Origin of the sequence: Kocuria sp. JC486, from assembly GCF_011602805.1 — a bacterium.
Lineage (GTDB): Bacteria > Actinomycetota > Actinomycetes > Actinomycetales > Micrococcaceae > Kocuria > Kocuria soli.
In genome coordinates this window covers 1-56680 of record NZ_JAAOZS010000004.1, presented here as the reverse complement: position 1 = coordinate 56680, position 56680 = coordinate 1, and the positions used below count along the sequence as shown (strand labels likewise).

Sequence of the window (56680 nt, the reverse complement as noted above, 5' to 3'; positions counted from 1 at the left end):
GGGCCCCACGTGCCGGTCTTACCCGCCACCTCCACGCCGTCATAGGCGAATCCGCTGGCCAATCGATGCCGGAAGAGTTGCTGGCCGAGGGTCACACGCAACCAGTTGCACCACGTCGGATTCGCTATCTCATCAGTCCAGATGCGTTGCAGAATTCCTCGCAGGTCGGCGGCTGTGGCCAGACTGAAGAGCTTGACGTCGAATTCTCCGGCACTCATGTCGGGGCGCTGCTCTGCCCAGATGTCATGGTCGCGCCCCGGCCAACCGTCAGTGACCAACTCCTGTGGTTCAGCGATTCGTGTTGCCCGCAGTCCCCACCGGGCGATGGTTTCCCCCACGAGGTCCTCGCCCAGGTCTCTCCAGATGAACTGGGCAGCCGCATTGTCGGACACGGTCAACATCGAACGGACCAGGTCGCGATAACTCACCTCCACCGGGTCCTCAAAAAGGCTGAAGCCGGTAGGACCTGGGGCCATCTGCGGCCCGTGTACGACGATCCTGCGGAGGGGGTTCACCTCTTGGCGGGCGATGGCTTCGATCCATACGGCAGCCAGCACGAGTTTGTACGTCGATGCCGCCACCCACACCGTGTCCGCTCGGACTTCGAATGTTGTCCCCGACCCGGTGTGCAGCGCACTGACTGCAAACTCAACTGAGGCGTCGTCGGCGATTGCTTCCAAGGTGGCCCGCAGCCAATTCATTGGTCGCCTCCAAAAGCCGTTTCAAAGGCCTGGACCCACCCACCATCGGCATCAATCGAGGGGTGCGCGATGAGTTGAAACCTCAGACCCAGGAGACTTCGGTCGATCATGCGCGGTTCACAGCCTGGAAGTTCGCCGCCCAACGTGAGCGCACAACCGCCACGTGCCACGACGTCATGAGCCTCCACCGCGTTCTCCACCGGCACGCTACGGGCGATGACACCTGCTTGCCGTAATCGATCCTGGACTTCTTGTGCCTGCGCCGGGTTCCACGCTCTCGGTGCGACGGCAATTTCACTGACAACCGCACTGCGTAGTTCACCGGCAGTGCGGATCGGTTCTCCGCCGGATTGTGCCCACAACGTGGCGGTCGCCGGGAACGAGGACAAAGGCTTCACACCGGGCATCAGCACCGGAGAGACGACGACACCAACAGCCAGGGTCCCGGACCGAACATCACTCACGATTTGAGCGCTGGAATTCTGCCGGCCCGTGACGGGTTGTAGCGCCCGCAGGAGCATGGATGCCGCCAGCCCGGGAACCTCGTGTGCGAGACCCATCGCCGGAACTGCGTGTTGACCGACAGCGATGAACTCCGCCTCGGCTCGCAGGAGAGAGCGCGCCCTCATGAGCGCAGCCTGACCTTCAGGCGTCAGCGAAACGCCACCGGCGGAACGGTTGAAAACCCGGCACCCGACCTCAACCTCAAGTGTCCGAATGGCTTGAGAAAGCGCCGGTTGGGAGATCCCCAACACCTCAGCGGCCTGCCCGAAGTGCATGGTTTCACTCAGTGTCACGAAGTAGCTGGCCAGGCGGAGGCGGTTCAGAGCCACGATTGCCTCTCATAAGACATAGCTTATTGAAAACACCACATTATCAGTATGGACGCATCTTCCGTGGGTTCATACATTCGCTGCATGAACCCCGCCCCGAACTCGATTCACATGACCCGCCGCCATCTCCTGACCCTGACCGCACTGGGAGCAGGAGCATCTTCCATCACTGTGCTGAGTGGCTGCGGGTCTGGCGCCCAACGCGGGGCGAAAGACGCCGCCCAGAAGCTCGCCAACGGCCTGCAAGCCGCCGATGCCACAGATGTCCCGCTGACCCCTGCCCCCACAGACCCATCCGCGTTCTTCTCGCTAAGGATGGTCGGGGAAATGCGGCCCAGGGTCACGGTGGCAAACGTGGATGTTCAGGACACCAAGGCCACGGCCAATCTGAAGTTCGACTGGGACTCGCTCGACCCTGATCAGATCTGGAGCTACACCTCGTCAGCTGACCTGGCCCAAGACGATTCAGGCGCGTGGAACGTGCAGTGGAGTGACGCGATCGTCCACCCAGACCTCCAGGACGGCCAGGGACTCGCACTCGAACTCATCCCCGGCGAGCGCTCGGGGATTCTGGGCAATGACGATGTCCCGATCGTTTCGAATCAAGAGGTGCATGTACTGGGCATCAACAAGGCCGATCTGTCCCCGGAGGATGCCGAGACCTCAGCGCGAGAACTGGCTGAGGTCGTGGACATCCCGGTGCAGGAATACCAGGAAAAGGTTCACGCATACGGAGATGAGGCATTCGTAGAAGCCATCACCCTGCGCCGGTCAGACTTCTTGAAGCTGGACGGTCGCCGGGCCGGAGCAATTGACGGGTATGAGGTGCAGACCCGCACGATGCCGCTTGCAGTCACGAAAGGCTTCGCGGGGGCCCTCATTGGCTCAGTCCGAACTCCCACCGCCGAGGACCTGGAAACGGCGGGTGATGAACTCGACGGCGTTGATTGGATCGGCTCAGGTGGACTCCAAGAAGCCTTCGACGATCGACTACGTGCCGTGAACAGATTGCGGGTCACCGTGTCTCAACTGGATGGAGCACGCACTCCCCCAAGGCTGGAAGCATTATGGGAACAGTCCGCCGCACCGGACTCCCCACTCCGAACGACTTTGGATGTCCCGCTGCAGCGCGCCGCGGAGGAGATCATTGCCAACACCGACAGTCCAAGTGCACTCGTGGCGGTGAGAGTTTCCACGGGTGACGTGTTGGTGGCCGCCTGCGGACCCGACGACAACGCTTATCCGACGGCAACTCTCGGCCAATACGCACCGGGGTCGACTTTCAAGATTGCGACGTCGCTGGCTCTTCTGCGCAAGGGCTTGACGGAGGATTCCACCGTTCACTGCACCGAGAACATTTCCGTGGACGGCCGCAGTTTCAACAACGCGGGGACCTACCTGTCCGACCATTTAGGTGACATTTCCCTGAAGGAGGCCATCGCGCAAAGCTGTAACACAGCGCTGATCGATCGGCATGAGGAAGTCAGTCAGGACGACCTGGCCGATGCCGGTGCAGCCCTCGGCATCGGCGCTGAATGGGACTTGGGCATCCCCGCCTACTCGGGCAACATCCCCCGGGACGAAACAGGTACCGAACACGCGGCCTCCATGATCGGACAGGGCAAGGTGCAGACGTCTCCGCTGGCCATGGCTATTTTTGCTGCCAGTGTGGCGGCTGGCGAGACGGTCACACCCCAGCTGCTCCCTGAGGACAAACCGGCCAAGAGCGTGTCTACGGACTTCACGTCAGCGGAGGCTGCCCAACTGCGAAGCCTGATGCGCGCCGTCGTGACCGAGGGGCATTTGCAAGACCTGGACGCCCATCCTGGCGGTGAAGTCATCGGCAAGACCGGCACGGCCGAATTCGGAGAAGCGGACCCTGATCGAGGTGGGTTCCCTCGCACGCATTCCTGGGTGATCGCTGCGCAGGCCGATCTTGCCTTCTCGGTTTTCGTCGAGGACGGCGACTACGGCTCCGTCACGGGCGCTCCTCTGGCCAAGAAATTCCTCGACGCGGTTCAGTCCGTTGGCCAGACATCGTCCGGTGCCTAGCCCAACACCAGTTGCCGACGAAGCCCGACGGCCGACCAAGGCCACAGGTCACCTGGTGGCCCCTGCACCACCCACCAACTCCACCTAGACTCGACGCCGTGACCGACGCAGCTCAGAACCCGCACAACCCGCTCCCGGAGAAGATCTCCGAGACCTTCGATCCGACGCAGTGGCGCACAGTGGATGGTTTCGAAGACCTCGTGGACATGACCTACCACCGCGGCGTCGCGCGTACCGCGGACGGCACGGTCGAACGCGACCTCCCGTGGGTCCGGATCGCCTTCGACCGCCCCGAGGTGCGCAATGCCTTCCGCCCCGGCACAGTGGACGAGCTGTACCGCGTGCTGGACCACGCGCGTATGTCCTCCGACGTCGGAGCGGTCCTGCTCACCGGCAACGGCCCCTCCGCCAAGGACGGCGGCTGGGCCTTCTGCTCCGGCGGGGACCAGCGCATCCGCGGGCGCGACGGGTACCACTACGCCGAAGGCGAGACGGCGGAGTCCATCGATCCCGCACGCGCCGGGCGATTGCACATCCTGGAGGTCCAGCGCCTGATCCGTACCATGCCCAAGCCGGTCATCGCGCTGGTCAACGGGTGGGCGGCCGGCGGCGGGCACTCGCTGCACGTCGTGTGCGACCTGACCCTGGCCTCCCGTGAGCACGGAAAGTTCAAGCAGACGGACGCCACGGTCGGTTCCTTCGACGCCGGGTACGGCTCGGCTCTGCTGGCCCGCCAGGTGGGGCAGAAGTTTGCGCGGGAGATCTTCTTCCTGGCCCGCGAGTACTCGGCCGAGGACATGTTCCGCATGGGCGCGGTCAACGAGGTGGTCGACCACGCCGACCTGGAGAACGTGGGCATCGAGTGGGCTGCCATGATCTGCCGCCAGTCCCCGCAAGCCATCCGCATGCTGAAATACGCCTTCAACCTGCCCGACGACGGCATGGTCGGCCAGCAGGTCTTTGCCGGTGAGGCCACCCGCATGGGGTACATGACCGACGAGGCCGTCGAGGGGCGGGACGCGTTCCTGGGCAAGCGGGACCCGGACTGGTCGGCCTTCCCGTACTACTTCTAAGCCGTGTCGGTCCCCGAACGGTTCTCGCCCGGCACTTTCTCGCCCGAGCCCGCACAGGCCCCGGCCTCCACGGCGCTGCCCGCCGACACCCTGATCCTCGACGGACCGGATTCCGTGACCGCCCTGGGGGGCCCGGCAGGGCTTCTGACCGCGCTGCAGCGGGTTCTGGACCGGCCGGGTCCGGCCGTCGTCGTCGCCACCTCGGGCAGCACAGGACGCCCCAAACGCACCGTGCTCAGCACCGAGTCCCTGAGAGCTTCGGCCGACGCAACCGCTGAGCACACGGGCGGGCCAGGACAGTGGCTGCTGTGCCTCCCATCGCATTACGTGGCCGGCGTTCAGGTGCTGGTGCGGTCGGCCCTGGCGGACACCGAACCCGTGATCATGACCGGAGACCACTTCACCGTGGAACGGTTCGTGGCAGCCGGCTCGCAGCTCACCCATCCCACGCGGTACGTGTCCCTGGTCCCCACCCAGCTCCAACGCCTGATGTCCGCGGCCACCGAGAACGCAACCGACCAGGCCGTGGCACAGGCGTTGCGGTCCTTCACCGCCATCCTGCTGGGCGGTTCGGCGGCCTCTCCCGCGCTCTTGGAACAGGCACGGGAACTCGGGGCACGCGTGGTGACCACGTACGGCATGTCCGAGACGGCGGGGGGCTGCGTGTACGACGGCGCCCCGCTCCCCGGGGTACGGGTTCACCTGGAACAGGGCGACCAGAGCGAACCCGGCCGCATCTGGCTGGGCGGGGACGTGGTCACGGACGGGTACCTGGACGACCCGGACCAGACCGCGCGCCACGTCTTCACCGACGGGGACGGCACGCGCTGGTACCGGACGGATGACCTCGGTGAACTCGCCACGGATGGTTCTAGCAAGGTCCTGCGCGTGATCAGCCGAGCCGACGACGTCATCGTCACGGGTGGGGTCAAAGTCTCCGCCGGCGTGGTCCGGACGGTCCTGGTGAAAGACCCTCGGGTCCAGGACGCCGTCGTCGTCGCGCTGCCTGACGAGGTGTGGGGGCAGCGGATCGTGGCCCTGGTGGTGCCCCGCACCGCCGGGGACGGGCAGGCCCTGGAACGGGAACTGTCGACGGCGGTCCGCGACGCCGCGGGGGCGGCTGCGGTTCCCAAGGACTGGCGCACGCGCCACGAGATTCCGCTGTTGGCCACGGGCAAGCCCGATCTGGCCGCCGTCCGGTCCCTGTTCGCGTGAGATCCGCAGTTTCGCGGGGTCTCACCGGGTTCGTGAAAGAATGACGCGGTCCCCCGCGCCACCGCGCGCCAGGTCAGCGGATCCGTTGGCCGGCCGACGCACACCAGGTCCGCACCCTCACGTCAGGAAGGTCACCCGTGGCAACTGCCGCCCAGTGGATTGAAGGCGCACGCCTGCGCACATTGCCCATGGCGCTGGCCCCGATCATCGCGGGCACCGCCGCTGCGCAGTCCATGCACGGGGCCAATCTCAGGTTGGCACTGCTGGCGTTCCTGGTCGCGCTGTTCCTGCAAGTCGGGGTCAACTACGCCAACGACTACTCGGACGGCATCAAGGGCACCGACGACGACCGCGTGGGCCCCCTGCGCCTGGTGGGCTCCAAGGCGGCAACCCCGCGCCAGGTTCTGACCGCCGCGCTCGGGTGCTTTGCCGCCGCCGCAGTGGCCGGGGCCGCCCTGATCATCCTGTCCCAGCAGTGGTGGTTCATCGTCATCGGCATCTCGGCGGTGTTCGCCGCCTGGGGTTACACCGGGGGCAAGCGGCCCTACGGGTACCGCGGTTGGGGCGACGTGGCGGTGTTCATCTACTTCGGTCTGGTCGCCGTCCTGGGGACCACGCTGACCCAGGCCGGCGAGCTGAACCTGGACGCCTGGATCGCGGCGGTGGCAACGGGGCTGTTCGCCTGCGCGCTGCTCATGGCCAACAACATCCGCGACATCCCCGGCGACCTAGAGGTGGGCAAACGAACCCTGGCCGTTCGCTTGGGCGACCACCGCGCTCGCGTGGTCTTCGCCGCCGAGGTGGGCTTGGCCTTCGCTCTGCACCTGTTCCTGGTGCCGTTCAACGGGTGGATGCTCCTGGTCCTGCTCGCCGCGCCGATCGCCGTGGTCGCTGCCCGGACCGTGCTGTTCGCCAAGGACCGGAAGGCCCTGATTCCCGTGCTCAAGCAGTGCGGAATCCTGAACCTGGTGTGGTCCCTGTTGTTCCTGTTGGCGGTCCTGCTGCGTCAGTGGGTCTGAGGCCCGGAAGCTGTGGTTGAGCCGGGCTCAGTCCGAGCTTCGGCCCGTCCTGTTGCCCCGGAAATCAGTCTGCTAGGGGTGATGCCCGGAGGTATTGATTCCGCGCGCGGCGGTTAGTAGTTCCATCGCCTTCTAACCGCGTCCAGGACCTGGCTCGTTTCCCGACCGGACGTGACGACTGCTACTTCTCCAGCTCGATCCGTGTCTCCGTGCACTGGTATCCGGCACGGTTGAAGGCCAAAGCCATAGGCGTGTTCACGGCATCGGTGGTGCCCGTGATGCACAGGGCCCCCTCACGGACGTGGAAGTGGGTGATGTAGGCGAGGAGGTCGTTCACATATCCATGCCCCCGGTGTTCAGGCAGGATCGCGAGATATCCGACGTTGCGGTTGGTCGGGGTCGCGGATGGGATAGCGACGCCGACAACGTTGCCTGCCAGGTCGTAGGCGACGCGCCACCAGTCGCGGTCGCCAGGACAGGAACGGTAGTAGTCAACCTCACCCCGGGCCAAGGTCAGGGGATCCGTAACCGCCAGCTCGCGGCGAGTCATGACGTCCAGTGATCCCTGCGCGGCTCGGGCGAACATCTCGACGAAGGTGCTGTCGTCTGCAGGCTCGAAGCGCAAGCGGTGCGGCTCGGGAGGCATCGAGGAGCCTGCGTCCCACTGAAACTGGCGGCGTTCGTTGGAGCGGGCGAGTCCTCCGGCTGCAGCTGCCGCGGTTTTCACCGCGACATCGCGTCGAATGAGCTCATCATCGCGCCAGGTCGTCGGGATGCGCATCGTGTGCTGCAGTGGCACGTCGACTCCGGCGTCAGCGAGCAAGGCGTGGCCACGAGTCAGGAGATCGTTGAGGATCGTCGTCGCCTCGGGGTGGTCGCAGCGTGCGTCCCACACGTCGAGAGCTATCGGGGTTTGACCGTCTCGGCTCCACCACATCGCGCGTCCAACGATCATGTCGTCGTCGAGCGCGAGGACCGACCACTCTGGGCGTAGGCGCTTCGCGCCAATTTCAGCCTCGATCTCGACGGGCGTCATGCCCACACCCGGAACGGTGGGCATGACCGCGGCATCGAGGAGCGAGGGTGCGGTGGGTTGCATGAATCTCATGGCCACATAGTTCAAGTAGTTTCAACCAATCACAGGAGTCAGGAGTTTGATTCGGTCCGTGACTGGGAGGATTCAGAACCACCACGCGTGTCCGTGACCGGATCGTCGGTCGAGTCCACGTAGGCGTCCTCGATCTCCGCGTCCTCGTCGCGCAGTGATTCACGGCGGATCTTGGGAGACCGGGAGATCCGGCGGTGGAAGTCCTGAGAGGCCGCGATGTGCAGCTTGGGGAAGAAGATGTAGCACACCGCAAAAGCGATGATGATCGCCGCGGCACCGGCGAACAGGATGCCGAGGCGCAGGTACAGTCCCGCCACGAAAACGACGACGAGCAGACCCAGACGCAGGACGGAGTACTTCAGGAAGTTCACCCGAGCAGTCTAGAGCCGGTACCTGAAGGCGAGCCGGAGGCCCTGTGCCGAACCGGTCAGGCGTCACCCACCGTCCGCAACGGCCAACGGTCCTGCCACGCCTGCGGATCCTGCGCCAGGAGAGAGACCTCTTCCGGGAAATGCCCGGTCAGCACGTCCTCGATGCTGACCTCGTCCAGCACCCGCCGCAACGCCGCCCGAACAGCGACCCAGACCACCGGGAGATGCGCAGCGGGACCGGAGTAGGTCGTGTCCGAAGGGCGCATGCCGCGGACACCCGTGAGCGGTCCGTCCATGGTGCGAATGACTCCGCCGATCATGATCTGGTCGGCCGCGACGGCCAGACGGTAGCCGCCCGCGGCACCGCGCTTGCTGCTCACCAGTCCCCCACGGCGCAGCTGGCCCATGATCACTTCCAAGAACTTGGCGGGCAGTTCCTGCCGCCGTGCAAGTTCCGCCGCCGGGACCGCGTCCGTACCCGCTTGATGAGCTTCCGCGAGCATCAGCAGCGCTCGAATCGCGTATTCCGATCGCGCTGAAATCTCCATGTGACGATTGTTTCACGATCTTTGACTCCCCCCTGGTGCCGCTGAAAAGCTCCACTTCACCGAATCCCGATCGAAGTGATGGGAATTGTCGGGAACCCACTCCATTCGTGACGTAGGAGGTGCCCTGTGCGCACATTGATCTTGATCGCCTTGGTCGGTCTTGCCGCGCAACTCGTGGACGGCGGCTTGGGCATGGCCTACGGCGTGACCACGTCAACGCTCCTGCTGGCCGTCGGAGCCAACCCTGCGGCGGCGTCGGCCACGGTGCACCTCGCCGAGGTGGGAACCACTCTGGCCTCCGGTTTGTCGCACTGGAAGTTCGGCAACGTGGACTGGCGCGTGGTGGCCAAGATCGGCATCCCCGGGGCCGTGGGTGGCTTCCTGGGTGCAACGGCCCTGTCGAGCGTCGACGCGTCCGTGGCCCGGCCCGTCATGAGCACCGTCCTGCTGGTGCTGGGGATCTACATCGTCTACCGCTTCACGTTCCGTGGGCTGCGGAAGGAGCGGCTGGGACACAAGATCCCCGCCAAGTTCTTGTCCCCGCTGGGGTTGTTCGCCGGCTTCATCGACGCCACCGGCGGTGGGGGCTGGGGCCCAGTGGGCACCCCCGCCCTGCTCGCCGACGGCAGGCTGGAACCACGCAAGGTGGTGGGCTCGGTCAACACCGCCGAGTTCATGGTGACGGTGGCTGCCTCCCTGGGCTTCCTGCTCCATCTGGGTGGGCAAGGCATTGAGTTCGCCTGGGTCGCAGCGCTGCTGCTGGGTGGCGTGATCGCGGCCCCCATTGCTGCCGCTGTCGTTCGTCACGTTCCCGCCCGCGTACTAGGGCCTGCCGTGGGTGGTCTGATCGTGTTGACCAACCTGCGCACGGTGCTCTCTGTCGAGGCGCTGCAGGTACCCGAGCCCCTGGGTCGGGCCCTGCTGCTCCTGGTGGTTGCCGGGTGGATCGCAGCCGTGGTCCACACCACCCGCCTGCACCGCGCCGAGCGTAATGCAGTGAGCACCCCCAGGACGGCGGAGGAGCCGGAACACCTTCCCGTTGCGTGACCCATATGCTGGATACATGATCCGAGCAATTGCAATCATCGGCGCCGCGGCGCTGGCGGTCGGCGTGATCATCTATTCGTTCTTCGACTGCTTGCGGTCGGACCCCCGTGACATCCGGGGCATCGGTCGGGGTCCCTGGATCGCAGTCATCCTTCTGCTCCCCGTCATCGGCGGCATCCTGTGGCTGGCCTTCGGCCGTCCCCGCTACACCTCAGCCGGATCCGAACCGGCCCGTGGGCGCGGGCCCGACGACGACCCCGCGTTCCTCCGGGAGATCGACGAGAAGCGTCGGGCGCAACGCGCAGAAGCTGAACTGGCCGAGTGGGAACGTCAACAACGTGGTGTCCGGGATCCGAACGGCGCACCGTCCTCCGAGAACCCCGAGACGGGCCCCGACACCGACGGTGGCCCTGACGGGCCCGATGACCATGACCCGCGATCCGACCGGGACGACAATCACGAATAGGGTGTCCCCTCGTGAACCCACCCCATAGCCTGGAAATGCGGAGACGCCTGGAAGGGACTACAGAGAAGCAGGTTCGCCATGACACGCACGTACGTCATCACCGGGTCGGGCTCAGGGATCGGAGCGGCTACAGCGGCCCTCGCGCGCGACGCCGGTGCCACCGTCGTCGGGGTCGATCTGAAGAACGCCGAGGTCACGGCTGACCTCTCCACCGCCGACGGGCGTCGTACGGCAGCCACGGCCGCCGTCGAAGCGCCCGGGGGCGCGGTGGACGCGGTGATCGCCTGCGCCGGGATTTCAGCACCCACACCGGTCACCGCGGGCCGCCGTCGTCTCGTCGATGTCGTCCCTGCAGCCCAACGCTCCGCATCTGGTCGACGCTTTGTTGTCCGGCACCGAAGCCGAGGCGATGGAGATCGCGGAACAGCTGTCCATGGATGCTCAGACCGGCAACCTGATCTACGCGTCGAGCAAGAGGGCGATCTCCCGGTGGGTCAGGATGCGTTCGGTCTCCCCCGAATGGGCAGGGGCGGGGATTCCGCTCAACGCCGTCGCCCCGGGGATCGTGACCACCCCCATGACCTCCGATCTGCTGAGCACACCGGAATCCGTGGCTTTCCTGGACGCCGTGGTGCCCATGCCGTTGAACTACCACCAGCCGCCGGAGTCGATCGCCAACCTGCTGATCTGGCTCACCTCACCGCAGAACACGCACTGCGCGGGTCAGACGATTTACTGCGACGGCGGCAGTGACGTCGTGCTGCGCGGCGAGGACGCGTGGGGTTGGGCGGATGCCCGCGTGGGCGAGTACTTCCAGCGGATCGCGTCCGTCAGCCCCGCAGCCGAGGAGGACACGGCACCGTAGGACTCAGCACGCCGTGGTGAGCACGCTGTGCGGCTCACAGCCCCGCGTAGGAGTGCAGGCCATCGAACAGCGTGTTCACCACGAAGTAGTTGAACAGGATGCAGAGGAAGCCGACGATCGACAGCCAGGCCGAGCGGTTTCCGGTCCAGCCGCGGGTGGCGCGCGCGTGCAGGTAGGCCGCGTAGACCACCCAAATCACGAACGTCCACACTTCCTTGGGGTCCCAGCCCCAGTAACGGCCCCAGGCGTCGCGGGCCCAGATGGCCCCGGCTGCCAGGGTGAAGGTCCAGAACACGAACCCCACGCTGTTGAGCCGGTAGGAGAAGTTCTCCAGCGCCTGGGCTGAGGGCACGAGCTTGAGGAACGCCCAGCCGTTGCCCTCCCCCGCGAGGATGCGCCGTTCCCGGCGGTCCTGGAGCAGCTGGAGAACGGCCAGGGCGAAGGTGATGGCGAAGATCCCTGATGCGGCCACGGCGATCGACACGTGGATGATCAGCCAGTAGGACTGCAGGGCCGGCTGCAACGGGGACACCGGCATGGGGTAGGCGATCGTCGCGGCCGTCAGGAGCAGGGTGACTAGCCCGGAGATCAGCACCCCGACGAAGCGGAGGTCCTTGAGGGCCAGCATGATCAGGTACACCGCGGTGATGAGCAGAGCGCCGCTGGTGGTGTATTCGTACATGTTGGACCACGGCACCCGGTGGGCCGCAATGGCCCGCATGATGACCGCAGCCAGGTGCACCCCGAAGGCCAGAACCATGAGGACCACGGCCACGCGGGCTGCGGGGCGACGCTCGTCGGCGTCGGAGTACGCCATGGAGGAACTGGCCACTTGGCCTCTGAGCGCGTCGGCCGTGTTGGAACGCCACCCGGCGCGTGAACCGGAGCCCGCGTCATTCCGGTCGTCGCGGGGCTGCGTTCCCCTGGCGGCCGCGCCGTCCTTGTCCCACTCGTCGGCCTCCGTTCCACCCGCGGAACCACCGGCGGTGGCACCCACAAGGGCTTCGGAACGACGGGCGGGGGCGCTGTCCCGCTGTTCGGCCTCCTTGAGCGTCTTCGAGTGGGCCGCCATGTCCCAGGCAAAGGCGATGAAGACGAACATGTAGGCGATCGCGGCCAGGAGCATGAACAGCTCGGACCACGTACCCAAGGCGGTGTTGACGGAGCTCATGGCGGTCATTCTCTCACTTTCACGCGGTCACCGGGCCCGGTGCCGACGATCATTCGGCGGCAGCGGGCTGACGTGCGGCGGCAGTGGTGACGGCCTCTGAGTCGCGCACACCGATCTGCTCCCACTCCCCCGTGAACAGATCCGCCAAGGCGTTGTCCTCGGCGACCAGCCGCGGGTCCTCGCCGCGGGCCAGCAGACCGTACTGCAGGAGCACGCGGGGGCCGTCGGCGGTCTCGACCGTGTTGACCCGGACCCAGGCACGGCGTCGCACGATGAACAGGGACATGATCAGACCCAGGAAGGCCAGGCAGAAGGAGATGAAAACGCCACGGGTTCCGGGGTCGTAGTTCAGATCGAGTCCCACGTAGCGCACGGTGTCCAGGTATTCGACGGTTCCCAGGCCGTTGGGCAGTTCCGCCTTGGGGTTGGACTCGGACAACGTGATCGGCCCGCCCTCGGTCATGGGAGAGGCCACCTCGTCCAGGTTGTTGACGTCCAGGACGTAGACGTTCTGCGGGGTCCCGTCGTCCAGGCCGAGGTCGCCGCTGTAGACGGAAAGCACCAGGGCAGGGTTCCCCAGATCGGGGTCCGCGGAGGTCAACTGGCCGGTCTCCTCGTCCGTCCACGCCGTCGGGAGGAAGGTTCCGGAGAAGCCGAGCTGCTCGGGTTCGGCGTCCGGGACCTTGAGCGTGAACGCGGAGATGTTGGAGGTGTCCTCGGGGACCGTGACCACGGGGCCCTCGTAGGCCACGTTGCCCTCCCCGTCGGTCACGCGCACCACCGGCGAGTAACCGTTGCCGATCAGGTAGGCATTCACGCCGTCGATCTCCACGGGCCTGTTGACGCTGAGCACTTCCTGCCGCGCCCGTTCACCGGGCGAGTCCGTGATGGAGACGTCGGCCTCGTAGTGCAACGGCACCCCGAAGTTCTCGGGGTCCGTGGTGTCCCTGTTGTACTCGACGTTGAAGTCATCCACCCGAATGGTGAACGGCTCCAGCCAGTCCGCGTTGTAGTTCGATCCCGGGGTAAAGGAGTCGTAGCTGATCAGGGAGTTGGCGAAGGTGTCCCCCACGGTCAGGATCTTCTGACCCTTGAACCCGAACATGGACCCATAGGCCGCGAACACCAAGATCCCCACCAAGGCCAGGTGGAAGAGGATGTTGCCGACCTCCTTCCACATGCCCCGTTCGGCCCCGACCGACGGCGCCGTGGTCCCCAGGTCCCGCACGTGGACCCGGTACCGACGCTTCTTCAGGATCTGGGCGGCACGTTCGATGACTTCTTCGGGATCGGGTGCCGGGGCCCCGTCACGGCCGCCGAGTTCCAGGGAGCGAGAGACGGGAAGTCGCTGCAGCCGAGCCGGAGTCCGCGGCGGCTCCGCGCGCCAGGCCTGCCAGTGCTTACGGGCCCGGGGGATCACACACCCCACCAGGGAGATGAACAGGAGCAGGTAGATCGCGGAGAACCAGACGGAGGAGAAGACGTCGAAGAACTGGAGCTTGTCCAGGATCGGGCCGGTGGTCGGATTGGCTTCGATGTACGCATTGACCGCGCTGGGGTCCTGGACGCGCTGCGGGAAGACCGAGCCCGGCACCGCTGCGACGGCGAGCAACAGGAGCAGGAAGAGCGCCGTGTTCATGCGGGTCAGCTGGGACCACGCCCAGCGCAGCATGCCCCACACACCCAGTGCGGGGACGGCCACCTCCGACGATGCCTTCTGCTTGTCTTTTCGTCTCACGTCACTCCTGCGCGCCATCAACGCGTTGCTCCGTTCGTGGGCCGGTCTCCCAGGGGCTTGTTACTCGGGGTTTGTTGCTGCGGGTCCGCATCAGATCACCGGCACGAAGTCTTGCACCAACTCGGACTGGAACCAGGACACGAACTGCGTCCACACCCCGGTCATGAGCAGGAGCCCGATCACGATCAGCATGAAACCACCGATCCGCTGCAGCAGCAGTCGGTGCTTGCGCAGATAGGACAGGACCCCCATGCCACGCCGGAAGGCCAGGGCCATCAGCAGGAAGGGGACACCCAGCCCCACGCAGTAGGCCAGGGTCAACACGGTGGCCTTGCCGACGGAGGCGCCGCCGCTGTAGGCCAGCATCTGCACCGCGGCAAAGGTCGGTCCGATGCACGGGGCCCAGCCCAGACCGAACGTGACCCCGAGCAGCGGGGCACCCCACAGGCCGGGCGGCGGTTTCCGGTGGATCTTGCGTTCCCGCTGCAGCATTCCCACGCCGCCCATGAACACCACGCCCATGAGCACGACCAGGGCGCCCAGAAGGACCATGATCCAGTTCTGTCCCCGCAGCCACGGCAACGCACCCAGTTGGGCGAGCACCACGGACATGAGCACGAACACCGCCGTGAACCCGGCGATGAACAGTGCGACGCCGGTAAACATCCGCCCGCGCTTCTGCTCCTGCAGGTCCACGCCCGTCAGCCCCGTGACGTACCCCAGGTACCCGGGAACCAAGGGCAGGACGCACGGCGAGGCGAAGGAGACCAGCCCGGCCAGCAGTGCCACGGGGAAGGCGACCCACAGGGACCCGTCCAGGACCAAGGAGGCGAAGTGGTTGCCTTCGATCACGCCTTCACCACGTCGTCCAGCAAGGCCTTCAGGATGGACGGCTCTGCGATGCCCAGGATGCGGGAGGCCACCCGCCCTTCCGAGTCCAGGACCACCGTGGTGGGAACGGCCTGGGGCGGGACGAACTCCGAGAGGGCGAGCAGGACGCCGCCGTCGCGGTCCTCGAAGGAGGCGTACGGGATCTCGAATGTGCGCTCGAATGCCTCGGCCGTGGCCTTCTCGTCACGGACGTTGACTCCGTAGAACGCCACCTGGTCCTTGCGCTCCCCGGCCATCTCCACCAGATCGGGAGCCTCTTTGCGGCAGGGGGCGCACCCGGCGTACCAGAAGTTCAGCAGGGCCGGTTTGCCGCGCAGGGACTCGGAGCTGACTTCCGTGCCGTCGAAGAGCTTGCCGCTGAACTCCACGGGCTCACCGCGCTCCGACTCGGCGTACTCCGTCACGGATCCGTCCCCGGCGATGTACCCGGTGTCTCCCCCGGCGTTGGCCTGCTCGGCCAGCGACTCCTCCTGCGGCCCGCAGGCTGCCAGGACCAGGGCGCTCAGTCCGGCTCCGGAGGCCGCCAGAACCGCTCTACGCGACAGGGCGCGGGGCGCGCGGGAGTCATCCGTGGGAGGGGTTGTCGGACGGGTCACTGAGAAATCACCTGGTGAATCGACGGACGACGCGGCGTCGGCCGCACGTGGACGGGAGGTTACTTGCGTGAATCGCGGCAGGGGCATCATAACCCGGGAAGCTGGTTGACCCCTGGGTACAGGTGCGCGGCGGGCTCGCTGTAGACCACCCGCGGACGCAGCCCCGCGTTGACGTCGTCGAACACGAGGGAGGTCAAGGAGGCCAGATTGCACTCGCGGGCCCGGGGGTCGTGCGGCAGGAACTTGCCCTCCGCCGAACGGCGCGCCATCCAGATGGGCAGCTGATGCGACACCAGTACCGCCTCGGCACCGTCGCCGCCGATTTCCACGGCACGGCGACCGGCGTCGACGACGACGTCGGCCATGCGCGCCACCTGTTGCCGGTACGGCTCGCCCCAGGACGGGCGGAACGGGTTGATCATGTGGGGCCAGTGCGACATCTTGGAGAGCTGACCGCGATCCACGTGCAGCCCCTCGAAGTGGTTGCGCGGTTCGATCAGGCGTTCGTCGGGATGGACCTCGAGGTCCAGCGCAGAGGCCACCGGGGCGGCCGTTTCCAGCGTCCGGGTCAGCGGTGATGAGGCCAGGTACACCAGGCGGGCGCCGTGCTCACGGCGTTGTGCCAGCGCGGCGGCTGCTTCCTCCGCCATCTTGTGCCCCAGTTCCGAGAGGTGGAACTCCGGCAGACGTCCGTAGACGATGCGGTCCGGGTTGTGCACCTGCCCGTGGCGCAGGAGATGCACGGTCACGGAGGCGGCCGATGCGGGAGTCGGGTTCGCTGAAGGCATGTGGGCCATTGTCCCAGACACGGCCCGGCTGCCCGAATCCGGCCCGGACGGGGCCAGCTGCCCCTGGACGTATCGTGGGTCACATGACTGATACCTACGCCAAGTACCAGCGCCTGAGCGGATCCCGCTGGGGGAAGCGGCTCTTCAGCCTGGCCTATGCCCAGTTCGCCCCGTATTTCTGGACGGTCCGACCCAACGTGCGTGAAGTCCGACCGAACTACGCGGAGCTCAGCATCCGAAAGCGCCGGGCGGTGCACAACCACATCGGGACCTTCCACGTGATCGCGGTGGCCAACGGGTTGGAGGCGGCGATGGGACTGCTGGCCGAGGCAACCGTGCCCGATCACAAACGCTGGATCCCCCGCGGCATGGAACTCACCTACCCGGCTAAAGCGACCACGGACCTGCTGTGCGTGGCCGAATCCGATCCCGCCGCCTGGGAGGTCGGCGGAGACGTGCCCGTAAGGGTGCGGGCGTTGCGCACGGACGGCACGGTGGTGGTCGAAGGCACGATCATGCTGTACGTTTCGGACAAGCCGAAGAAGTGAGCGAGCGGGCGGGTCGGCCCTGTGTGGATCGGCCCCGTGTGGATCAGCGCTGAGTGGATCAGTGCAGGGCTTCGTCAGCCCCGGTCGGATGACCCGGGTGCGATGTCGGTCTCCCCGCCCGTGCGCTCGCGCAGCAACCGGGTCAGGCGGCGCGGGTCGATCTGCCAGAAGTCCCGCTGCACGCCGTCGACCAGCAGTACCGGGACCTCCACGGACCACCGGTCACGTTCAGGACCCTCCGGTACCTCCGCGAGCGGCAGTTCCGCCCAGTCGATGCCGAACGGTTCGGCCACGCGCTCCACGACCCGCAAGCCCTCCGCGCACAGGTGACACCCCGGCGTCGTGACGACCTGAACGGGGACGGAACCGATGGGCGACGGGCTGGCCGGCTGAGGAGCGGAGGTCATGGCGAGAATCCTAGTGAAGCGGATCGGTCGGCCTGAACAGCAAAGCCGCGGGCGGTGCCTCCCATGTAGGAGGCACCGCCCGCGGCTTTGACCGGGATCAACCGGGGGTGCGCGGGTCCGGATCGGCCCGCGCCCAAGATCACTTCTTGTTGCGGCGCTGGTGGCGGGTCTTGCGAAGCAGCTTGCGGTGCTTCTTCTTGGACATACGCTTGCGGCGCTTCTTGATGACGGAGCCCATAGACGTTCCTCACTTGTGTCTCGACGGCCCGGTCCTCATGCACTGTCACGTGCGGACTCGCGGCCCTGAAGGAACCGGAGATTGTGGAAGACCGAGTGGAACCGGAGCGCACCACGTGCGCATCCGAAAATTGGTTCCCCGGAAGTCTACCCGTTCCGGTTCCCGTGGCGTTATTCGAGTGCCATGGCTCGCTTCGCAGCACCCGTCACACCCGCTCGAAGCGACGTCACCCGGTGCGGCGTTCGTGCCCCTCGGGACCGAAGCTCTCGGGCACGTCGTCATCGCCCGATGCGTCGCCGTCCACGGCCTCCGGGTCATCGGCGCTGTCCACGGAATGCCCGGAATTCCGGGCCACCTGCATGGCCACCGCTTCCTTGACCGGGGTGTGCTCCGCGGTCGCGGGCACGGCGTCGTCGTTGCCGTGGGACCACACGCGGCCCGAGGCCACCGGGCCGGTCATGGGGCCGGTCGCCTCCGCGGGCTCTTCGCGCGGACCACGCTCCGGGTCCACCCCGGCCTCCACGTACTGGTACTCGATGTGTTCCTCGACCAACCGAGCGGCCAGCGTGTTGTCCCCAGCCAACACGGCGGAGAAGATGGCCTGGTGCTCGGCCCGGATCCGGTCCACGGTCTTGGACCACAGCGGCACGTGGCCCACCAAGGCCATCGTGTACTCGTAGATCGAGTCGCGCAGCGCCGACATCAACGCGGCCACCAGAGTGTTGTCCGAAGACTTCACCAATGCGATGTGGAAGCTCACGTACAGGTGGTGGAACTCCTTGAGAGAGATGTCATCGCGGCCCATCTCCCGCAGCAGGGTCCGCAGTTCGCCCATCGCGGGCGAGCGGTTGTCCGCATTGGTCAGCGCCCAGGTCTCCAGCAGCACCCGCGTCTGGACGATGTCACGCAGCGGGTAGTCCGCCGTGGCCATGTGCAACTGCAGTGCGGGGCCGGCCGAGGCCGCGGGCTCCCGGACGAGCATGGGCAGGATGGTCTTGCGGCTGCCTTCGTACAGCCGCAAGACACCCTGCGCCTCGAGGATCTTGAGTGCCTCACGCATGGTGCCGCGATGGACCCCCAGAACGGATGCGAGATCCCTGTCGGACGGGAGTTGCTGACCCAGTACCAGGTTCCCGTCGAACAGTTCGTTCTCCAACCATTGGAGGACTCGTCTATGCGTGGCCATGCTCTTTACCCTACGTGTATCCGCGAACTCAGATGACGCCTTGAGCGAGCATCGCGTCCGCCACCTTGATGAATCCGGAAATATTCGCTCCCGCAACGTAGTTGCCCGGCAGTCCGTACTCCTCCGCGTTCTCCGCGCAGGTGTCGTGGATTCCACGCATGATCTCGCGCAGGCGGTCGTAGGTGTAGTCGAAGGACCACGAGTCACGCGAGGCGTTCTGCTGCATCTCGAGCGCCGAGGTGGCCACACCACCCGCGTTGGCGGCCTTGCCCGGGGCGAAGAGCACATCTGCACTCTGGAAGAGACGGGTGGCCTCCGCGGTGGTGGGCATGTTGGCGCCCTCGGCCACGGCCACCACGCCGTTGCTCAGCAACGCCTTGGCGTCCTTGCCGTGCAGTTCGTTCTGGGTGGCGCACGGGAGCGCGACGTCGGCCTTGATGTCCCACACGGAGCCCTTGCCGACGGGGATGAACTTGACGGAGTCCCCGCGACGCTGGGCGTATTCGCTGATGCGGGCGCGTTCGACGTCCTTGACCTGCTTGAGCAGATCCAAGTCGATGCCGTTGGGGTCGTGGATGTAGCCGCTGGAGTCGGAGGCCGTGACGACCTTCGCCCCGAACCGCTGGGCCAGTTCGGTGGCGTAGATCGCCACGTTGCCGGAACCGGAGACGGAGACGGTCTTGCCGTCCAGGTCGTCATTGCGCGAGGCGAGCATGTCCTGGACGAACATCACCGCGCCGTAGCCGGTGGCTTCCGTACGGACGAGCGACCCCCCCCAGGACAGGCCCTTGCCCGTGAGCACACCGGATTCGTAGCGGTTGGTGATGCGCTTGTACTGGCCGAACAAGAAGCCGATCTCCCGGCCACCCACGCCGATGTCACCCGCGGGAACGTCGGTGTACTCACCGATGTGTCGGTAGAGCTCGGTCATGAAGGACTGGCAGAAGCGCATGACCTCCTCGTCCGAACGCCCCGCCGGGTTGAAGTCCGAACCACCCTTGCCGCCGCCGATCGGCATGCCGGTCAAGGAGTTCTTGAAGATCTGTTCGAAGCCCAGGAACTTGATGATGCCCAGGTACACGGACGGGTGGAACCGCAAGCCGCCCTTGTACGGGCCCAAAGCGGAGTTGAACTCGACCCGGAAACCACGGTTGATCTGCACCTTCCCCTGGTCGTCGACCCACGGGACACGGAAGATGATCTGCCGTTCCGGCTCACAGATCCGCTCGATCACGGAGGCTTCCAGCAGCTCGGGGCGGCGGGCGATCACGGGACCGAGGGACTCCAGGACCTCGTCGACGGCCTGGATGAACTCCTTTTCACCGGGGTTGCGCATGACCACGGCATCGCGCACGGGCTGCAGTTTTTCGTCCACCTCAAGCACCTCTCATCGGGTTGTGTCCTGCACGGGGCGTCAAGCAGCCACCGCAGGTTCGGGTCCAACACACGAGTGTGTCAGACTCCGAGGCCTCACGGGCACCGTGAGCAGATGGTTACCGACGACGACGTCTGAAGACGTTCGACAGGAAACCCCCGCGGGAGGCCTCTGCTTTCGTCTGCACCGGTGCGCCGGCGGAGGCGAGTTCCACCTCGGCCGCGACCGGATCGACGACCTCTCCCGTTCGCACCCCGGCTTCGGACCCGACGACGACGCGCGGCGCGTCCGGCGTCGTCGTACCGGTCGTGGCCGTCGGAGCCTTGCCGCTCAGGGTCGAGAGCCACTGAAGGGCCGGTTCGAGGCCTTCAGGACACAGGGTGTAGAACCTCTTCTGCCCCTCGGCACGTTGTTCGACCACCGCGGCCTCCCGGAGGATGCGCAGGTGCTTGGACACCGTGGGTTGGGAGACGCCGACCTGGTCCACCAGATCACCGACCGGTCGCTCACCGTCCCGCAGGGCTTCCAGGATGGCGCGACGGGTGGGGTCGGCAAGAACCGAGAAGACGTCCTGAATCATTCGACCGACAATAGCCACTGGATCGACGCGGGACGCGTTACTCAGGGGCTCAGTCGTACCAGGGGTCCAGACCCCACTGGGGAAAGACCTCCCTGCGAGTGGCCATGATCACGCGGTCCGTGTCGTCGTCGGGGTCGAATCCGACCTCCCACGAGCGCCACCAGAGATCGACCTTGTCCCCCATGTACTCCCGCGGATTGCCCCCGTAGGTGTCCTTGACGTAGTCCCGCCAAGAGGCCGGGATCGGGGTGGTCACGGGCAGAGGCTTTCCGCTGGCGACGGCCACAAGGTGGGACCAGGACCGGGGAACGACGTCGTAGCAGTCGTAACCGCCCCCGCCCGTGGCGATCCAGCGTCCTTCACAGAACCGGTCGGCCATCTGCGCCACGTGCATCATGATTTCGCGCTGCCCGTCGATACTCACCCGAAGGTGGGTCAAGGGATCGGAGAGGTGGGAATCGCACCCGTGCTGGGACACGATCACCTCCGGGCGGAACTGCTCCACCAGGGACGGAACCACCGCGTGGTAGGCACGCAGCCACTGGGCGTCCTCGGCGGTGGGTGGCATGGCGATGTTCACGGCCGTTCCCATGGCTTCGCCGCTGCCGATCTCGTTGGCGAACCCGGTGCCGGGGAACAGGGTGATGCCCGATTCGTGGATCGAGATGGTCATGACGTCGGGGTTGTCGTAGAAGATCGACTGGGTGCCGTCCCCGTGGTGACCGTCGACGTCCAGGTACAACACCCTCTTGACCCCGTTGTCGAGCAGGTGCTGGATGGCCACCGCACAGTCGTTGTAGACGCAGAAGCCGCTGGCCTTGTCCGCGAACGCGTGGTGCATGCCCCCGCCGAAGTTCACGGCACGGACAGCCGTACCGTCCAGGATCGCCTGGGCGGCTTGGAACGATCCCCCGGCCAACCTGGCGGAGGCCTCGTGAATTCCCGCATACCCCGGGGTGTCCTCCGTGCCCAGACCGCTCTCCGGATGCGAGACGGTGGGATCCGCGCTGATCGCACGCACGGCCTGGACGTAGTCATGGGTGTGAGCCAGTTCAAGGTGGGCGTCTGCGGCCACCTCCGGAACCTCGACGGTCACGGACTCCCGCTTGTCCAACCCGTACTCCTGCACCAACCGCCAGGTGGCATCCAGACGCGACGGATGCATGGGGTGGTAGGAGCCGAAGTCGTAGTTCAGCAGCTGTGGGCTCCAGAAGAGCCGGGTGGGGCGCGGGGCTACTGTTGGCTGGGTCACAGAACTTATTGAACCACCGACACCTGACAAACCGTGACGGGCCGCTGAATCGTGACGGACGCCTCGGCATCGAGAACTTTTGGTCCCGAAACGGGAAACGAATGGAGAGAATCGAGTAATGAGTTCGATGGCGTCATACTGACACCCGAACTCACACACCCATTCATGGGCGGCTGAGTACCGGCCACACATGTCACACTCCAGGAGATCACGTGCCGCAGACACTCGGGGCCCGCGTCCCAGCGGCCGAACGGACGCGAATGCGCGCCACCCTGGGTGGTACCCGTGACCTGATCGACCGCGTCGCCCAGACCTCACCCGCGCGGCTCGCGGTCCTGGTCTTCGCCGCCGTGGTCGTCGTCTTCACGCTCCTGTTGTGGTCCCCCATCTCCTCCCAGGACGGCAGGTCGACCACCCTGATCGACGCCCTGTTCACGGCAACCTCCGCCGTGACCGTCACGGGTCTCACCGTGGTGCCCACCGCCGACCACTGGTCGATGGCGGGCCAAGTGATCATTCTTTTCGCCATCCAGATCGGCGGCCTGGGCACTCTGACCATGACCTCCATCCTGGCCATGGCCATCGGCCGACAACGGGGCCTGCGGTCCAAGCTCATCACCCAGGAGGCCCTCAACGTCGGCCGCCTGGGTGAGGTCGGCTCGCTGCTGCGCACCGTGGCGATCACGTCAGTGGTCATCGAAGGCACCCTGGCCATCATCCTGACCGTGGGCTTCCTGCTGGCGGGCGAACCCCCGCACACCGCCTTGTGGCACGGGGTGTTCTACTCCATCTCCGCATTCAACAACGGCGGGTTCACACCGCACTCGGACGGGTTGGTCCCGTACTTCGACACCGCGGCCCACACCTGGTTGATCCTGTTCCCCATCACCCTGGGGGTGCTGCTGGGCTCCCTGGGCTTCCCCGTGATCCTGGTTCTGCGTCAGGTCGGATGGTTCAAGTTCTCCCGCTGGAACCTCAACACCAAGCTCACCGTGGTCACCACCTTCGCCCTCCTGCTGCTCGGATGGGTGCTGTGGTCCGCTTTCGAATGGAACAACGCGGCCTCAGTGGGTGCCGAGAACCCGCTGAGCAAGACGTTCCACGGGTTCTTCGCCTCGACCATGATGCGATCCGGCGGATTCAACCTGGTGGACATGAACGAACTCGAGCCGATCACACTGCTCATGACGGACGCGCTCATGTTCGCCGGCGGTGCCCCCGCCTCGACCGGCGGCGGCATCAAGGTGACCACACTCGCCGTCGTCGTCCTGGCCATCCTGGCCGAAGCGCGCGGCGACCGGCATGTCATTGCGTTCCACCGTTCCGTGCCGGAGGACGTGCTGCGGATCGCGATCTCCGTCATCGCCATGGGTGCGACGATCGTCCTGGTCGCCACCGGCGCCGTGGTCGCGATTTCCGGTGCTTCCCTGGACCGTGCGCTGTTCGAGGTGATCTCCGCTTACGCGACCTGCGGCCTGTCCGTGGGGCTGTCCGGGGAACTGAGCGAGGTCGGCAAGTCGGTCATCGTGGTCGTCATGCTGGTCGGACGTATCGGAACCACCACCGTGGCCACCGCCCTGGCACTAAGGTCCAGGCGGAGGCTGTATCAGTACCCGGAAGAGAGGCCCATCATTGGCTGAGCGTCACAACAAGTCCCACGACGTCCCCGTCCTGGTCATCGGGATGGGTCGCTTCGGGACGGCCACTGCCCTGCAGTTGGTCACGCAGGGGCGAGAGGTCATGGGCGTCGAACGCGATGCCACCCTGGTCCAACAACTCGCCGGGCACATGACGCACATCGTCCAGGCCGAGGCCACGGACATCGAGGCGCTGCGCCAACTCGGTGCCGCGGAGTTCCGCCACGCCGTGGTGGGCGTCGGCACCTCGGTGGAGTCCTCCGTGCTCATCACGGCCAATCTCGTGGACCTGGGGATCGAACGGATCTGGGCCAAGGCGATCAGCAAGTCCCACGGCAAGATCCTCTCGCGTATCGGCGCCCATCACGTGATCTTCCCGGAGGCCGACGCCGGCCGCCGCACCGCTCACCTGGTATCCGGGCGACTGTTGGACTACATGGAGTTCGACGACGATTTCGCCATCGTCAAGATGCACCCGCCGCGGGAGACCCAGGGCTTCACGCTCGCGGAATCGGACATCCGCGCCAAGTACGGCGTGACCGTCGTGGGTGTGAAAACCCCGGGTGAGGACTTCAGCTACGCCACACCAGAGACCACCGTGACCTCCAGGGACACGTTGATCGTGGCCGGGCACGTGCAACTCATCGAACGCTTCGCCGCCCGCCCGTAGCGTTCCGCCCTCCATCTCGCCCTCACCCTTGCGCCGAGTTCGGGGTTGTTCCGCCTATTTGAGCGAATAGGCGGAACAACCCCGAACTCGGCGCAGTAGATTGGGGGCAGGGGTTCTGGATCGGGGGGTGGTGAACATGGCGCGGAGATGGCGGCGGTGGGCGGTTGTCACGACGGCGGTGGTCGGGGTGCTTGCGCTTGCGGTGGTGGCTCTGAATTGGGGTCGGATTCGCGAGGCGGTGAACGACCGTGCCGCGAGCAGCGCGGTGAGCGAGGCCGCACGCAGCCCGGAAGCTGCGGAGAGCGCCATGGATCCGGCGCCGGTTCCTGAGATCGGCGAGCTCACCGTCACCGGGGAGCAATCCCTGGGCGAGCGCAGCACGCGCTACCGGGTGGAGACCGACCTGATCCCGGCAGAGGAAACCGACGGTGGACAACCTTCCGTGGTGGTGACCCTCCCCGAGGACTACGACGAATCCCGCGACTACCCCGTCTTGTACTTGCTGGCCGGCACCGCAGAAGGCGAGACCCCTGCAAAGTGGGTGGACAAGGCAGCCGTGGAGGACGCCACGGCCGACCTGGACGCCATCGTGGTGGCCGTGGACGACGGCTCGTACGGCTGGTACTCGGACTGGACCGTCCCGGGCGATTCCGCGCGCGCCTGGCGATCTTTCCACCTGGAGCAGGTGGTCCCCTGGGTCGATTCGACCTTCCCCACGATCGACGACCCGCAGTCCCGCGCGATCGCCGGGGCGTCGGCGGGCGGATTCGGCGCCATGACCTATGCCGAGCAACGTCCGGATCTCTTCGGATCTGCCGCCTCGTTCTCCGGCCTGCTGTCCTTCGACGCCCAAGCAGACCGGGAGTTGGTCTTGGGTGAGGTCTACGGGTTGACCGGTTCGGCGCACGATCTTTTCGGCAACGGCGAGCGCACCACCCAGGCGGACTGGGCGGCCAACGACCCGTCCAAACACACGGAAGCCTTGAGAGGGACGCCGGTGCGGGTCTACACGGGATCGGCCGACGACTTCGAGTCCCGGTTGGCCAGCACCTCGGAGACCTTCGCCCGCGCGGCCGAGGACTCGGGGGCGGAGGTCACCGTGACGACCTACGGCGACCTCAACGACGCCGGGGCCGAGACTCCCGCGGGAACCTGCGGCGAGGGGCACGAGTGGACCTGCTGGTCCATGGCGCTCAAAGACTGGGCATCCGACCTGCAGGCGCAGTTCGACCCAGAATGAGCGTTCCGGGGCGCCGAGACCTCCGTCAAAGCCCTGAATCCTGGTGAAGATGGGCTCTCACGGAGGTCTCGGCGCGAAGACACAAGCGGGTCAGCCGCAGAACTCCTCTTCCATCTGGTCGCCGCGGTTTGCGGAGGCGGCCGCGGCGTCGGCCACCAGTTGCTCCACTCCCCCGTCCAGGAACGTGTTGATCGCCCGCTCCGTGGTTCCGTTGGGGCTGGTCACGGCCTTGCGCAAGGCCTCGGCGTCGGCGTCGTCCGGAGAGAGCAGCACACCGGCACCGCTCACGGTCTCCTTGGCCAGCACGCGCGCGACCTCCGGATCCAGTCCCAGCTTCTCCCCTGCCTTCTGCATCATTTCCGCAAGCAGGAAGACGTAGGCGGGTCCGGACCCGGAAACGCCCGTGACGGCGCGCACCTGGTTCTCCGGCACCTCGACCACTGTCCCCACCTGCGCGAGCACCTCCCGAACGATCGCCAGTTGCTCAGGGGTGGTGTGGTGACCACCGGTCACGGACACGACACCGCGCCCCACCGACGACGGCGTGTTCGGCATGCTGCGCACGGTCGGCTGCCCGTCCGCAAGGTGCTCGGCCATGGCGTCCAGGGTGATCCCCGCGGCCACGGAGACCACGACGGTCTGCGGATCCAGCGCTTCCCGGATCTCGTCGCACAGCTCGAGGATCGCGTACGGCTTGACTCCCAACAGGACCAGATCGGCACCGTCGACGGCCCGAGCGTTGGCGTCGGCGTCAGCTTCCGATGACAGGACCTGAACGCCCGTTTCCTCGGCCAGGCGGCGGGCCGAGTCCGCCGACCGTGTGGTGGCCCGTACCCGGTCGGCAGGCACACCCGAGGCCAGGACTCCGCGCAGGATGGACCCGTTCATGGACCCGGTCCCCAGGAAGGCGATCACGGGGGCGGTGTTCTGGGGCATGGGGATTCCTCTCATGAACGACGTCGTACAGATCTCACGCTCGGTTCAGCGTGTGCCTTCCTTGGTATCAGGCACCGAGCCCGGGGCGGAAATGCCCGCGGGCGAACGCGAGAGACTCGGCAAGCATGGACGCGCGTTCATCCTCGTCCTTGGCCGAACGCGTGTTGACCTCCACCCCGATCACCCCGTCCCACCCGTGATCGGCCAGAAAGTTCAGGGACTCGGCCACGGGTTGCTGCCCGTGGCCGGGGAGCAAGTGTTCGTCGGAGGTTCCGCCGTCGTTGCCGTCGGTCAAGTGGATGTGGCCCAGCCGCGGTCGCAGTTCCCGGATGGCTTCCAAGGAGTTGACCTGGGCGATCGAGGCATGCGAGAAGTCCCACGTGACCCAGTCGTAGTCGAACTTCCGGGGGTCCCAGTGCGGGCGGTACATCTGCAGTTCCTTGCCAGCCAGGCGCCACGGGTACATGTTCTCCACGGCGATCTTCACGCCGGTCATCTCGGAGAGCGCCCGGACCCCCTCCACGAAGGACTTCCCGTACTTGGGTTGCCAGGCAAAAGGCGGGTGCGCGACGACGACCTCGGCCCCGGTCTGCTCGACCATCTTGGCGGCCATCTGGATCTTGGTCCAGGGCCGACCCCACACCTGCTGCGTGAAGAACAACGTGGGGGCGTGGATCGCCGAGATCGGCACCTGGTACTGCTGGGAGGCGTCCAACAGTTCGTGGGTCAACTGGGTCATGCGCTGATGGGTGACCAGCACCTCGACCGAGTCGTAGCCCAGCTCGGAGGCCACCCGGAAGGTTTCGGGTGGATCGGCCAGGAACAGGCAGCTGGTGGAGAGCGCCACGTGCTGACGTGGCGCGCCCCCGTCGGATTCGGGCATCTCAGGCATTCCTTCCCACGATGTCCGCCGGTCGGTTCCGGGCGGCTTCCGGGTCCACGTTGAGGCGGTCCAGACGGCGCAGGATCACACCTTCACGCAGGGCCCAGGGACAGATCTGCACGGTGTCCACGCCCAGCATGGTCATCGCGGTCTCGGCCACAACGCCCGCGGCCAGCATCTGTGCTGCCCGGCTCTCGGAGACGCCGGGCAACTCGGCGCGTTCGTCGGCCGTCATGGCCTCCATCCGCCGGGTCCACAGGCGCAGGTCCTCCAGGTGCATGGGGCGCGGAACGTACGGGCCCTGGTCCTTGGGCGCGGCCCCACAGATCCGGGCCAGGGACCGGAAGGACTTGGAGGTGCCCACGGTCAGGTTTGGTTCGCCGACGGCCTTGACGGTCTCCACCGCGGGGGTGAGCAACCGGTTGACGTGCTGGCGCAGACGTTTGGTCTCGGAGGGCAGTGCGGCCTGGCCGTGGATGAACCGACGGGTCAACCGGGCCGCCCCCAAGGGGACGGAGACCGCCGCGGTGGGCAGTCCGTTGTCGCCGATGGCCATTTCGAAGGAACCACCGCCGATGTCTAGGTCCAGGATCCGGCCGGCACTCCACCCGAACCAGCGGCGGACCGCCGAGAAGGTGACCGCGGCTTCCTGGTCTCCGGAGATCTCGATGAGGTTCACCCCGGAACGGGACTTGACGTGCTCGAGAACCGCATCCCCGTTGCCCGCCTCCCGGATGGCCGAGGTGGCAAAGGCAAGGAGGTCGTCGGCGTCGTTGTCCGCGGCGAAGTCGCGGGCCTCGGTCACGAAGTCCGTCAGGACGTCCCGGCCCCGTTCGCTGATGTTCCCGGCCGCGTCCAGGTACTGGACCAGGCGCAGATCGGTCTTGTGCGAGGCGTAGGGCACGGGTTGGGCGCCCGGATACACGTCGAGCAACAAGAGATGCACCGTGTTGGACCCGACGTCCAGGACCCCCAGCCGCATACCTGTGACCTTACGCCTTGGACCCGGCGGTGCTGCGCTTGCGCGCGCCCGTACCGGAGCGGGAGGAGGCCGTGGACTTCTTCCGCGTCGTGGACCGAGCCCCGCTCTTCTTGGGCGCCGGGCCCTTCGCCCGCTTCTCGGACAGGAGCTGGCTGGCCCGTTCCGGGGTCATCTGCTCCACGGTCTCCGAGCGCGGCACGGTCACGTTGGTCTCGCCGTCCGTGATGTACTCGCCGAACCGGCCTTCCTTGATGATCATGGGGCGCTCGGTGATCGGGTCCGTACCCAGGTCCTTGAGCGGAGGCTTGGTGGCGCCGCGACCACGTTGCTTGGGCAGGGCGTAGATCCGCTGAGCCTCTTCGAGCGTGATCCCGAAGATCTGGTCCTCGCTCTGCAGCGAGCGGGAGTCCGAGCCCTTCTTCAGGTAGGGGCCGTACCGCCCGTTCTGGGCGGTGATGACCTCGCCGTCCTTGTCCGTGCCCACTTCGCGCGGCAAGGAGAGCAGCTTGAGCGCGTCCTGGAGCGTGAGTTCCTGCATGTCCATGGACTGGAACAACGACGCCGTACGCGGCTTGGGTTTCTCGATCTTCTTCGGCTTGGGATTGCCGTTCTTGTAGTACTCGGTGGGGATCGCGTCGAGCTCCTCCTGGGTGGGCTCCGGGATCACCTCCGAGACGTAGGGACCGTACCGGCCGTCCTTGACCACGATGCTCCGGCCGGTGTCCGGGTCGGTTCCGAGTTCACGGCCGTCGGCCCGGCCGATCTCCATGAGTTCGGTGACCTTCTCCGGCGTGAGTTCGTCCGGGGCCAGGAAATCCGGGACGTTGGCCCGCACGGGGTCCGTGACCTCGCCGGTGTCCGGGTCCACCGATCCACCGGTTTCCAGGTAGGGACCGTACTTGCCCACACGCAGCGTCACGTCCTCCGTGAGGCGGATGGAGTTCAGCGCCCGTGCGTCGATGTCGCCCAGGTCGTCCACGATGGGCTTGAGGCCGTTGTCCGCGCCGTCCTCACCGAAGTAGAACCGCTGCAACCATTCCTGCCGGTCCTCCTCGCCGCGGGCGATCCGGTCCAGGCCTTCCTCCATCTCCGCGGTGAAGTCGTAGTCGACGTAGTCGGAGAAGTGTTGTTCCAGCAGACGCACCACGGAGAACGCCGTCCAGGACGGGATCAACGCGGTGCCGCGCACCTTGACGTAACCGCGGTCCACGATCGTGGAGATCACGGCCGCGTAGGTCGAGGGACGGCCGATGCCCATTTCGTCCATGGCCGCCACCAGGGAGGCCTCCGTGTAGCGGGCGGGGGGACGCGTCGAGTGACCGTCGGCGGTGACCTCCGCGGCCTCCAGTGCGTCGCCCTCCTCCATCTGCGGGAGACGCTTGTCGCCGGACTTCGCGTCGTCCTTGTCCGTGCCGGTGTCCCGGGCAGAGTCCTTGGCCTCCTGGTAGGCGGAGAGGAAGCCGGGGAAGGTGATCACGGTTCCCGAGGCGCTGAACTCGGCGACCCGCCCGTCAGTGGCGGTGGCGCCCAGGCGCACGGTCGCGGTGAAGCCCTTGGCATCGGCCATCTGGGAGGCCACGGTGCGCTGCCAGATCAGTTCGTAGAGCTTGAACTCGTCCGCCGACAACTGCGAGCGCACCTGGTCGGGGGTGCGGAAGTGGTCCCCGGCGGGGCGGATGGCCTCGTGCGCCTCCTGGGCGTTCTTGGACTTGGAGGCGTACCGACGCGGGGAATCCGGAACGTAGTCCCCGCCCCACAGTTCCTGTGCCTGACGACGCGCGGCGTTGACGGCCTGCGTGGACAGGGCCACGGAGTCCGTACGCATGTAGGTGATGTAACCGTTCTCGTACAGGCGCTGGGCCACCTGCATGGTCGAACGGGAGCTGAAGTGCAGCTTCCGCGCGGCGTCCTGCTGCAGCGTGGAGGTCGTGAAGGGGGCCTTGGGCCGGGAGACGTACGGCTTGGTCTCCTGGGAGACCACGGTGAACTGGGCTTCGGCCAGTCCCTCGGCCAAGGAGGTGACGTCGGCCTCGTCCAGGTGCACCACTGAGCCGGGCTTCTTCAGGGCGCCGTCGTCGTTGAAGTCCTTGCCGCCGGCCACCTTGCGGCCGTCCACGGAAACCAGGCGGGCCCCGAAGCTCGACCCGGCGTCCGGACCGGTGGTGCAGGTGAACTGGCCGTTGAGGTCCCAGTAGTCCGCGGCGACGAAGGCCATGCGTTCGCGTTCGCGCTGAACCACCATGCGGGTGGCCACGGACTGCACGCGACCGGCCGAGAGACCGGAGGAGACCTTGCGCCAGAGCACGGGTGAGATCTCGTAACCGTAGAGCCGGTCCAGGACACGGCGGGTCTCCTGGGCGTCGACCAGGTCGATGTCCAGGTCACGGGCTTCCCCGAAGGAGCGCTCGATGGCTTCCCGGGTGATCTCGGGGAAGGTGATGCGGTAGACCGGCACCTTGGGCTTGAGCACCTCGTACAGGTGCCACGCGATCGCTTCGCCCTCACGGTCACCATCCGTGGCCAGGTAGAGGGCGTCGCATTCCTTGAGCTTGCGCTTGAGCTCCGTGACCTTCTTCTTCTTGTCCGTGTTGACCACGTAGTAGGGCTCGAAGCCGGAGTCCACGTCCACCGCGAACTTGCCGTACGGGCCCTTTTTCATCTCCGTGGGCAGCTCGGACGGCTGCGGAAGGTCGCGGATGTGCCCCATGGAGGAATCCACCTCGTAGGCATCACCCAGGTACCCGGCGATGGTCTTCACCTTCGACGGGGACTCCACGATGAGCAGGCTCTTGCCTGTTCCCGTGTTCTTGTTGGCCACAGTCTCTCCTCAGCGCAGCACCCCCGACGGCGGTCGTTCAGTTGCCGTCGGCGGGATCGGTCGCGGTAGCTGGACGGCAATGTACCGCCCGGAAGCTCCGCTCCCCTACCCTAACGGCAGGACTGGGGCGCAACGTCCGATCCTCCGCGCACTGTGACGGCGACGGCGCACACACTCGGGGCCCGCCGTCACGTTGACGGCGGGCCCCGAGTGAAGTGCGCGACGGGAGGGTCAGTCCTCGTCCTCGTCGTCGCCGGGCGTGACCTCACCGGTGGCTTCGTTCGCCGAGATCGGGAAGGCGCGGCCCGAGACCTGCTCGGGTTCGATGACCACGAAGTACGGCTTGAACGTCCGGATCCACGGGCGCAGATTGAGTTCCTCAGCCATCTCGAACTCCGGGCCGTCCTCGATCCGGCGGGCACGGCCGTGAACCACCACGGAGGAGACCTCCAGGTGCTCGGCATCCAGACGCACCTTGCGGTCGGCTTCGAAGGCCACGTTGTTGTTGACCACCAGGGAGGCCAGCTTGGAGCCCTGCGCGGTGCGGAACCACAGCTTGCGCTGGTGGACCACGAAGTTCACGGGGAAGATGTCGACCACCCCGGAGACCACGACGGCCAGCCGACCGAACGGCTCCGAATCCAGCAGTTCCCAAGCTTCGTCACGGGACAGTTCGCGGTATCGGTTCTCGGTGCTCATGCCCCTATTCTTCCACCCCGCGGCTCCGGGGTCAGCCCTGGAGGCCACCCGCGGAGGATGTTGCTTCGGGCACCAGGAATCCGTCGATCAGCAGGTGCCGCGTCTCCTCCAGAACGGCCTGCCCCTCCGGGGATTCCGGGGCCGGTTGTTCCCACTCCAGCAGGGCGCCCAGGGCGGTCACGATCTGGGCGACGGACAGCTCACCGTCGCAGGCACCGACCAGGCCGGCAGTGGCCGAGGTGAGAACGTCCGTTCGCTGAAGGCCCGCGCCCTGCCGCAACAGAATCACCGACGGGTCCTCGGCCCCCGGACGCAGGTGCCGTTCCTCCGTGACGTGCTCCGGTACCACCAGGTGCAGATCGGTCCACCGGTCGCCCAACCGGTCCAGGAGGTCCTGGCGCTGGTTCGTGGCGGCCAGGACTTCCGCCACGGGCTGCTGCACGGGGTGGGTCAGGCTCTCGAAGCGACGACGACGCTCCCGCTCGCCGTCCGGCCGCGCGTCGTCCGGCCGTTCCAGGCGCACGTAGCCGAAGCCGACACCTTGCACCGCACGGGAGTCGAAGTCCCGCAGGTAGTCGGAGTAGGAGGCTTCGTAGGCCTCACTGTCCAGGTGTTCGGAGGCGTCCCGCAACCAGGTCTCGGCGTACTCCTGGGGAGATTGGATCTCCCGCTGGATCACCCAGGCGTCGAGGTCCTCGGGTACCCAGGACCGCACGTTCCGGTCCCAGTCCCGGGCGGGGTCCGACGCCGTGATTTCCCAGTTGGCCAGCAGGTGTACGGTCGCGCCCGGGGCCATGACGGTGTGCAGCGACCCGATCAGTTCCGCCACCAACCGGTCTCCCGGGCGGCCACCGTCGCGGTAGGTGTAGCGATCGGAGTCGGCCTCACCTGCCGTTCTGGGCGTGATGACGAACGGCGGGTTGGTGACCACCAGGTCGAACTGCTCCCCCTTGACCGGGTCCAGGAGGGACCCGTGACGCAGGTCCACCCTCTGCCCCAGGTCCTCGGGGTCCAGACCGAGGGTCGGTGCGTTGAGGACCAGGTTGAATCGGGTGAAGGCCAGGGCTCGTTCGGAGAGGTCCGTGGCCACCACGTGCTCGGCGTGGGACAGCAGGTGGAAGACCTGCACGCCGCACCCCGTTCCGATGTCCAGGGCGCGATCCACGGGGCGGCGCTCGGTGATCTGCGCCAGGGTGAGGGAGGCGCCCCCGATTCCCAGGACGTAGTCGTGCCGCAACGGACCCGGCCGTTGGAAGGAGGTCAGATCGGCGGTGACCCACAGTTCCAGCCCGTTGTCCGCCGAATGCAGGTCCAGGTCGACCAGGCTGCGAACCGTCCCGACCTGGTTCCGTTCGACGAGCCCGAGGTCCACCAGGTCCTGAACGGATGCACCCTCCAGCGCGGCTCCGAGGTCGGCCTCGACCACGGGACGGGCCAACACGAACAGGCTGATCAGGCGCCCCACGGGAGCTTCCGTGCCCGCCCGCCGGTGGGCCTCCAAGGCCAGCAGGGCGGGCGTGGCCTGATCGCGGCTCAACGCCTGGACGGCTGGCTCCCCCAGGTACTCCCGGAGCCCCGCCGCGGTGAAGGAGGCGGCCGTCAGCGCGGAACGCAGGCGGGCCACCGCCGCGAGGTCCTCGGAACGCGGGGCGTCGATCATCGGGCGGCCTCTTGGTCAGGGACGGGGGCGTGCTGCGCCGGGCCGCAGCCTTGCGGGCAGGTCAGGCCGTCGTCGTCGTGGACCTGAACGTGGTCCGCACAGGCCAGGAAGCGTCTGTGGCAGGTCACGTCCGAGCAGTTGACGAAGGTTCGGGCGGGGGAACCGCAGACGTCGCACGTGCCGATCACGGCGGCCTCGGGTGAGAAGTCGATGGCACCGCGGGCGTCGAACACGGCCAGTGACCCTTCCCAGAGTCCCGAGTCCTGCCTGGCCTCCCCGTAGCGAACGATGCCGCCGTCGAGTTGGTAGACCTCCTGGAAACCGCGGCTGAGCATGAGCGCGGACAGGAATTCGCACCGGATGCCGCCCGTGCAGTACGTGACCACGGGCTTGTCCTTGAGGTCGTCGTACCGGCCGGATTCGAGTTCGCGGACGAAGTCGTGGGTGGTTTCGACGTCGGGAACGACGGCGCCCTTGAACTTCCCGATGCGGGACTCCCAGGCGTTGCGCCCGTCGAAGAAGACCAGGTCCTCCCGTTCTGCGGCCAAGTGATCGAGTTCGTCCGGGCTGATGTGGACGCCACCGTCGATCACGCCGTCGGGCCCGACCTTGACCTCACCGGGGGCGCCGAAGGCCACCAACTCGTCCCGCACCTTGACGGACAGGCGCGGGAAATCGGCCGCGCTGCCGTCGGACCACTTGAGTTCCATGCCCTTGAACCCCGGGTAGGAGCGCGTGATCTTGGCGTACTGCTTGAGGGCGTTGACCTCCCCGCCCACGGTGCCGTTCAGTCCGTCGGGCGAGACCAGGATGCGGCCCCGCAGTTCAAGGCGTTCGCACAGTTCGCGCTGCCACAGTGCCACGGCCTGCGGATCGGGAAGCGGGGTCAAGCTGTAGTAGAGCAGAATGCGGTTCACTGACACGGGGTCAAGGGTATGCCTTGCGACCGCGCGCCTCGACGGCCCCGCGGCTGCTGACTTGGCCGCTCCCCGGGAGGTCTGAGGCTCTCAGCCGAGGCGGAAACTGCGGCCGGTCACGCGTGTGGGCACGATCTCGACGAACTCGATCTTCTCGGTGTCCAGCCAGGGCTTGAGGTCCAGGGAGCGGGCGTGCTCCAACTCCTCGTTGTCCGTCAGCTGTCGCGCGGAACCGCGGGCCAGGACCGACCAGGCGCTGTCACCGGCGACCCGGTCGATTTCGAGGGCCACCTTGCCCGTCAGTGTCAGGCGGAAGAGCTTGGCCCCGCGTGCCGTCCGGAAGTAGAGCTTGCGCCCGTCCGCCACGAAGTTGATGGGCGTGATCTCGATGTCCTCGTCGTCCATCGTGGCCAGCCGACCGAATCGCGCGGCTTCCAGGTACTCCCAGCACTGGTCCTCGGTCAGGGCTTCGCTGGCCCGCTCCTGCTGGTGTGCGTCCTGGTCCTCGGGTAGCGGCGCAGGGTTCATCATACTTCCGGTGCTCATGTCTTGATTCTTGCACTGCGTCCGACCGGTCTCACCAGAGTTGCCCGATTCTTTACACGCCTGCGTTTGCGTGGCTGTCTTTGCGTGCTCGCCCGGGTACCGGGACGGTGCAACGGGTCGGGCGGTCATGCGGTCGGAGCGGGATGGGAGAATACGGCGGTGCCCGTTCACGACTCCCTGCTCCCGCTGCTCGGACGAGGCGACGCCCCCGAAGAGGTCCGCCACGTGCGAGAGCTGCCGGCCCGCGACGCCGTGACGGCGCCGTGGCCCAGCAACGTGCACCCCGACGTCGTCGCCGCCTACGCAGGTCTGGGGATCCACGAACCGTACCGACATCAGGCGCAGGCCATGGGGGCCGCCGCCGAGGGGCACGTCGTGATCGCCACAGGGACCGCCTCCGGGAAGTCCATGGCGTACCAGGCACCGCTGCTCTCCGCGATTCATTCGGGTCGGCTGAAGGCGCAGGCCGCCCCCGGTGTACTCCAGCACGCGGAGGAAGCCACTGCGCTGTACCTGGCCCCCACCAAGGCGTTGGCCGCGGACCAGTTGGCCTCCGTGCGGGCGCTGTCCTCCGGGCTGATGGTCCGCGCGGATTCCTACGACGGCGACACCCCTCAGGAACAGCGACGTTGGATCCGGGACCACGCCGACCTGGTCCTGTGCAACCCGGACATGCTCCACGCAGGTGTGTTGCCGAACCATCCCCAGTGGAGCCGGTTCCTGCGGAGGCTGCGCTACGTCGTCGTGGACGAATCGCATGTGTACCGGGGCGTCTTCGGCTCCCACGTGGCCAATGTTCTGCGGCGGCTGCGGCGCGTGGCCGCACTGTACGGGGCCAATCCGGTGTTCATCGGCGCCTCGGCCACCTCTTCCGGACCCCGGCAGTCCTTTGCGCGGTTGATCGGTGTGGATGCAGGGGCGGTGGAAGAGGTGACCCGGGACCACTCCCCGCACGGCCCCGTGACGGTTGTGCTGTGGGAGCCGGAGCAGTCCGGGGCCGAGGGGGAACACGGTGCCCCGACCAGGCGCAGCGCCATGTCCGAAGCCGCCGACATGCTCACCGACCTGGTGCTCAAGCAGGTCCGGACCCTGGCGTTCGTCGGGTCCCGGCGTGGGGCGGAAACGGTCGCGCAGATGGCGCACCGTCAGCTGGACGAGGTGGAGCCGGGCCTGTCCCACCGGGTGGCCGCCTACCGCGCCGGTTACCTCCCGGAGGAACGCCGCGAGTTGGAGGCACAACTGGGCGATGGCCGGCTCCTGGGCCTGGCATCGACCTCCGCCTTGGAGCTGGGGATCGACGTCGCGGGGCTCGATGCGGTGCTGGTGGCCGGTTGGCCGGGAACTCGTGCGTCGTTCTTCCAACAGATCGGGCGTGCGGGCCGTGCCGGGCAGCAGGCGCTGGCGGCCTTCATCGCCCGGGAGGACCCGTTGGACACGTATCTGGTGAACCATCACGAGGCGATTTTCGACATCGACGTCGAAGCCACGGTGTTCGACCCCTCCAACCCCTACGTCCTGGCACCCCACCTGTGCGCGGCGGCGGCCGAGCAGCCGCTGTCTCCCGAGGACATGGAGGTCTTCGGCCCCACCGCTGCGGACATCGTGGAATCCCTGGTGCGGGCCGGTCAGCTACGACGGCGCCCGACCGGGGTGTTCTGGACCCGCGCCGAGGACCCCGCGTCGATGATCTCGATCCGCGCCGAAGGTGGCGGACCGCTGCAGATCATCGAAACCGACACCGGCCAGGTCCTGGGTTCCATCGGTACGGGTCAGGCCCATCAGCAGACCCACCCGGGTGCGGTGTACGTGCACCAAGGCCGGTCCTACGTGGTGGACGAACTCGACCTGGAACACCACGTGGTGGCGGTGACCAGGGCGCACCCGGACTACTACACGACGGCGCGGGACGTCACCTCCGTGAAGGTCCTGGAAGAGCGGCGACGGGAGGTCTGGGGACCGGTGACCGTGCACACGGGCTCGACCCAGGTGACCTCGCAGGTGGTGTCCTACCAACGCAAGGCTGTTCCGGGCAACGAGATCATCGGCGAGGAGCCGTTGGACCTCCCGCCCACGGATCTGTTCACCACCTCCGTCTGGTTCACCGCCCCCGCACCGGTTCTGGCGGCCGCCGGAATCGAAGAACCCGACCTCCCCGGAGCTCTGCACGCCGCCGAACACGCCATGATCGGTTTGTTGCCGTTGCTGGCCACCTGCGACCGGTGGGACGTGGGGGGCCTGTCGACCGCACTGCACGCTGACACCGAGCTGCCCACGATCTTCGTGCACGACGGCCACCCGGGAGGCGCCGGATTCGCAGAGCGGGGGTACGAACTCGCCCGCACCTGGTTGAGCGCCACCAAGGACGCGATCGAGTCCTGCGAGTGCGAATCCGGATGCCCCTCCTGCGTGCAGTCACCCAAGTGCGGCAACCGGAACGACCCGTTGGACAAGGCCGGAGCCATCGCGTTGTTGAAGGCTTTTCTGGATCATGCACCCGCCTGAGCCGCGAAGGGGCTGTCCTCGGGTGGTCCGGCCCTGCTGACGTTCTTCGCCTGCCCGAGCGGGGACAGGACACCGGGCAGGTCGATGCCCACGGTCACGTCCACCGTCGTGAGGTCGGGCTCCACCAGGGAACACTCGAGCAGCTCTGCCCCGTTCTCCTCGGCCACCCGTCGAGCGGCGTCGCACGGGTCTCCGGGAACCAGCCCCCTGGCGGTGTCGGCCGCGGCCAGTGCCGCCAGGTCGGCGGCGTTACCCGCCCGGTGTTTGAGCACCCCGGCCTGACCGACCAGCAGGACGCCGCCCAACAGGAAAATGGCCACCAGAACGATGATGAGTCCGAAGACCGTTCCTGCACCATGGTCCTGGTGGTCCGGGGGCACAGGGTGGTCGACGTCATTGTTCATCGAGGACCACCCCCTCGGTGATGGTGGCCGCGGTGGCGGACAGTTCCAGACCGCCCCAGTCCGCGAGGATCCCGGGAGCGGGGACGATCACTTCGGCTTCCGCCCGGCCGTCCCGGATCTCGACCGAGACCTCGGCAGAGTCTCCCGCGATCGAGCGAGCCTCGTGGACGGCCGTGGCTTCACTTTCCCCGCGGGCGACGACGCGTGCCGCCGCGCCCGCTGCCTCCTCACACCGCACCTGGATGGTCGCCGCCGCGCCGCCTGCGAGGACGACCGCGAGCGTGAGGACGATCGCCGGGAACACGATGGCCGTCTCCGCGGTCACCGCACCGCGGTCTTTCGAGTGGTCCTTCGGGTGGTCCTTCGAGTGGGAGGACTGGGATCGAGCGCGGTGGCGCGGATCACTCAGCGAGCCGTGCAGGCGATTGATGATGTGCGCGAACATGGTGGGCCTTTCTGGGTGGGTCCGCGGGTGACCGATCGGTTCCGCGAGAGTCGTGGGCGGGGTCGGCTCCGTGCTCGGTCCCGAGGGGCGTGGCCGGTCTTGATCCGCCGTCGCCGGGTTGAGAACAGAAGCGACCGTCCGGGAAGCGGGAAAGCAGGGAAGTCCTGGGGCCGCCGTCCACGACGGCGGCCCCAGGGTTCAGATGCCCAAGGCCTTGTTGATGATGGCCATGAGCAGCTCGCTGACGGTGTCCGAGGCGATCACGGCCGCCATGACCCCGCCGAACGCGGCCGCGGCGAGGAGCACGATGGCGTACTCCACGGTCGAGGCGCCGAGATCGGGGTCGGTTGCCAGCACCTCAGTGCCGCGGGTGACGATCTCGCCCTCCATGGGAGCGGTGGCTTCCAGGGCCTCGGCTGCGGACGGGGTGTCGGTGATGTGGTTGGGAGTCATCGGTCTTCCTCTTTCTTGTGATTTCCTACGATTCCCCTCCCCGGTTGGGGCGGGGGTCCGCCGCAGCGGGTGCTGCAACGGGGTTGGGAGGGGTGGTGTGTCAGCACCACCGGACGGCCTATCCGAAGAAGTCCGGTACCAGGCCGATGAGGACGGGCACGATGCCCCAGGCGATGAAAGCCGGAAGGGAACAGAGCCCGAGGGGGACCACGAGTTGGACGGCCAGGCGTTCGGCCGCGGCCTCTGCGCGCCGGTGCTCTGCACGCCGCACCTGCGCCGAAGCTGCGCGGAGGGCGGAGGCGGACGGAGCACCTGAGACCGCCGAGAATGTGAGGGCGGATCGGAGGTCGTGGACCGGCAACGGCAGGGAGCCGGCTGCAGACCAAGCCTGCTTCCACGGCAACCCCAGGCTCAGGCCGTTGCCGACTGTCCGCAGCGCTGCCCCGGAAGGACCGTCCACGGTCTTGCCGAGGACCGTGAGACTGCGGTCCACGGGGACGCCGGCGTCGAGCATGGCGGCCACCAGCTCGACCAGCACACCTGCGGACACCGGGGTCTCGACGGTGGCCTCGTCCCCGGGCTCGGACACCTCGGACGGGTCCTCGGAACCGGAGCGCGGGGCCGTCGGCAACGCCTTGAACGATCTGGACTGCCCGTTCGGCATCCACCAGGTCAGCAGGGCAGCGGTCAGGAGGAACGCGAGTAGTGCCGTCACCAGGCCCGTGCCGATGGTGTTCATGCCGTCACCTCCCGGCGCCCGAGCCGTGGCTCGGCCGACGATCGGGGTGCCCGGCGGCGGGCGGGCTCCCCCGGGGAGGTGTGCGCGGCCCCTTCGGCCCGACGGACCATGCGGCCGGTCCACAGACGCCCGATCACGGTGAGGACCGCGCCCACGAGGCCGGCTCCGATTCCCCACGGGGTGGCCAGCAGAGTCCTGAGCGGGTCGGCCCCGATCAGGTAGCCCAGGCCCAGGGCCAACACCGGCAACCAGGTGAGAATGCGAACCGTTGCGCGGGAACCCGCGAGCGCGGTCTCTCGTGCTGCCGCTGCATCCAGATCGGCTTCCGTTGCTTCGGCCAGGCCCTCGAGCAAAGCGGCCAGGGGCGCACCGGTGCGCTCGGACACCTCCCAGCACCGTGCGAGATCTGCGAGCACCCCCCGCTCAACGCGGCGCAGGCGGCGGTTGTCCGAACTCGGATCAGCCGCAAGTTTCCGCATGGTCTGCGACGGGGCGCGGCCGACGGTCGATCCCCGGGCCACCGTTCGGCAGACGTCTTCCAGTCGCCGCCCGGTGGGAGTCGGATCAGGGGACTCGGCCAAGGACTCGGCGGCGACCTCGAAGGCCGAACTCGGTGTACGACCGACCTGCAGCAAGGCCGCCAGTTGACGCATCCAGACGACCCATTCAGCGGCTTCGGCGGCCACGTTGCGCCGATGACGGCGCACCTGGCGCAGCAACAGCCCGCCACGAGACCCGGCGACGTTCTCACCTGTGGCACTCACGTCACGGTTGCGACGGCCCGCCCCCTCCGCCCGAGTGGAAGGCTCGGCGGAGGGGTTGTGGAGGAACGAGTCCGCCAATCGCCCGCGCCGGCCCGTGGGCATGATCAGCAGGATCAGGGCCAGGAGCACAAGGACTGTGATGGTCACGGGGATCATCGCCGTTCTCCCCTTTCGGCCAGGTCCAGGAACCGCTGCCACGCAGGACCGTGCTCGTAGTCGGCCCCGGAACCCGAGGTGACGAGTCGGCAGGCGGAGCTCATGTGCAACACCCCGTCCTTCTCGTCGAGCAGCGCGACTGTTTGCAGGGCCCGCCGGCTCCCTCGGCGGTCGAGATGGATCACCAGGTCGAGGGCTGACCCCGCCTGCAGGGCCACGGCCTCACTGGTCATGGCGCCCAACGCGCCGAGTGCCGCCAGACGGGCGGGAACCGCCCGGGCGGAGTTGGCGTGAACGGTGCCCGCCCCCGTGTGCCCCGTGTTCAGCGCCGTGAGCAGCTCGCGGACCTCGGCACCGCGACATTCCCCAACGACGATGCGGTCCGGCCGCATCCGCAAGGACTGCCGCACGAGTTCGGCCAGCTCGATCGCGCCGCTGCCTTCGACGTTCGCGTGACGGGCCTGCATCCCGACGACGTGCGGGTGTTCGGGCCGCAGCTCGGCGGCATCCTCGATGAGCACGATCCGCTCATCCACCGGGCAAGCGCTCAGCAGGGCATTCAGGACCGTGGTCTTGCCCGCTCCCGTGGAGCCGGTGACCAGGAGGTTCGCTCCCCCGGCGGTGGCCGCCAGCAGCAAACCCAGGACCTCCGCGCTCACCGTGCCGCTGTTCACCAGGTCGTCCACGGTGATCACGTCGCGGTGCCGGAAGCGAACCGAAATCAGGGTTCCACCGGTGGAGATCGGGGGCAGGACTGCGTGCACCCGCATGCCGTCCGGAGTCTGCACGTCCACGCACGGGTGGGCTTCGTCCAGTCTCCGGCCGGCCGAGGAGATCAGTCGTACGGCCAGGGCCCGGACTTCGTCGTCCCCGGCGAAGGGCGAGGGAACCCGCACGGGACCAGCGCCGGCCTCCCACCAGACGTCGTCGGCGCCGTTGATCCACACGTCCGTGAGTCCGTCCTGCGGCAGCATGTGCTCGAGCGGCCCCAGGCCGGTGAGTTCGGCGCGGATGCTGCGCACCGCGTGCAGGGTGCCCCCGGCCCCGAGGACGTGCCCGGAGGCCCGCACCGCCCGGGCGATGCGCGCGTCCGTGACCCGCCCGCCGTCGGCCAGCAGGCTCTCGCGGACGATCTCGAGCAAGGCCGGGTCCACCCGGGAGAACTGCTGTGTCTGCACGTGCGTGCTCATCAGAACCCACCCCCTCGGGTGCCCCCGGAGACCGGGCTCAGCACGTTCGTCAGTTCGTCCCAGATCTGGGAGACGGACTGCGCGTGCGACCGTTTGCCGCCACGGTCCAGGAGCCGCCCGGTTTCGGCCGCCTCGGGCACCCGTCCGTCGAACCTGATGTGTCCCACGGGTTCGCGGCCGAGGGCCTCCGTGACCAGGGCGTCGTCGACATCGGCCACGTCCACCCCGCACAGCACGCACTCCACCCGGGCCGGGGCCAGCAATTCGGTGGCCCGGTGGGCCGCCAGGACGCCCCGCACGGTACGCGGCAGGGTCAGGAGCACGACGTCGCAGTGTGTGGCCAGCGCTGTGTCCCCGGCCGTGACCCGTCCCAGATCCACGACGACGGCGTGGGCTGCCGTTCGCAATGCCGCCAGGACGGGAAGCCACGGAACCTGCACGGGTGGGTGCGGGGCGCGGTCCCAGGAGAGCCAGCGAAGGTCGTCATGGTCCACGTGGCCGGGCAACAGGGGCCACAGTTGCTCCGCCCGGAGGACGCCGTTGGACCGGCACAGATCCGGCCACCGCAAGGCATCGACCGCTTCCAGGCCCAGCAGGACGTCCAGGCCACAACCGTCGGGATCCGCGTCCACGAGCACGGTGCGGGCACCGTTGTCAGCGGCGTCCGCGGCCAGCCAACACGCCAGGGTCGAGGTCCCCACACCTCCGGCGGCACCGGCCACTCCGACGACGACGCCGGGCCCACCGGCGCTCTCCTGCGCCCGGGGAGACAGACGGTCCGCGAGCCAGGCTTCCGCCTCCGGCAGCACCGCCACCGGGCAGCCGCCGAGCAGTGCGGCGGCGTCCCACAGGCCGGAGTCCTCCGGCCGCCCCAGGAGCACGACTTCCCCACCGGCGTCGTCGCGGATGCCCGCCGTTGCCAACGAGCGCACGTCGTAGAGCTGAACGTCCACGGCTCCCACCGCCGCCCCCGCCACCGAGACCTTCAGGGTGGCGCCGGCAGACGCGCAGATCCCCGACACCAGGTGTCGCAGCGCCGAGTCCTCGGTCTGGAGTCCGACCCGCAGACCCTCGCCGTCGTTCGAGTCACCGTTCGAGTCACCGAACGACTCACCGGACGAGTCACCGGACGAGTCGTCGTACAACGTCCCCGGGTGGGTCTGCCCGCCCCGACCGGGGCGTTCCACCGTTGCCCCCGCGTGCTGTTGGGGGTGTTCGGCGGACCAGGGCACCTCCCCGGTCACCTCGTGGGGGAATTCGCCGGCTGAGCGGCGTCCCGAGGTGCGTGTTGTGTTCATGCCCACAACGGTGGACCCGCTGCACCGGGCGGCGCTGAGGCCCGGCGGTCAGATGTGTGTCCAGCCCGGTGGAACCTTCCGGCCACTCAGGTGTGGAGTCCGATGTTCGGGGGCACTGACCGGAGGACGGGCAGAATGGGCGCGTGTTCGTCGTCGTCACCCACGCAGCAGCTCAGGGCTCCGGCCCGTCACCGGGCACCGCCACGTCCGGTGACGCAACAGGTGACGCAGCGGGTGAGTTCACTGTGCAGGCTGTCTCCGCGCACGGGCGCCTCCTGGGCGAACCCCGCGTGGTGACCGCGGCCGATCTCGCCGCCCAGATCCGACGCCGTTCGGGCAGCCACGACGCCGACCTCGCAAACCCCGGCCCCAGCGCAACAGACCCCACCGCAACAGGTCCCTCCCTCCGAACCAGTACCGCCGACGCAGCGGGAACCGCAGCCCCTCGGTGGGTCTTCGAACGCAGCGTCACCGCCCTCCCGCCCGTGTTGGCGGCGGACCCGGACCTGCGGGCACCGCACCTGCACGACCTGCGGCTGGTGCAGTCGATCCTGCTCCGCGCACACACCGCACCCGGTTCCGGGGTCTCCTATCGTCCGGTCCTGGAGCCTCTGCCGGCATCCCAGCATCCCGGAATCGCCCCGGAACCGCCCGTGCGCTCCGTGTGGAACGGACCGGGCGAGGGACAGTTGGGGCTCTTCGACGCCGCACCCTCGTCCGGGTCCCCCGGGGACAGGTCGCAGCCGGCGGAGCGGATCGCCCCGGCCGTTGCAGAGCTCGGTGCCCAGATCCAGGCCATCGACAACTCGCGGGCCCCGGAAAAGCTCCGCCTGTTGGCTGCCCTGGAATCCACGGGAGCACTGCTGGCCGCGGATATGAACCGTGTGGGGATCCCGTGGGATTCGGCGGTCCACCGGAGACTCCTGGAGGAGGCTCTCGGCCCGGAGCCCGCGCCGAATGCGCGGCCGAGCCGGATGGGAGCGGCAGCCCGCCACCTGCGGGAGATCCTGGCGGCCCCGTCGCTGAACCCCGATTCCCCCCAGTCGCTGCTGCGCGGGCTGACGGACGCGGGCGTCCCCGTGGACTCCACCAACCAGTGGCTGCTCAAGGGCTGGGTCGAGGCTGCACCGGCCTCCACCCCGGGCGAACGTGCCCGCCGCGAGGCGCTGATCGAGCCCGTCCTCGAGTACAAGAAGATGTCGCGGTTGCTCACCGCCAACGGGTGGCGCTGGCTGGAGAACTGGGTGCGCGAGGACCGGTTCCACGCCGAGTACGTGGTCGGCGGAGTGGTCACGGGCCGGTGGGCCGCGCGCGGCGGAGGGGCCCTGCAGATCCCCAAGGTGGTCCGGTCGGCCGTGCGACCCGGGCCCGGGCGGAAACTCGTGGTCGCGGACGCCGCGCAACTCGAACCGCGCGTCCTGGCCGTCCTGGCCCGCGACGACGCCCTGGCGGACGCCTCGCGCGGCCGTGACCTCTACCTGTCCGTTGCCGAACAGGGCCGTGCGCGTCATTCCGGGCTCACCGAGCGGTCGCACGCGAAGGTCGCGCTGCTGGGCGCGATGTACGGTGCCACGACGGGCGACAGCGGACGCTTGGTTCCCCAGCTGACCCGGCTGTTCCCCAAAGCCGTGGCGTACGTCGAGCACGCCGCCGCGGTGGGTGAACGCGGAGAGCAGGTGTGCACCTGGCTCGGCCGCTGGTCACCGGCCCCCGACGAACGATGGCTGACCACCGTTGCCGACACGACCACCGCCGACGGCGAGCGCCGTGCCCGTTCGATGCGGCACAGTCAGGGGCGGTTCACCCGCAATTTCGTGGTGCAGGGCTCGGCAGCGGAATGGGCGATGGCCTGGATGGAACGCATCCGTTCGGCGCTCAAGCGGGAGACACTGGACGCCGACCTGGTGTTCTTCCTCCACGACGAAATCATGGTCGACACCGACGCCACTCAGGCTCCGCGGGTCGAGGACATCGTCCGCGCTGCAGCCGCCGAGGCCACCCGAATGGTGTTCGGCGCCGTCCCTGTGGAATTCCCGGTCACCGTCGCCACAGTCGACAGTTACGACCAAGCCAAGTGAAGTCTTCGCACGGGTCTGGGGCACCCGCCCGGAGGCACGGTCACCGCGGGGCAGGTCGAACGTCGTCGGTGTCCCACGGGCACCCCCACCCCGTCGCGGTGAGCAGGTGGTCCAGAAGGATCCCCGTGAATCCCCAGACCACGACGTCGCCGTCTCCACCGGCCGGGTCCGTGACCTCCCGGGGGATGCGAAATGCCGGTGACCGGTGTCGCATCCGGGGGAAGTCCGGGCCGGAGACCTGGACCTCTGCGTTGTGACGCCGCTGCGGGTCCACCAGGTCCAGCAGCGGAGTGCGGAAGACCAGGGAGGATTCACGGTGGTCCACGACGTCCACCGGAACCGGGCGGCTCCACCAACCGACCACGGGCGTGACCTGGTGGGCGGAGACCGCCAGCGGAGTCCGGGGCAACACACCCAGGACCTCCACACCGTCCGGGTCCAGTCCGGTCTCCTCCTGAGCTTCACGCAGCGCCGCCCGGACGTGGGCCGCCTGAGCGGTGCCGGCGGGCAGTTGCACAAGGTCTGCGGGGTCGTTGGGGTCACCGTCCTCGGGGTCCAGACGCCCGCCGGGGAAGGCCACCTGCCCGGGGTGGGCGCGCAGAGTGGCCGCCCTCTGCACCAGCAGGAGGTCCAGGTCGGCGGTCACGTGATCCGTGGTCGAGTCCTGGGATCCGTCGGCTTTCCGGTCGGCGGACACCACCGGCAGCGCGGAGGTGACCGCGGGGACGTCGTCGAGCGCGCCGAGCAGGATCAGAACGGCCGATTCACGCGTGGCGGACGGCGCGGGGAAGTCCTGGATCCGCAACGGGCCGCCGGTGTTGAGGTCCTGCACGGCGCGGATCAGGTCCGCACGGGCCTGGTGTTCGGTGGTGCCCATGGACCTCACAACTCCAGTCCGTGACCGGCCGAGCGCAGCTCCCGGCGCGTCATCCCGTCCAGGTATCCCGCCAGCAGGCCTTCGCGTCCCGCCGCGAATTCGTAGGTCAGCAGCTTGGCGGCGGCCTCCGGCTCCGTGGGGCCCGCACCGTAGGAGGGACAGAGATCTGCGACCGGGCACACCCCACAGGCGGGCTTCCGCGCGTGACAGATCCGGCGCCCGTGGTAGACCAGCCGATGCGAGAGGTTCGTCCAGTCCTTGGGTTCGAACAGCGCCATGACGTCGGCCTCGACCTTGTTCGGGTCCTCCTCCATGGTCCATTCGAAGCGCCGGGCCAGCCGCCCGAAGTGGGTGTCCACGGTGATCCCCGGCTGATCGAAGGCGTTTCCCAGGACGACGTTCGCCGTCTTCCGCCCCACGCCCGGCAATGTGACCAACTCGGCCAACGTCCCGGGAACCGCGCCGTCGAAGTCGTCCTCGATGCGTTGGGCGAGGCCCTGAACGGCTTTGGCCTTGGACCGGTAGAACCCCAGGGGACGCACCATCTCCTCCACCTCCGTGCGTTCAGCCTCCGCGAGCGCCTTCGGTGTGGGCCAACGGTCGAACAGCGCCGGTGTGGTGGCGTTGACCCGCACGTCCGTGGTCTGGGCCGAGAGCACGGTGGCCACCAGTAGCTCCCAGGCGGAACCGAAGTCCAGTTCGGCGACCGCGTACGGGTACGTCTCCCCCAGGACCACGTTGATCCGTCGGGCTCGCCGCTTACGTCCCAGGGCGGTTTCCCCGCGACCGGTGCGACGACGCCGGGACGCGCCCGCCCGGGCCTTGGCCGCGTCCACGATGCGCACGTGATCCGGCACCGGCCCACCTTCCGCGCGGTGCAGCGGGTGCGGCACGTCCTCCCGGCTGGGACCTTCGGCGGCGTTCGTCGTCATGACCCCGATGCTACGTTCCGCCGTCGCACCCGGATGACGGGCCGGACCTCCATGTCGTCACCCCGGAGTGACATCCCACGACGTACAACTTGGACACGTGTGGAATCGGAGGCCCACGGTGCTTTAAGGTCAGACCGAACATGTGACTCCCAGCACATATGCTGTGGCGTCCACGACGCCCGGGGCAACCTCCCGGGCCCGAGCCCCTTGGTAAGGAGCACACGCCGATGACCGAGCAGAACAACGACCTCCAGACCTACGCGCCCCCGCAGGTCTTCGTCGACCAGGCCAACGGAGGTCCCGAGCTCTACGAGCAGGCCGAGGCGGAGGGCACGGAGTTCTGGGCTCGCCAGGCCCGCGAACTGCTGACCTGGTCCAAGGACTTCACCACCACCCTCGACTGGTCCAACCCGCCGTTCGCCAAGTGGTTCGAGGACGGCACGCTCAACGCCGCCTACAACGCCGTGGACCGGCACGTCGAAGCGGGCAACGGGGACCGGGTGGCGCTGCTGTTCGAGGGTGAGCCGGGCGATTCCCGCTCCTACACCTACGCCCAGCTCAAGGACGAGGTCTCCAAGGCCGCCAACGGTTTTGCGTCCTTGGGAGTCGGCAAGGGCGACCGCGTGGCCGTCTACATGCCGATGATCGCCGAAGCCGTGATCACCATGCTCGCCTGCGCTCGCCTGGGGGCGATCCACTCCGTGGTCTTCGGCGGGTTCTCGGCCGAGGCCGTGCGTTCCCGCGTCGAGGACGGTGAGGCCAAGCTGGTGGTCACCGCGGACGGCTCCTACCGTCGCGGCAAGCCCACCACGCTCAAGCCCGCGGTCGACGCCGCCCTGGAGAAGGGCGGGGACTCCGTCCAGCACGTCCTGGTGGTCAAGCGCAACGGCGAGGACGTCGCCATGACCGAGGGTCGCGACGTGTGGTGGCACGACGTCGTGGACACCGCCTCCACCGAACACGCTCCGGTCGAGGTCGGGGCCGAGGACCCGCTGTTCATCCTCTACACCTCCGGGACCACCGGTAAGCCCAAGGGCGTTCTGCACACCACGGGCGGCTACCTGACCCAGGGTGCCTTCTCCATGAAGTACACCTTCGACCTCAAGTCGGAGACGGACGTCTACTGGTGCACCGCCGACGTCGGCTGGGTCACCGGGCACTCCTACGTCGCCTACGGCCCGCTGGTCATGGGTGCCACGCAGGTGATCTACGAAGGCACCCCGGATTCCCCGCACCGCGGCCGGTTCTGGGAGATCGTGCAGAAGTACGGCGTGACCATCATGTACACGTCACCCACGGCGATCCGCACCATGATGAAGTGGGGCGAGGACATCCCGGCGGAGTACAACCTCACCTCCCTGCGTCTGCTCGGCACCGTGGGCGAGGCCATCAACCCGGAGGCCTGGGTCTGGTTCCACCGCGTGATCGGCGGGGGCAACTGCCCGATCGTGGACACCTGGTGGCAGACCGAGACGGGTGCGCACATGATCACCCAGCTGCCCGGCGTGACCGTGGCCAAGCCGGGGTCGGCCCAGCGTCCGCTGGCGGGCGTGAAGGTCGACGTCGTCGACGAGATGGGTGAGTCCCTGCAGAACGGCCAGTCGGGCTTCCTGGTGGTCCGCGAGCCCTGGCCGTCCATGATGCGCACCATCTGGGGTGACGACGAGCGATTCGTGCAGACCTACTGGTCACGCTTCGACGGCATGTACTTCGCCGGCGACGGCGCCCGTTTCGACGACGACGGCGACATCTGGATCCTGGGCCGCGTGGACGACGTCATGAACGTCTCCGGGCACCGCCTGTCCACCTCGGAGATCGAGTCGGCCCTGGTGTCCCACCCGACCGTGGCGGAGGCCGCCGTCGTGGGTGCCGAGGACGAGACCACCGGTCAGGCGGTCGTGGCCTTCGTGATCCTGACGGACGACGCCGCACAGGAGGGCCACGACAAGGCCGAACTCGGTGAGAAGCTGCGAGCCCACGTGGGCCAGGAGATCTCCCCGATTGCCAAGCCCAAGCGCGTGCTGATCGTCCCGGAGCTGCCCAAGACCCGTTCGGGCAAGATCATGCGCCGTCTGCTCAAGGACGTCGCGGAGGACCGTCCGGTCGGCGACGTCACGACTCTGGCCGATCAGACCGTCATGCAGCAGATCGTGGACTCGCTGCGGGACTGAGCGCCCCGTCCAACCGCGGCCCCGCCGCCCGGTCGTGAGTGGTCCCGCCCATCACCTTCGATGGGCGGGACCACTCGTCTCCGGATGTACGCGGGCGGACTACTCACCCTGCGGAACAGGTTCCCGTGTCCACGGGCTGGTTCGCGTCGGCGGCAGCGCTCAGGACCTCCTCGAGGGTCCCGGCGTCGACGGCGTATCCGGCCGGATCATCCACCGCCTTCCCGAACACCACACCGATCACGTGTCCGTCCATGTCCACGAGCGGGCCACCGGAGTTGCCCTGCTGCACCTCACCGGCGAACTGCGTGACCCGCACGGGCTGAGAGCCGTCCACGGAACCCATCTCCGTGTACGCGCTCCCCTGAACGGTGGCCGGGCCGATGGACAGCGGTCCCGACTGCGGATAGCCGATGAAGGCCGCCTCCGTCCCGCTGCCCAGCTGTGCCAAGGCGTCGGCTCCGGCCAGGCTCAGCGGTTCCAACGCGAGATCCGGGACGGAGAGCACCGCCAGGTCGTGTTGGGGCTCAAACCGGACCACTTCGGCCGTCAGGCTCTGCCCCTCCGGCGTGAAAACCGTCACACCGTCGGTCCCCTGCACCACGTGGGCGTTGGTCACCACCTGACCGGGGGCCGTGACGAACCCCGAACCCGCCTGGTTGGTCCCACAGGCCGTCGCGGAGCCCAGGATGCGAACCGTGGAGGCCGAAGCCGCGGTCACCTCCGGATCGTCGACCTCGGTTCGGGGCGGTTCCACGGGCGGGTAGAGCAGTGCGTCGATCTCCCGAATGGCCGGGGCACCCGCGAGGTGTTCCTGGGCTGCCTGAATGCTGTCGAGCACCGGGGCGGGCATCAGGCGCTGCATGGTCTGGACGGTGCGCGAGCCCTCCAGCTGGGCCGCGAGCGCCGGGACGGGGACCTGTCGGAGGACTCCGGCAAGGGCGAGAACGACGACGACGCCGATCGCAAGCCCCAGTGCCCCACCCGCGGTGCGATCCAGGACCGTTGCCGTGGTGCTGCTCCTCGGGGGCGTCCCCAGCAGCCGCCCGAGAAGTGCCTCGCCCAAGGCCTGCCCTCCGAGCATGCAGACCACCAGGACCACGGCTAGCGTGACCACCTGCGCCCACCTGTCGGTTGAGATCACGTCCACGTGGGGAATGATCTGCAGCGCCAATACGAGGCCCAGCACCAGCCCCAAGGCACCCCCGGCGGTGCGCCCGATCCCTCTGAACACTCCGTGCAGCACGCTCACGCCGATCAGCAGGAGAACGACGAGGTCCACGACGTTGAACCCCTGGACCGCCCCGTCGCTGAAATCCATCAGCAGCTACCCTCTCCGGCCTGCACTCGGCGACCTTCCCTGTGCTCTTCCCTGTGGTCTTCTCTGCGTTCTTCCCTGTGCTGTTCGTACACTCACCCCGAGCGCACCAGCAGGCCTTCACAGTAGTGAGCCACGCTGAGGAAGCCATGTGAGGTCCCCGGGGCAACGCCCGCGCGTCGTTACCGTTTGGAATCACGGCGGGTCGCACTAAAGTGATAATGATGATGTCTACTGCGTCACACCGATGACCAGGACTATGAACGACACGAGGAGCATCATGGATACAGACGTCCTACGACGGGCACCGCTGTTCGCGTCCCTCGACGACGAAGCCTTTGCGGCGCTGACGGACGAAATCACCGAGGTGGAGCTCCCGCGCGGTGCCACGCTCTTCCACGAGGGCGACCAGGGCGACCGCCTGTATTTCATCATTTCGGGAAAGATCAAGCTCGGCCGCACCGCGAGCGACGGCCGCGAGAACCTGGTGGCCGTGATGGGGCCGGGCGAATTGTTCGGGGAAATGGCTCTGTTCGACCCTTCGCCACGCTCGACCGCCGCCACCGCCGTCTCCGAGACGCACCTGGCGGGTTTGAACCACGACAACCTCAAGAAGGTCATCGAGCGCAACCCGGCGGTGTCACAGCAGTTGCTGCAGGCCCTCGCGCGTCGTCTGCGCCGCACCAACGAGAACCTGGCCGACCTGGTGTTCTCCGACGTCCCTGGCCGTGTGGCCAAGGCCCTGCTGGACCTGGCCGACCGTTTCGGACGTCAGACCCCCGACGGCGTCCTGGTGGCCCATGAGCTGACCCAGGAAGAACTGGCGCAGCTCGTCGGAGCGTCGCGGGAGACCGTGAACAAGGCGCTGGCCGAGTTCGTCCAGCGCGGTTGGATCCGCCTGGAGGCGCGCGCCGTGGTGATCCTGGACCTGCAACGGCTCAAGCAGCGCTCACGCTGACCCCGTGCGCTCGTCCGGCCCGTGGTGGCCGGACAAGCGCAGGGAAATCAGTCACCAACCGGGACGCTCACCGACCGCCATCCGGGAGGACCGCCCCCGGGAACGCGGCGGGACCACGAGCTCGTACCCGCCGTCGGCCCGAACCTCCAGCACGGGTTCCCTGGGCGAGAGGTCTCCGGGTCGGGCGATGACCTCCACGACCGAGCGCGCCGGTGCCAGATCCTGGATCAGGCACGCGACACTTGCTGCCAGGAGTTCGCGCTGGGGTCTACCGACGGTCGCCGGGGTTCCCAGGGCGTCACCGAGCCAGCTGTCGCGGGACTCCCCTCCCGGGGACTCGGGCTGCGTCTCGTGGGTCCCGCTATTCCTGGGAACCTCCACACCGAGGTCGAGATGGCGGGCCAGTTGACTGAGGTTGACCCAGGCCCCGCCGCGCGAATGCCCGCTCAGTTCGGTCACGCTCTGCCGCTCCGGGAGAATCACTGCGAAGTAGCGGATGTCGAAGCGCCGGTGCAGGAACTCGGGAGTCACCCATCGGGAAACCGGCCACAACAGGTCGGTACGCAGACTGAGGTGACGCTGCACCAGCAGGTCTCGCAGGCTCAGTTCCAGGCGGTACAGCTCGTCGCGCACTGCGGACCAATCGCGTCCTCCCACGGTCTGCACGGTCGAGTACTTGTCGGCACCGGCCAACAGGATTCCGGTGATCTCGAACAGTTCCCGGGCCGCCGTCACCGTGACCCGCCGGGCTGCACCGACGTCATCGTTCCACCGCCGACCCCATTCGATTGAGGTCGGGCCGATCCACGGCAGTGGGTCGTCGTCGCCGGCCTCCACCGGGCCGCCGGGAAAGTTCACGGGACCAAACGGTGAGCGTTTGGCGTGCGTCGTCAGGTAGGTCTCGACGCCGTCCGGGCTGTCGCGCAGAAGGATGACGGCGGCCGCGTCCACGGGCGAGACGGGTTGCAGGGAGCCGCCCGCGTCGAGCCAGACCCCGGCCGCCTGCCAGTACTCCGGCAGAAGCGGAAACCGACGCGGGCGGCGTGAGGGGTCAGGCGAATTCGGCAACCAGTTCCACCTCGACCGGCGAGTTGAGGGGAAGCACGGCGACCCCGACGGCGGACCGCGCGTGTACGCCCGCGTCGCCCAGGACGTCGCCCAGGAGGTGGGAGGCACCGTTGATCACGGTGGGCTGGGCGTGGAAATCGGGGTCAGAGGCCACGAAGCCCACCACCTTGACGACGCGCACGATGCGGTCGAGATCCCCGATGACTCCCTTGACGGCAGCCAACGCATTGAGCGCGGCAACAGCGGCCAGCTCGGCGGCCCGGTCAGCAGAAACCAGGCCTTCGCCTTCGCCGACTTTGCCGAGTTCGCGCAGGTTGCCGTCCACGAACGGAAGCTGGCCGGAGGTGTGGACGTAGTTCCCCGTGATCAGAGCAGGGACGTAGACACCAGCCGGCGCGGGAACCTCCGGGAGTGTGCGTCCGAGTTCGGCGATACGAGTCTCCACCCGGTTGGCCATGCTCAGCTCTCCTTGGGTCGCTTGAAGTAGGCGATCGGGTTGGTCTGCGCCGGGGCGTTGACGGCAGCGTCGGGTGTGGAGGCCTGCTGCGTGCCCGGGAGAACTGCCACCAGCTCCCACCCCTCGGAACCGAAGTTGTCCAGAATCTGCTTGGTCGCGTGGATCATGATGGGCGCGGTCATGTATTCCCATGTGGTCATGACCCCCACACTATCGGGTTGTGGAGGGGCCACGCCCCGGGTCCCCGGGGTTCCCAGGTACGGCTTGTAAACTGGCGGAATGGCATCCTCCAACTCTTCCGCGGACAGTAGCGGCAGCTCCACACTCGGGCGGGTCGTGGCGTTCATCGCCACCAGCCTCCTGGCAGGCCTGGTGGTCACCGGGCTCGTCTTTCCTCCTGCCGCGGCGATGGGGATGGCCGCCAACGGCTCAATCGGGTGGTTCAAGGACCTGCCGACGGACTTCGAGGACGGCCCACTCTCCGAGTCCTCCACGGTCTACGCCCGCGACGGGAAAACGGTGCTCACCAAGTTCTACTCGGAGAACCGCACCCCCGTGAGCTTGGACGAGATCTCGCCGAACATGAAGGACGCAATCCTCTCCATCGAGGACCGCGACTTCTACAACCACGGTGGCGTCTCGGTCGGCGGCATCGCCCGCGCGATCGGCAACAACCTGATCGGCGCCGGAGGTCGTCAGGGTGCCTCGACGATCACCCAGCAGTACGTCAACAACTTGATCATCGACCAGGACGTACGCGCCGGCCGCGACCCCTCAACCCTGGGTGCCAACAAGGGCTACGCGGACAAGCTGCGTGAGGTGAAGCTGTCGATGTCCATGGAGCAGGAGAAGTCCAAGGACGAGATCCTCGAGGGCTACCTCAACATCGCTTTGTTCGGCCCGCGTAACTACGGAGTGGAAGCCGCGTCCCAGTTCTACTGGGGCATCCCTGCCTCCGATCTGAGCGTGGCGCAGGCCGCGACCTTGGCCGGCCTGGTGCAGTCGCCCGCCTATTACGATCCGGCGACCAACCCGGAGAAATCCGTTGAACGACGCAACGTGGTGCTCTACACCATGCTGGACGAAGGCAAGATCACCCAGAAGGAGTACGACGAGGCCAAGGCCGAACCGCTCGACCTGGACCTGCACCCCACCCAGGCCGGCTGTACCGCTGCCGAGGACGCGCCGTACTTCTGCGACTACGTCGAGAACCAGATCCTGGCCTCCGACGAATTCGGTGCCAACCCCGAAGAACGTCTGAACACGCTGGAGCGGGGTGGGCTGGACATCGTCACCACCTTGGACATGGACGCCCAGAAGGAGGCCAACAAGGCCGTCAACGAGACCCAGCCGCGCGACGACAACGAGGAGAACATCGGCAGCTCGATGGTCTCGGTGGAACCGGGGACCGGAAACATCGTGGCCATGGCGCAGAACACCTACTACACCGCCGAGCAAGGTGCCTCCAACACCACATACAACTTCAACACCGACACCTGGGACGGCGGCACCGGCGGCTACCAGGTGGGCTCGACCTTCAAACCCATGACCCTGCTGGGTTGGGTGGATGCCGGACACTCCGTCAAGGAGCAGGTGGACGCCGACAAGATGTCCTACCCGGCCGACTTCCCGTGGAAGGCCTCCTGTGTGGACGGCGGCGCGATCTTCGAACCGGGCAACGACGGCACCGGCTTCTCGTTCGAGAACGCCTCCCGTGGGTTCAACCGCAAGATGTCGGCGGACTACGGGATGTACAACTCCGTCAACTCGGCCACCTACGCCATGGCCTCCGAACTGGACCTGTGCCGCATCGGTCAATTGGCAGAGGACCTCGGCATCCACAACGGCCAGACCGGTGAACCGGTGAACACCACTCAGCTGTCGGCCCTTCTGGGTGGCTCCGACGACAACATCTCGCCCATGACCATGGCCACCGCCTACGCGACCTTCGCCAACGACGGCGTGCGCTGTGACGCCCGCGCCTTCCTCTCCATCAAGGACTCCCGGGGCAAGGAGTACGACGTCCCCGAGCCCAACTGCGAGCGGGCGATCAGCGAGGACGATGCTCGAGCCGTGAACTACGTGCTCAAGGAGGTCCTGGTCAGAGGGTCGGGTTACAAGATCGGGATCGACCTGCCGAATGCCTCGGCGGGCAAGACCGGCACCACGGACAACTCGACCCAGACCTGGGTGGTCGGTTACACCAAGGGACTGTCAACCGCTTCCTGGGTGGGCAACTACCTTGAAGGCTCTCGGTCCCTGAACGACGTCTCCATCGGCGGCGACACCCCGGCGTCGCAGACCTCCGACCCGGACGACTGGGTGGACGGCTCGACCTACGCGGGTGGGCAGTGGCAGCGCTTCATGCAGGCCACGGCCCGTGACTACGACACGTCGACCTTCCCGGACCCGCCGTCGAACCTGACTGCTGGTAGCGGGTCGAGCCCGGCCCCCGCCGCCGGGGCCGGTGCCGCGGCGGACTCCGCCGTCGACCCGGACACGGACAACTGACCCGTGAGATCCACACAACGATGACGATTCAGACGAGCCGACTCGCGTCCGTGGCCGCCACTTCCTTGGCGGCCACGGCCGTATCCGGGGCTGCCGTGACCGGGTGGGCGGTGTTCGGCGAACGACGACGGTTCCGGGTCCGGCACGAACGACTCGCCGTCCTGGCTCCTGGCGCCACCGATCTGCGAATCCTGCAGATTTCCGACCTGCACACGGTGCCCGGCCAGGAGGCCAAGAAGCGCTTTGTCCACGGCCTGGCCGAACTCGAACCCGACCTCGTCCTGGACACGGGCGACAACCTTTCGCACCCCCAGGCCCTGCCCTACTTGCTGGAGATCCTGGAACCGCTGCTGAAGTTACCCGGTCTCTACGTTCCCGGTTCCAACTGCTACTTCGCGCCCATGCTCAAGAACCCGGCCCGGTACCTGTGGAAGTCCTCGACCTCGGACGAGGACCGGACGCAGGCGCAGCTGCTCCCGTGGCGGCAGATGCACCGCGCCTTCGACGAGGCCGGCTGGGTGGGGGTGATCAACCGGGCCGACCGCGTGAAAGTGGGCGAGCACGTCATCGACGTGTCCGGCGTGGACGACCCACATCTGGGGTACGACCGTCACCCGGGCTTCCTTGCCCCCGACCAGCCCGGTTCGGGCCGTGGTCGATTCACCGACCCCGGCACGGCACCGTCGTCGTTGCGACTGGGCCTCACCCACGCGCCCTACCTGCGCGCACTCAACCGGTTTGCTGACGACGGCGCCGACCTGGTGGTGGCGGGTCACACGCACGGCGGTCAGGTGTGTCTGCCGGGTGGACGAGCTCTGGTCAGCAACTGCGACATCGAGCCCGAACGCTGCAAGGGAGTCACGTCCCAAAAGGGCGTACCGGTCCAGATCTCCGCGGGCCTGGGCGAGTCCAGGTTCGCCCCCGTGCGGCTGTTCTGTCCCCCGGAAGCGGTCCTGATGACGCTCACCGCAAGGGCCTGAGGCCCCCGCCCGACGGATTTCACTTCCCGTGGCCCAGCCCGTATGATGATCGGGTTGCTCACGGGCTCACGGCCCGGTTGAGTGCATCGGGATGTGGCGCAGCTTGGTAGCGCGCCTCGTTCGGGACGAGGAGGTCGCAGGTTCAAATCCTGTCATCCCGACATCGTGAAACCCCCGAACCCTCATGGGTTCGGGGGTTTTGTCATGTCTGCGCGCGACCACACCGTTTTGTGTCGAACACACCGGGATACACGGGGGGGTCGACACAAAACGGTGTGGTCGGCAGAGGGAGCACCCCGTTTCCCGCACCTGTGAACGGGGGGAAA

At 67.5% G+C, this 56680-nt stretch carries 54 protein-coding genes and 1 tRNA gene (1 of these 55 cut by a window edge); 18 read left to right on the top strand and 37 right to left on the bottom strand.

What is annotated here, in order from left to right; translation table 11 throughout:
- Together GWK18_RS03515 and GWK18_RS03510 are read right to left on the bottom strand one after the other, a co-directional pair.
- Positions 1–701, bottom strand: partial view of a serine hydrolase gene (locus GWK18_RS03515; protein WP_123823451.1) — the 5' portion only. The gene continues 178 nt to the left of window position 1, outside the view; only the first 701 of its 879 coding nucleotides appear in the window; it begins with the start codon at positions 699–701; its stop codon lies beyond the left edge, outside the window.
- On the bottom strand, positions 698–1534 hold the full coding sequence (locus tag GWK18_RS03510; RefSeq protein ID WP_123823452.1) for a LysR family transcriptional regulator: 837 nt from the start codon (positions 1532–1534) through the stop codon (positions 698–700). Before GWK18_RS03510 ends, GWK18_RS03515 begins: the two co-directional genes overlap by 4 nt.
- Before the next feature lie 84 nt (positions 1535–1618).
- On the opposite strand from GWK18_RS03510, the gene GWK18_RS03505 reads away from it, so the two are divergent.
- From GWK18_RS03505 to GWK18_RS03490, 4 genes are all read left to right on the top strand, one after another.
- A complete protein-coding gene (locus tag GWK18_RS03505) occupies positions 1619–3586 on the top strand; it encodes a penicillin-binding transpeptidase domain-containing protein (RefSeq protein ID WP_166833253.1) in 1968 nt (655 codons plus the stop codon).
- A gap of 98 nt (positions 3587–3684) precedes the next feature.
- Entirely contained in the window at positions 3685–4659 is a 975-nt protein-coding gene (locus GWK18_RS03500; protein ID WP_166833251.1) for a 1,4-dihydroxy-2-naphthoyl-CoA synthase, read from the top strand.
- Between the two features lie 3 nt (positions 4660–4662).
- A complete protein-coding gene (locus GWK18_RS03495) occupies positions 4663–5874 on the top strand; it encodes an AMP-binding protein (RefSeq protein WP_123823455.1) in 1212 nt (403 codons plus the stop codon).
- Between the two features lie 137 nt (positions 5875–6011).
- Positions 6012–6893, top strand: a complete 882-nt coding sequence (locus tag GWK18_RS03490; protein ID WP_123823456.1) for a 1,4-dihydroxy-2-naphthoate polyprenyltransferase — start codon at positions 6012–6014, stop codon at positions 6891–6893.
- Between the two features lie 181 nt (positions 6894–7074).
- Here the strand turns inward: GWK18_RS03490 and GWK18_RS03485 are convergent, their stop codons facing one another.
- From GWK18_RS03485 to GWK18_RS03475, 3 genes are all read right to left on the bottom strand, one after another.
- The gene (locus GWK18_RS03485; RefSeq protein WP_166833249.1) at positions 7075–7929 is read right to left on the bottom strand and encodes a GNAT family N-acetyltransferase; all 855 of its coding nucleotides are present in this window, start codon (positions 7927–7929) and stop codon (positions 7075–7077) included.
- Positions 7930–8039: 110 nt separating this feature from the next.
- Positions 8040–8372, bottom strand: coding sequence for a DUF4229 domain-containing protein (locus tag GWK18_RS03480; RefSeq protein ID WP_123823457.1), 333 nt, complete (start codon positions 8370–8372; stop codon positions 8040–8042).
- A gap of 56 nt (positions 8373–8428) precedes the next feature.
- Positions 8429–8920 carry an Rrf2 family transcriptional regulator gene (locus GWK18_RS03475; RefSeq protein WP_123823458.1) on the bottom strand — a complete coding sequence of 164 codons (492 nt, stop codon included), beginning with the start codon at positions 8918–8920 and terminating at the stop codon, positions 8429–8431.
- A 126-nt stretch (positions 8921–9046) separates the two neighbouring features.
- Between GWK18_RS03475 and GWK18_RS03470 the strand changes: the two genes are divergently transcribed.
- The 3 genes from GWK18_RS03470 to GWK18_RS03460 all read left to right on the top strand — a co-directional run bounded on the left by GWK18_RS03470 (position 9047) and on the right by GWK18_RS03460 (position 11298).
- Positions 9047–9967, top strand: coding sequence for a sulfite exporter TauE/SafE family protein (locus GWK18_RS03470; protein WP_123823459.1), 921 nt, complete (start codon positions 9047–9049; stop codon positions 9965–9967).
- Positions 9968–9983: 16 nt separating this feature from the next.
- Positions 9984–10433 carry a PLD nuclease N-terminal domain-containing protein gene (locus tag GWK18_RS03465; protein ID WP_123823460.1) on the top strand — a complete coding sequence of 150 codons (450 nt, stop codon included), beginning with the start codon at positions 9984–9986 and terminating at the stop codon, positions 10431–10433.
- Positions 10434–10773: 340 nt separating this feature from the next.
- The gene (locus GWK18_RS03460; protein ID WP_325049514.1) at positions 10774–11298 is read left to right on the top strand and encodes an SDR family oxidoreductase; all 525 of its coding nucleotides are present in this window, start codon (positions 10774–10776) and stop codon (positions 11296–11298) included.
- A gap of 34 nt (positions 11299–11332) precedes the next feature.
- On the opposite strand, the gene ccsB is transcribed toward GWK18_RS03460, so the two are convergent.
- From ccsB to GWK18_RS03435, 5 genes are all read right to left on the bottom strand, one after another.
- The gene (ccsB, locus tag GWK18_RS03455) at positions 11333–12469 is read right to left on the bottom strand and encodes a c-type cytochrome biogenesis protein CcsB (RefSeq protein WP_233568567.1); all 1137 of its coding nucleotides are present in this window, start codon (positions 12467–12469) and stop codon (positions 11333–11335) included.
- Positions 12470–12518: 49 nt separating this feature from the next.
- A complete protein-coding gene (locus tag GWK18_RS03450) occupies positions 12519–14207 on the bottom strand; it encodes a cytochrome c biogenesis protein ResB (protein ID WP_233568568.1) in 1689 nt (562 codons plus the stop codon).
- 90 nt (positions 14208–14297) lie between these two features.
- The gene (locus tag GWK18_RS03445) at positions 14298–15056 is read right to left on the bottom strand and encodes a cytochrome c biogenesis protein CcdA (RefSeq protein WP_166833376.1); all 759 of its coding nucleotides are present in this window, start codon (positions 15054–15056) and stop codon (positions 14298–14300) included.
- Entirely contained in the window at positions 15056–15694 is a 639-nt protein-coding gene (locus GWK18_RS03440) for a TlpA family protein disulfide reductase (protein ID WP_233568569.1), read from the bottom strand. The genes GWK18_RS03445 and GWK18_RS03440 overlap by 1 nt, the downstream gene beginning before the upstream one ends.
- 86 nt (positions 15695–15780) lie before the next feature.
- Positions 15781–16482, bottom strand: coding sequence for a histidine phosphatase family protein (locus GWK18_RS03435; protein ID WP_123823463.1), 702 nt, complete (start codon positions 16480–16482; stop codon positions 15781–15783).
- A gap of 83 nt (positions 16483–16565) precedes the next feature.
- On the opposite strand from GWK18_RS03435, the gene GWK18_RS03430 reads away from it, so the two are divergent.
- Complete coding sequence (locus GWK18_RS03430) at positions 16566–17030, top strand: hotdog fold domain-containing protein (RefSeq protein WP_123823464.1); 465 nt, start codon at positions 16566–16568, stop codon at positions 17028–17030.
- 74 nt (positions 17031–17104) lie between these two features.
- Here GWK18_RS03430 and GWK18_RS03425 read toward each other — a convergent pair whose 3' ends face one another.
- The 6 genes from GWK18_RS03425 to GWK18_RS03400 all read right to left on the bottom strand — a co-directional run bounded on the left by GWK18_RS03425 (position 17105) and on the right by GWK18_RS03400 (position 22077).
- The gene (locus tag GWK18_RS03425; protein ID WP_123823465.1) at positions 17105–17437 is read right to left on the bottom strand and encodes a glutaredoxin family protein; all 333 of its coding nucleotides are present in this window, start codon (positions 17435–17437) and stop codon (positions 17105–17107) included.
- Between the two features lie 139 nt (positions 17438–17576).
- A complete protein-coding gene (locus GWK18_RS03420) occupies positions 17577–17675 on the bottom strand; it encodes an AURKAIP1/COX24 domain-containing protein (RefSeq protein ID WP_005504750.1) in 99 nt (32 codons plus the stop codon).
- A 226-nt stretch (positions 17676–17901) separates the two neighbouring features.
- On the bottom strand, positions 17902–18861 hold the full coding sequence (locus tag GWK18_RS03415) for an FCD domain-containing protein (protein ID WP_123823466.1): 960 nt from the start codon (positions 18859–18861) through the stop codon (positions 17902–17904).
- A gap of 28 nt (positions 18862–18889) precedes the next feature.
- The gene (gene gdhA, locus GWK18_RS03410) at positions 18890–20236 is read right to left on the bottom strand and encodes an NADP-specific glutamate dehydrogenase (protein WP_123823467.1); all 1347 of its coding nucleotides are present in this window, start codon (positions 20234–20236) and stop codon (positions 18890–18892) included.
- Positions 20237–20354: 118 nt separating this feature from the next.
- The gene (locus GWK18_RS03405) at positions 20355–20816 is read right to left on the bottom strand and encodes a metalloregulator ArsR/SmtB family transcription factor (protein ID WP_123823468.1); all 462 of its coding nucleotides are present in this window, start codon (positions 20814–20816) and stop codon (positions 20355–20357) included.
- A 49-nt stretch (positions 20817–20865) separates the two neighbouring features.
- The gene (locus tag GWK18_RS03400; RefSeq protein ID WP_348535830.1) at positions 20866–22077 is read right to left on the bottom strand and encodes an acetoin utilization protein AcuC; all 1212 of its coding nucleotides are present in this window, start codon (positions 22075–22077) and stop codon (positions 20866–20868) included.
- Positions 22078–22328: 251 nt separating this feature from the next.
- Between GWK18_RS03400 and GWK18_RS03395 the strand changes: the two genes are divergently transcribed.
- The 3 genes from GWK18_RS03395 (at position 22329) to GWK18_RS03385 (ending at position 25615) form a co-directional block, all read left to right on the top strand.
- A complete protein-coding gene (locus GWK18_RS03395; protein WP_123823683.1) occupies positions 22329–23708 on the top strand; it encodes a potassium transporter TrkG in 1380 nt (459 codons plus the stop codon).
- Positions 23701–24375 carry a TrkA family potassium uptake protein gene (locus tag GWK18_RS03390; protein WP_267900131.1) on the top strand — a complete coding sequence of 225 codons (675 nt, stop codon included), beginning with the start codon at positions 23701–23703 and terminating at the stop codon, positions 24373–24375. Before GWK18_RS03395 ends, GWK18_RS03390 begins: the two co-directional genes overlap by 8 nt.
- 265 nt (positions 24376–24640) lie before the next feature.
- Positions 24641–25615: an alpha/beta hydrolase-fold protein gene (locus tag GWK18_RS03385; protein ID WP_166833245.1), complete on the top strand. Its 975-nt coding sequence runs from the start codon at positions 24641–24643 to the stop codon at positions 25613–25615.
- A gap of 90 nt (positions 25616–25705) precedes the next feature.
- Here the strand turns inward: GWK18_RS03385 and proC are convergent, their stop codons facing one another.
- The 8 genes from proC to GWK18_RS03345 form a co-directional block, all read right to left on the bottom strand.
- Positions 25706–26551 carry a pyrroline-5-carboxylate reductase gene (proC, locus tag GWK18_RS03380; RefSeq protein WP_166833243.1) on the bottom strand — a complete coding sequence of 282 codons (846 nt, stop codon included), beginning with the start codon at positions 26549–26551 and terminating at the stop codon, positions 25706–25708.
- Positions 26552–26618: 67 nt separating this feature from the next.
- Entirely contained in the window at positions 26619–27434 is an 816-nt protein-coding gene (locus GWK18_RS03375; RefSeq protein ID WP_166833241.1) for a sugar phosphate isomerase/epimerase, read from the bottom strand.
- Position 27435: 1 nt separating this feature from the next.
- Positions 27436–28416: a Ppx/GppA family phosphatase gene (locus tag GWK18_RS03370; protein WP_166833239.1), complete on the bottom strand. Its 981-nt coding sequence runs from the start codon at positions 28414–28416 to the stop codon at positions 27436–27438.
- 10 nt (positions 28417–28426) lie between these two features.
- Positions 28427–31234, bottom strand: a complete 2808-nt coding sequence (gene topA / locus GWK18_RS03365) for a type I DNA topoisomerase (protein ID WP_166833237.1) — start codon at positions 31232–31234, stop codon at positions 28427–28429.
- Between the two features lie 231 nt (positions 31235–31465).
- A complete protein-coding gene (locus GWK18_RS03360) occupies positions 31466–31933 on the bottom strand; it encodes a pyridoxamine 5'-phosphate oxidase family protein (protein ID WP_123823475.1) in 468 nt (155 codons plus the stop codon).
- A 31-nt stretch (positions 31934–31964) separates the two neighbouring features.
- Entirely contained in the window at positions 31965–33593 is a 1629-nt protein-coding gene (locus GWK18_RS03355; protein ID WP_166833235.1) for a methyltransferase, read from the bottom strand.
- Positions 33590–34516, bottom strand: coding sequence for a rhodanese-related sulfurtransferase (locus GWK18_RS03350; RefSeq protein WP_166833233.1), 927 nt, complete (start codon positions 34514–34516; stop codon positions 33590–33592). The genes GWK18_RS03355 and GWK18_RS03350 overlap by 4 nt, the downstream gene beginning before the upstream one ends.
- 84 nt (positions 34517–34600) lie before the next feature.
- The gene (locus tag GWK18_RS03345) at positions 34601–35056 is read right to left on the bottom strand and encodes a pyridoxamine 5'-phosphate oxidase family protein (RefSeq protein ID WP_233568570.1); all 456 of its coding nucleotides are present in this window, start codon (positions 35054–35056) and stop codon (positions 34601–34603) included.
- 159 nt (positions 35057–35215) lie between these two features.
- Here GWK18_RS03345 and GWK18_RS03340 point away from each other — a divergent pair, with 159 nt between their 5' ends.
- Positions 35216–37558, top strand: coding sequence for a DEAD/DEAH box helicase (locus GWK18_RS03340; RefSeq protein WP_166833231.1), 2343 nt, complete (start codon positions 35216–35218; stop codon positions 37556–37558).
- Here the strand turns inward: GWK18_RS03340 and GWK18_RS03335 are convergent.
- From GWK18_RS03335 to ssd, 7 genes are all read right to left on the bottom strand, one after another.
- Positions 37543–37962 carry an Rv3654c family TadE-like protein gene (locus GWK18_RS03335; protein ID WP_123823479.1) on the bottom strand — a complete coding sequence of 140 codons (420 nt, stop codon included), beginning with the start codon at positions 37960–37962 and terminating at the stop codon, positions 37543–37545. The two genes, GWK18_RS03340 and GWK18_RS03335, sit on opposite strands and share 16 nt — an antisense overlap.
- Positions 37952–38407 carry a TadE family type IV pilus minor pilin gene (locus tag GWK18_RS03330; protein ID WP_209280895.1) on the bottom strand — a complete coding sequence of 152 codons (456 nt, stop codon included), beginning with the start codon at positions 38405–38407 and terminating at the stop codon, positions 37952–37954. Before GWK18_RS03330 ends, GWK18_RS03335 begins: the two co-directional genes overlap by 11 nt.
- A gap of 198 nt (positions 38408–38605) precedes the next feature.
- A complete protein-coding gene (locus GWK18_RS03325) occupies positions 38606–38860 on the bottom strand; it encodes a DUF4244 domain-containing protein (RefSeq protein ID WP_123823480.1) in 255 nt (84 codons plus the stop codon).
- Positions 38861–38978: 118 nt separating this feature from the next.
- Positions 38979–39599 (bottom strand): type II secretion system F family protein, encoded by a 621-nt coding sequence (locus tag GWK18_RS03320; protein ID WP_123823481.1) that lies wholly within the window; start codon positions 39597–39599, stop codon positions 38979–38981.
- Complete coding sequence (locus GWK18_RS03315) at positions 39596–40510, bottom strand: type II secretion system F family protein (protein WP_233568572.1); 915 nt, start codon at positions 40508–40510, stop codon at positions 39596–39598. The genes GWK18_RS03320 and GWK18_RS03315 overlap by 4 nt, the downstream gene beginning before the upstream one ends.
- Before the next feature lie 5 nt (positions 40511–40515).
- Positions 40516–41709, bottom strand: coding sequence for a TadA family conjugal transfer-associated ATPase (locus tag GWK18_RS03310; RefSeq protein WP_166833229.1), 1194 nt, complete (start codon positions 41707–41709; stop codon positions 40516–40518).
- The gene (gene ssd / locus GWK18_RS03305) at positions 41709–43007 is read right to left on the bottom strand and encodes a septum site-determining protein Ssd (RefSeq protein ID WP_166833227.1); all 1299 of its coding nucleotides are present in this window, start codon (positions 43005–43007) and stop codon (positions 41709–41711) included. Before ssd ends, GWK18_RS03310 begins: the two co-directional genes overlap by 1 nt.
- A 143-nt stretch (positions 43008–43150) precedes the next feature.
- Between ssd and GWK18_RS03300 the strand changes: the two genes are divergently transcribed.
- Positions 43151–45085 (top strand): bifunctional 3'-5' exonuclease/DNA polymerase, encoded by a 1935-nt coding sequence (locus tag GWK18_RS03300; RefSeq protein WP_348535823.1) that lies wholly within the window; start codon positions 43151–43153, stop codon positions 45083–45085.
- A gap of 40 nt (positions 45086–45125) precedes the next feature.
- Here GWK18_RS03300 and GWK18_RS03295 read toward each other — a convergent pair whose 3' ends face one another.
- Both GWK18_RS03295 and nth read right to left on the bottom strand, forming a co-directional pair.
- Entirely contained in the window at positions 45126–45962 is an 837-nt protein-coding gene (locus tag GWK18_RS03295) for a CoA pyrophosphatase (RefSeq protein ID WP_166833225.1), read from the bottom strand.
- 5 nt (positions 45963–45967) lie between these two features.
- On the bottom strand, positions 45968–46894 hold the full coding sequence (gene nth, locus GWK18_RS03290; RefSeq protein ID WP_166833223.1) for an endonuclease III: 927 nt from the start codon (positions 46892–46894) through the stop codon (positions 45968–45970).
- Positions 46895–47121: 227 nt separating this feature from the next.
- Here nth and acs point away from each other — a divergent pair, with 227 nt between their 5' ends.
- On the top strand, positions 47122–49065 hold the full coding sequence (acs, locus tag GWK18_RS03285; RefSeq protein WP_166833221.1) for an acetate--CoA ligase: 1944 nt from the start codon (positions 47122–47124) through the stop codon (positions 49063–49065).
- 103 nt (positions 49066–49168) lie between these two features.
- Here acs and GWK18_RS03280 read toward each other — a convergent pair whose 3' ends face one another.
- Positions 49169–50383, bottom strand: coding sequence for a MarP family serine protease (locus GWK18_RS03280; protein WP_123823487.1), 1215 nt, complete (start codon positions 50381–50383; stop codon positions 49169–49171).
- 277 nt (positions 50384–50660) lie between these two features.
- Here GWK18_RS03280 and GWK18_RS03275 point away from each other — a divergent pair, with 277 nt between their 5' ends.
- The gene (locus GWK18_RS03275; RefSeq protein ID WP_047689648.1) at positions 50661–51338 is read left to right on the top strand and encodes a Crp/Fnr family transcriptional regulator; all 678 of its coding nucleotides are present in this window, start codon (positions 50661–50663) and stop codon (positions 51336–51338) included.
- Between the two features lie 51 nt (positions 51339–51389).
- Here GWK18_RS03275 and GWK18_RS03270 read toward each other — a convergent pair whose 3' ends face one another.
- From GWK18_RS03270 to GWK18_RS03260, 3 genes are read right to left on the bottom strand one after another with little or no spacing between them, the layout of a single operon-like run.
- Positions 51390–52406 carry a hypothetical protein gene (locus tag GWK18_RS03270; protein WP_166833219.1) on the bottom strand — a complete coding sequence of 339 codons (1017 nt, stop codon included), beginning with the start codon at positions 52404–52406 and terminating at the stop codon, positions 51390–51392.
- Positions 52390–52863: a RidA family protein gene (locus GWK18_RS03265; protein ID WP_123823489.1), complete on the bottom strand. Its 474-nt coding sequence runs from the start codon at positions 52861–52863 to the stop codon at positions 52390–52392. The genes GWK18_RS03270 and GWK18_RS03265 overlap by 17 nt, the downstream gene beginning before the upstream one ends.
- Positions 52864–52865: 2 nt before the next feature.
- Positions 52866–53063, bottom strand: a complete 198-nt coding sequence (locus tag GWK18_RS03260; RefSeq protein ID WP_123823490.1) for a hypothetical protein — start codon at positions 53061–53063, stop codon at positions 52866–52868.
- A 79-nt stretch (positions 53064–53142) separates the two neighbouring features.
- Between GWK18_RS03260 and GWK18_RS03255 the strand changes: the two genes are divergently transcribed.
- The 3 genes from GWK18_RS03255 to GWK18_RS03245 all read left to right on the top strand — a co-directional run bounded on the left by GWK18_RS03255 (position 53143) and on the right by GWK18_RS03245 (position 56515).
- Positions 53143–55374: a transglycosylase domain-containing protein gene (locus GWK18_RS03255; RefSeq protein WP_166833217.1), complete on the top strand. Its 2232-nt coding sequence runs from the start codon at positions 53143–53145 to the stop codon at positions 55372–55374.
- Positions 55375–55394: 20 nt separating this feature from the next.
- Complete coding sequence (locus tag GWK18_RS03250) at positions 55395–56354, top strand: metallophosphoesterase (RefSeq protein WP_166833215.1); 960 nt, start codon at positions 55395–55397, stop codon at positions 56352–56354.
- An 87-nt stretch (positions 56355–56441) separates the two neighbouring features.
- Positions 56442–56515, top strand: a tRNA-Pro gene (locus GWK18_RS03245).
- Positions 56516–56680 lie beyond the last annotated feature (165 nt).

Bases quoted from the DNA above. Each gene is read 5' to 3' on its own strand.
- GWK18_RS03460 (WP_325049514.1), top strand. From the start codon at position 10,774: ATGTCGTCCCTGCAGCCCAACGCTCCGCATCTGGTCGACGCTTTGTTG.
- GWK18_RS03465 (WP_123823460.1), top strand. From the start codon at position 9,984: ATGATCCGAGCAATTGCAATCATCGGCGCCGCGGCGCTGGCGGTCGGC.
- ccsB (WP_233568567.1), bottom strand. From the start codon at position 12,469: ATGAGCTCCGTCAACACCGCCTTGGGTACGTGGTCCGAGCTGTTCATG.
- GWK18_RS03485 (WP_166833249.1), bottom strand. From the start codon at position 7,929: ATGACGCCCGTCGAGATCGAGGCTGAAATTGGCGCGAAGCGCCTACGC.
- ssd (WP_166833227.1), bottom strand. From the start codon at position 43,007: ATGAACACAACACGCACCTCGGGACGCCGCTCAGCCGGCGAATTCCCC.
- GWK18_RS03310 (WP_166833229.1), bottom strand. From the start codon at position 41,709: ATGAGCACGCACGTGCAGACACAGCAGTTCTCCCGGGTGGACCCGGCC.
- GWK18_RS03320 (WP_123823481.1), bottom strand. From the start codon at position 39,599: ATGAACACCATCGGCACGGGCCTGGTGACGGCACTACTCGCGTTCCTC.
- GWK18_RS03330 (WP_209280895.1), bottom strand. From the start codon at position 38,407: ATGTTCGCGCACATCATCAATCGCCTGCACGGCTCGCTGAGTGATCCG.
- GWK18_RS03475 (WP_123823458.1), bottom strand. From the start codon at position 8,920: ATGGAGATTTCAGCGCGATCGGAATACGCGATTCGAGCGCTGCTGATG.
- GWK18_RS03420 (WP_005504750.1), bottom strand. From the start codon at position 17,675: ATGGGCTCCGTCATCAAGAAGCGCCGCAAGCGTATGTCCAAGAAGAAG.
- GWK18_RS03405 (WP_123823468.1), bottom strand. From the start codon at position 20,816: ATGATTCAGGACGTCTTCTCGGTTCTTGCCGACCCCACCCGTCGCGCC.
- GWK18_RS03395 (WP_123823683.1), top strand. From the start codon at position 22,329: ATGCGCGCCACCCTGGGTGGTACCCGTGACCTGATCGACCGCGTCGCC.
- GWK18_RS03415 (WP_123823466.1), bottom strand. From the start codon at position 18,861: ATGGCCACGCATAGACGAGTCCTCCAATGGTTGGAGAACGAACTGTTC.
- GWK18_RS03375 (WP_166833241.1), bottom strand. From the start codon at position 27,434: ATGCCCGAATCCGACGGGGGCGCGCCACGTCAGCACGTGGCGCTCTCC.
- GWK18_RS03505 (WP_166833253.1), top strand. From the start codon at position 1,619: ATGAACCCCGCCCCGAACTCGATTCACATGACCCGCCGCCATCTCCTG.
- GWK18_RS03435 (WP_123823463.1), bottom strand. From the start codon at position 16,482: ATGCCTTCAGCGAACCCGACTCCCGCATCGGCCGCCTCCGTGACCGTG.
- GWK18_RS03370 (WP_166833239.1), bottom strand. From the start codon at position 28,416: ATGCGGCTGGGGGTCCTGGACGTCGGGTCCAACACGGTGCATCTCTTG.
- GWK18_RS03335 (WP_123823479.1), bottom strand. From the start codon at position 37,962: ATGAACAATGACGTCGACCACCCTGTGCCCCCGGACCACCAGGACCAT.
- proC (WP_166833243.1), bottom strand. From the start codon at position 26,551: ATGCCCCAGAACACCGCCCCCGTGATCGCCTTCCTGGGGACCGGGTCC.
- GWK18_RS03430 (WP_123823464.1), top strand. From the start codon at position 16,566: ATGACTGATACCTACGCCAAGTACCAGCGCCTGAGCGGATCCCGCTGG.
- GWK18_RS03275 (WP_047689648.1), top strand. From the start codon at position 50,661: ATGGATACAGACGTCCTACGACGGGCACCGCTGTTCGCGTCCCTCGAC.
- GWK18_RS03325 (WP_123823480.1), bottom strand. From the start codon at position 38,860: ATGACTCCCAACCACATCACCGACACCCCGTCCGCAGCCGAGGCCCTG.
- GWK18_RS03345 (WP_233568570.1), bottom strand. From the start codon at position 35,056: ATGAGCACCGGAAGTATGATGAACCCTGCGCCGCTACCCGAGGACCAG.
- GWK18_RS03260 (WP_123823490.1), bottom strand. From the start codon at position 53,063: ATGACCACATGGGAATACATGACCGCGCCCATCATGATCCACGCGACC.
- GWK18_RS03255 (WP_166833217.1), top strand. From the start codon at position 53,143: ATGGCATCCTCCAACTCTTCCGCGGACAGTAGCGGCAGCTCCACACTC.
- GWK18_RS03265 (WP_123823489.1), bottom strand. From the start codon at position 52,863: ATGGCCAACCGGGTGGAGACTCGTATCGCCGAACTCGGACGCACACTC.
- GWK18_RS03425 (WP_123823465.1), bottom strand. From the start codon at position 17,437: ATGACCTCCGCTCCTCAGCCGGCCAGCCCGTCGCCCATCGGTTCCGTC.
- GWK18_RS03295 (WP_166833225.1), bottom strand. From the start codon at position 45,962: ATGGGCACCACCGAACACCAGGCCCGTGCGGACCTGATCCGCGCCGTG.
- acs (WP_166833221.1), top strand. From the start codon at position 47,122: ATGACCGAGCAGAACAACGACCTCCAGACCTACGCGCCCCCGCAGGTC.
- GWK18_RS03280 (WP_123823487.1), bottom strand. From the start codon at position 50,383: ATGGATTTCAGCGACGGGGCGGTCCAGGGGTTCAACGTCGTGGACCTC.
- GWK18_RS03360 (WP_123823475.1), bottom strand. From the start codon at position 31,933: ATGAGCACCGAGAACCGATACCGCGAACTGTCCCGTGACGAAGCTTGG.
- GWK18_RS03250 (WP_166833215.1), top strand. From the start codon at position 55,395: ATGACGATTCAGACGAGCCGACTCGCGTCCGTGGCCGCCACTTCCTTG.
- GWK18_RS03355 (WP_166833235.1), bottom strand. From the start codon at position 33,593: ATGATCGACGCCCCGCGTTCCGAGGACCTCGCGGCGGTGGCCCGCCTG.
- nth (WP_166833223.1), bottom strand. From the start codon at position 46,894: ATGACGACGAACGCCGCCGAAGGTCCCAGCCGGGAGGACGTGCCGCAC.